The organism is Nonomuraea angiospora, from assembly GCF_014873145.1.
Classification (GTDB): domain Bacteria; phylum Actinomycetota; class Actinomycetes; order Streptosporangiales; family Streptosporangiaceae; genus Nonomuraea; species Nonomuraea angiospora.
Genome location: NZ_JADBEK010000001.1, coordinates 5293417 through 5350143 on the forward strand (window position 1 = coordinate 5293417; position 56727 = coordinate 5350143).

The window sequence follows — 56727 nt, forward strand, 5'->3', positions numbered from 1 at the left end:
AGATGGCAGCTGTCCAGGAACTCGAGGTTCTCCTCCATCTTCGCCTGGTCGTACGGGCCGCCGACGGATCGCAGGAAGGCCTGGGTCACATTGTGGAACCAGAGCCAGTTGCTGTCGGGGTACCGGCTGCCGATGGAGCCCGCCAGCCAGTCGACGACTTGTTCCTGTACCCGGGGCGTCAGGCTGTCCCAGATCCATCGACGCGACTCGTGCAACGCGATCGCGATCACGGCCGCCTCGACCCGTGCCTGCGCGGCATCCGCGAGCGACGGCCACCGCTCCGAGGACGCCGGATCGGTGGCCGTGGCCAGGCCGCGCGCGTACCAGCCGGCGTGATCATGCGGATCGGACTCCGCTCCTGACAGCCGGAAACCGGCCGCGAGGAACGAACGTGCGAACGCTTCCAGCCCACCGATGATCGGCCCCGAATCGGACGGCGGTCCAGGCAGGTCGAACCGCGCGTGCCCGGGGGTCGACCAGGGCCGCAACGCCAGCAGCGACCGGTCGGCGAGGTGCTGCAGGTGCCGCCGTGTCCAGCCGGTGTAGGGGGAAAGCCGACGATCATCGGCCGGCGATTGCGGACCGGCATCGCCACTCATCAGACAGCCACATCCTCTCGTTGCCGTATCAAGCCGTGGGTCCACGGGTGATCTTCGATTGCCCGACGCGACTCGCTGCGCGGTGCCCGCACCGCTGTGACCGTGCGGCGGACTGTTCGGCTCAGCGCCGGGTCCCGAACACGCGGCGGATCTGCTCGAGGTGTCCGTATCCGTGCACGGTGTCGGGCTCGAGGTAGCTGCCTTCGGTCCATTCGTTCCAGGCGTTGATGGTCACCAGCGGGACCCCGGTCCTCTCGGCGAACGCGCGCACCTTCTCCAGCGCTCGCCCGAACTGTTCCGGGGTGGCGTCGGAGATGGTGTTGGTGTGCGGGTAGCCGAGGCCCGGGTTGTATCGGTCCGACTGGACCGTTCGCGGTGACGGGTCCCATCCGACCGTCACGTTGGGGAAGTACGGCTGGTCGTACGTCCCGGCGAAGGTCTCCCAGCCCTCCTCGGCCTCGGCCAGGATGTCGGCATACGGGGTGAGGAGCGTCGGCATCGCGTGGTGATGCACCCAGACATAGGACGTCACGCTGTCGAAGCCGAGCTGACTGACGAGCGGCGCGACCCCGTCGATCGCGACACCGTCCTGGGGAAGGACGGGCTGTTCCCGGGCGATGGCGTTCAGGTGGATCTCCGGAAAGCCCGCCTGAGCGGCACGCTTGCGCAGGGAGTCGAGCGCGGCCTTGGCGTGGCCGACACCACCGAGGCCCTCGATCAGCGTCGGCAGGTCGTAGATGGACAGGTAAGGCCGGTCATCGATGCGCAGGTAGGCCGGGTGACTGAAATACCGCTCCAGCAGATAGTCGGTCGCCGCCTCGAACTGACGCGCGTCGACGCTGCCGGACTCCAGGTGCACGGCCGGCGTCGCGGACTTCCACGGATGAATGTTGCTCCAGTGGTGATTCGCCCACATCACCGCGAACTTCATGTCGTAGGCCGTTGCATTCCGCAAGAAGGCCGACTCCAGTGGCCGCTCCAGGTAAGGACGGTCGCTGTACCAGTACCAGTCGAAGAGGAAGGCGTCGACACCGTGCTCGGTGGCCATCGCCATCTTGGCCGCCATCACGGCCGGATCGGCCTCATCCTGGTAGCCATGGAGCGGGACACGGGGCTGCTGGTGCCCTTCGAACCGCGCGGTCGCCCGCTTCATCAACTCCCACTCGGTCCACCCCTCGCCATGCCACTGCTCGTTGCGAGGATCGACGTGGTAGTTCGGGAAGTAGTACGCCGCAATCGTCACGGCAGGCTCGGTCATGCGCCCCCCGTCCACCGCCGCGCACCGCGCCCATGGTCAGCCGCTGTATATCGCTTCTCTGGCATGACTTTGATGCTATTGAGGTGGAACTTCATACACCTTGGCGTGGATTGAGGAAAAGTAGGACACAGTTGACCGATCGCTCGCCAGGGCAAGGCGGCGCAGGGAGCCGGTAGACCGCGATGGGCGCCGACGCGGTGATTCGCTACTCGACAGGGCAGAGCAACGGGGCGACGTATTCGTCGCTCACCGACCTCGAGACCAGGCTGTGGTCCGAGTACGCGGCCGGGCAGGTCATTCCGACAGTGCCGACAGGCTGCGACCCGCGGCCCACCCCGGCCAACGCCGTCCTCGTCCACGCCTGGAACGAGTACCTAGAGGAGGTGGATCCGCCCGACGCTGCACGAGCTGGGAGACTCCGGCAGGCCGCTGCGGCCGGACGCCATCGCGGGCGTCCCCCGAACCGGAGTCACCCAACCACGGTGAGCCGGAACTCCAACTTGAAGACAGCTCAACCAGCCAAAAATGGCTGCCGTGTCAGCGGTATCGCCTGGTGCACTGATAGACGATCCAGCGACCGCCGCCCGCATTGGCAATGGCGTTCTTCTTCGCCCTGGCGGGCGTGCTCCCCCTGCCGCCCCAAAAGACGTTTCTCCTGGCGTTGTAGGCGACAGCCCCGCACCCGTTCACGAAGGTGACAAGGACTTTGCAGCTGGAGCGGCCGCATTCTTTCAGTGCCCGCCGCTTGGCGCCAGCCACTGTTCCGTAGTCCCAGGACCTGCCGGTGCGGCCGTTCCGCGCCACAGCAATCGCACCGTAATAGTAACGTGCTTGACTTTCACTCGCAGTAGCCGATGTAGCCGCACTGGCTGCTGCGGGAAACGCCGTAGCCAGCATCCCGCTCGCCATAAAGACGCAAGCGGCCACGGCAGTGAGCTTCTTGCCTAGCTGCATGATGTTCCCTTCGTGCCGTCCGAGCGGACGGCAGCGTGATTGCTGAGGAGAGTCTGTATTGTGCCACTTGCAAATGACTTAAACCGATAGATGCACTGTGAAGGCCGTCAGCGGACCGGCAGGCGTGTCACGCGTCAGCGGTTCGGGGAATGCGGATGGCCTCGACCCAGGCGGGCGGCAGCGGCGGGTCCGCGCCTATGAGCGCGGCGATGAGGCGGGACGACGACGGCGCCTCGGGCCATGGAGTGAAGCCATCGGTCAGCACGATCACGACGCCGGGCCGTTCGGGCAGGGCGAGGGCTGCTTTGATGCCGACCCGCATGTCGGTGCCGCCCCCACCGGCGAGATTCACCTGCTGCGCGGAGGTCACTCGGGCAGCGGTATGCACGTCGGCGTCGCAGGCGAGCACCGTGACCCGGTTGCCGCCGACGCCGACCTCCCGCAGTACGCCGGTGACCTCGGCGAGGGCCGCCGCGAGGTCGTCCTCGCCCATGGACCCCGAGGTGTCGATGACGATCGCGACGCCCGGCAGTGGGCGGCGCAGGCTCGGCAGCACGACGCCGCGCAGTGCGGCGGTGCGGCGGGACGGGCGGTGGTAGGTGTAGTCGACCGCCCCAGCGGCCCAGGCGACCGCCTCCCGTACGGTGCCGGCGAGCACGCGGCGCCAGTCGACCGTCGGTTCCAGGATCTGGTCCGCCCAGCGTTGCCAGCCGGCCGGGAGGCTGCCGCGGTTGCGCCGGTGGGCGCGCATCGCCTCGGCGGTATGCCTGCGCAGAGCCTCGGCCTCGACCTGGTTGACGCCGCCAGGTCCGCCGTCGCCGGTGAGCTCCCAATCGTTCGGTGAGCCGTGGGCGCCGGAGCCGCAGTCGGAGCAGACAGCGGACGGCGGCAGATGCGGGAGATACTCTTCGAACAGCCGCCCGGTCGTCAGCCCGAAGGTGCCGGGCTCCATCCGGCCTTCCGGCAGTGCCAGCCCGTCGGCGAGCAGGTCATCGTTGATCTCGCAGTCCTGGGCGACGTTCACGCGCAGCCGGTCGCGCTGGTCGGCGGCCGGTAGCCGGTCCGCACGGCCGTGGTGGTCGCGCAGCACGTGAGCCAGCTCATGGATCCATACACCCGCGAGTTCGGGAACGGGCGTCGCCGCGACGAACGCCGGTGACACGTAGCACCGCCAGTGCCGGTCGACCGCCATCGTCGGCACGCTCCTGCTCGGCACGACCGTCAGCGAGTAGAGCGCGGAGGCGAGGTACGGCCGGTCGCTCGCGGCACGGTACCGCGCGGCGAGCAACTTGACCTGGTCGAATTCGGCCATGGGTCAGAAAGCGCTCGGCAGCGCGCCGGACAGCTGGAGCAGATCGAGGAACGCGTCAATGCCGCTCGGCACCGGCCAGTCCGTGTCGCGCAGCGCCGCGAGATCCGCGGCGGCCCGGGCCGCGACGTCGGGTACGCCGGCGTCGACGGCCTTGGCCAGCACCGCCCAGCCGGCCTCCCAGCGTCGCCGCGTGAGGTCGCTCTGCACCGCTGAGACGACGGCCGTCAGGAAGGCGAGCTGCCGGTCGCCCCTTTCCGGTAGGGCGAAGGCGTCCGGATTGGCCAGAACGCGGTCCGGGTCGGGCAGGTCAAGCTGTTCGAGGTAAGCCAGCAGCTCCAGACCCGCGCCGTCGCCCACCGCGCCGATCACCGCCGCCGCGACCGCCTTCTGGTCGGCCCCGGCGGCGTAGCCGACCGCCAGCAGGCGCAGCGCCATCTCCCAGGTACGCGGCGACGGCCAGGCCCGGCCCCGGCTCTCCGCGTCGCCGGGCAGATGGTGGGCCAGGCCGGGCCGTGCGGTGAGGAACCCGGAGACCACCCCGCGGGCGCGAGCGACCGCGCTGGGCACCCGGGCCGGGTCGATGAGCGGCAGGGGCACGGCCGGCCAGGTTCCGGCCATGCCTCGTGCGACCGTCCGCGGGTCGTGCGTCCACTGCAGGTGGACGAACCGGTTCGCCAGTGGCGGGCTGAGGTGCCAGCCGTCCGCGGCGCTGGACGGCGGGTTGGCGGCGGCGACCACCCGGACCGGCTCCGGGAGCGGCAGGCTGCCGACCCGGCGTTCGAGGACGACCCGCAGCAGCGCCGCCTGGACGGCAGGAGGAGCCGAGGACAGCTCGTCGAAGAACACGAGGCCGCGCCCGGCCGCGGCCAGCCGCACCGCCCAGTCCGGTGGGGCCATCGGCACCCCGGTCGTGGCCGGATCATCACCGATGATCGGAAGACCGGCGAAGTCGGAGGGCTCGTGCACGCTCGCGATCACCGTCTCCAGCGGGACGCCGAGCCCGGCGGCCAGCTGCTGGAGGCCGGCGGACTTGCCGATCCCCGGCTCGCCCCACAACAGCACGGGGAGGTTCGCCGACACCGCGAGCGACAGCGCCTCCAGCTGCGGGTTCGCGGCCGGCTCCGTCCGCTGGGAGCCGAGCCGGCGAACCAGTTCGTCGGCCGCGGCCAGCGGATCCGGTGCGAAGTCCTCATGGGTGCCGTTCACTGTTCCTCGTCCTTCCACGTCATCCAGCGGACTGGTCCCGGTCCAGCAGGGCCAGGAGGAAGTCCAGGTCGGTGCGCTTGTAGAAGCGGATGAGCCGGGAGAGCGACATGCCCGTGTCGTCGGTGACGTCGGGGTTCGCCCCGGCGGCCAGCAGCGCCCGTACCAGCGCGGCGGAGCCGTTGTCCCCGACCGCCACGTGCAGCGCCGTGCGCCGGTTGTGGTCCACGGCCTCGAGGTCGACCCCGGCCGCCAGCAGGCGCGGCAGCAGGACCTCGTGGTCCAGGTGGATCAGCGCGTGCAGGAGCGTGCGGCGCCGGCCGTCGCGGAAGCGCGGGTCGACCCCGGCGTCGAGAAGCCTGAGCACGCCCGGCGTGTCACCGTGCTGGGCGCGGCTGTACAGCTCCCGCCGCTGCTCCCGCAAGTCCTTCGGCAGCCGGCCCTCGCCGGAGAACACCGCCTGCGCCGCGGCGAAGCAGCCGGCGACCGCGCCGCCGAACGCCCGCATCGCCTGCTCTCGCCGCTGCTCGTCCGCGCTGTGCGGCGCCCGCAACGTGCCGTCCTGGAAGCGCACCTCGTGCCACTCACCGCGGCATCGCACCCGGACCGGGGACGGGAGCTGCGGATCCGGCGGTCCGACCGGATCGGCGGGGTCCGCACGCAGCGGGAAGAGCGCGTCCCGGACCAGCGGATGCAGCCGGTCCGGATCCGCGTCGCCATGCCGGAGCGCGTCGAGGTCCGGCAGCCGCCGCCAGCACGCCTCGGCCAGCACCGGGGTGCCGGAGATCTCCTCGGGGTCGATGATCCGGATCCGCAGCTCGCCGGCCCGCTTGCCGCCTTCCAGCAGCAGGGAGCTGCTGTAGGGAAGCCGTATCTGGAAGCGACGCCCGAAGCCCTCGTGGATGAGCAGCCGGACCTCCGGCTCGAGCCTGGTCAGCGCCAGCGGGAGTTTCTCCAGGACCGGCAACGGATCGATCGGCGTGCCCCAGCGGCGCTCGAGCGGTGACGGATCCAGCGCGATCCCCGCCGCGGCGAGCGCCGCCTCGACCGCCCCTCGCTCATGCAGCAGGGTCACCCATTCGGCGTGGGCCGGCGGGTCGGCGGGACCGGGGTCGGCCGTGGGCAGATCCCCGGCGGCGCGCCGGGTCCCGTCCGCGTTGAAGAACGGCGGCCGGTCTCCGCCACCATGGCGTTCCAGCAGCGCACCGGTGTGCCGTACATCCCACAGGTGCCGCAGCATGGTCCAGTTATGGAGGCTGCTCCGGTGATGGCGCGAGCTGACGGCATGGTCGATCCGGCCGAAGCGCAGGAGCAGCCGCTGCGGCCCGTCCACCATGGGGGGCGTGGTGACGTGCAGGAACTGCGTGGTATTGGCCGCACCCGGGTAACGGCCCAAGGTCACCGTCTGGCCGTTGCGGATCGTCGTACGTCCTGCCAGGACGCGCGGCAGATGCCAGCGCAGCAGGTCCGGCGCGAAATGGCGGAGGTCGTCCTCGACAGCGACCGCGACGGCGCCGCCGTGCTCCCGGGCGATGTCGGCCAGGTCGAACGCGACGTCCACGTTCGCGGCGGCGCAGGCGCCGCGCCAGTCTCCGTCGAGACGTCGTTCGGTGGCCCGCTCGATCATCCACCGGGGAACGGCGTACCGCAGGATCCGCCGCCGGCTCGACGCCTCGTCCGGTGGGTACGACGGCGTGCGGCGCGGCGCGGCACCGGCCGTGGGCTCGGGGGCTGGCGTGCTGACGGCGTTCACTCTTCCTCGGTGAGTTCCGGATGCTCGCGTTCGATGCGATCCGTGATGAAGTCCAGGTCGTCGCGGTCGAGCCAGTCGATCAGGCGGTGCAGCGAGACCGGCCGGCCGTGGATCTCGCCGGTCAGGTCGATCCGCGCCCCTGCGGTGAGCAGCGCATGGACGAGCGCCACCGAACCGTCCCCGCAGATCGCGGAGAACAGCGGCGTGCGCTGGTCCTCGTCCCTGGCGTCGATGTCCAGGCCCGCCGCCAGGAGCCGCCCGAGCAGGTGTCGCAGCCGGTGGGCCGGATCGACGCCGGGATCGAGCAGGTGCAGCAGGTGGAGCAGGGTACGCCGCCGGCCGTCACGGACGCGTGGATCCACGCCGGCGTCCAGCAGCCGCAGGACTCCCGGGAGGTCGCCGTGCTGGACCCGCGAGAAAAGCTCCCTTCGCTGGTCGCGCAGGGCCTTGGGCAGCCGTCCGGTTCCGGACGTCCACGCATGCCGTACGGCGAAGCATCCGGCGACCGCGCCCCCGAACGCCCGCATGGCGCTCTCCCGCTGCTGCTCCTGCGCGCTGTGCGGGATGTGCAGGGCGCCGTCACGGAAGGAAACCTCGTGCCACTCGCCGCGGCAGCGGACTCGGGTCGGCTGCGGGGGTTCCGGGTCGGACGGCGCCACAGGAACGCCCGGCACGGCGCGGCTCGGGAACAGGGCCTCGCGTACGAGCGGATGGAGCCGCTCCGGCGGAAAACCGTCCCGCAGCAGGTCAAGGTCGGGCAGGCGGCGCCAGCACGCTTCGGGAAGCACCGTGTCCGCGGGCTCCGAGCCCATCTCGAATGGGACGACTCGGACGCGCAGCCCCACCTCCGATCCGCCGGTCTCGAAGAGGAGCGCCGCGTACTGCCGGTACGGAAGCCAGAAACGATCGGTTCCCACTGAGGCCGCAAGGCGACGGATCTCCGCCTCCACCCGGGTCAAGGCAAGGGGCATCCGCGCGAGAACGTCGAGCGGATCAACGCGATCCACCACGTGATAGGGCTCGACCTCGAGCGGCGCGGCGTCCAGATCGATGCCGACGGCCGCGAACGCCGCTTCGACCTCGCCGCGTTCGTGCAGCAGCGTGACCCACTCGGTGAGCGACGCCGGGTCGGCGCTGCCAGGGTCGGCCGCAGGAAGCTCTTCCGCCCTGCGCGGGGTGCCGTCGCCGTGGAAGAACGGAGCCCGAGCCTTGTCACCGCCGCAGCGTTCACGCAGGTCGTCGGCATGGCGCACATCCCACAGGTGACGCGACGAGCTCCAGTCCTGGACGACGTCGCGCCAGAACGCGCTGTAGGCCCAGTCGGTCTCCAGATAGGTGTCCTGGTGGTCAACCGGCCCGACGCGCAGGCGCAGCCGCTGCGGGCCGTGGACCATCCAGCGGGGCGTCTGGAGGTACAGGTACGGGGTGTCCGAGGCTTCACCCGGCCGCCCCAGGACCATCACCTGGTCGGGCACGATCGTCGTACGCCCGCGCTCCAGGCGGGGCAGGTGCCAGCGCAGCAGGTCCGGGGCGAAGTTGCACAGGTCGTCCTCGAGCGCCGTCGCGACGGCGGCGCCGTGCGCGTTCGCGATGCCGGCCAGGTCGAAGGTGACATCGACGTTGGCGGCGGCGCAGGCGCCACGCCAGTCGCCGGCGAGCCGTCGTTCGGTCGCCTGATCGACCATCCACGGGGGCACCGCGTACCGCCGGATCCGCCGCAACCGGGACGCCTCGTGCGGCGGATACGAACGGGACGGCGTACGAGGTGGCAGACCGGCCGGTAAGGGCGCCGCGCTCACCGGTAGAGGCTCCCGATCGCGTGCAGGTCCGGATGGGTCCGGGCGGCGGGACGCAGCCGTGGCGCCAGCGCACGCTTCACCTGGCGGGGCACGCCGGGGCCGAACCCGACGTATTCCAGACGGGTGTCGCCGGGAACGGCGGCCAGCAGGACCTTGGCGCCACGGCCGGTGATCCCGGTCCGGCGCAGCTCCAGCCGGCGCAGCGGGCTGCCGGGCAGAGCCGCGGCCAGCGCGGCAGCGCCGGTGTCTCCGGTGACGTTCGCGGGTGCGCCGAGGCTGCGCTCCGAGGGCGGACGTCCCAGGTCGAGTGCCTCGATACCGCTGAGTGCGTCGGCCAGCGCGCGTGCGCCTTCCGGCCCGATGCCGTTGCCACCGAGGCCCAGGCGCACCGGCCGGGCGGGGTCGGCCACCGCGGCGAGCGTGGCGGCGCCGGCGTCGCCGAGGTGGTTCGCCGGAAGGTAGAGCTCGCGTATCCCGGCGTCCCGGATCAGCGCGGCCAGCAGGTCGCCGGACTCCGGGCCCAGCCCGTTCCCGCCCAGGAACAGCCGTTCGACCGGGTTCGGCCGCTCGGTGAGCACGACCAGCAGCGCCCGCAGTCCCTCCCGCGTCAGCCCGGTGTTGACCAGGTCGAGAGTGCGGATCGTCGTGTTCCGGCGCAGCATCGCGGCGAGGGCGCGGACTCCGTCGTCGCCCACCGGGTTCCGCTTGAGCCACAGGGCGCGCACGGTGGTGTCCGTGGCCAGCCGACCGGCGAGCACCTCGGCGCCCGCCGCGTCGATGCGGTTGCAGCCGAGGTAGAGAGTCTCCAGGCCGTGGCCGGGAACGAGCGCCTCGGCGATGGTCCGGGCTCCGTCGTTCCCGATGGCGTTGGTGCCCAGCAGCAGATGGACGGCGTGCGGCGAGGCCACCGCGGCCGGGAGCAGCCGCGCCGCACCAGCCGGGCCGAGGCCCTGCTTGCACAGGTCGATCCGGCCATCGGGCCGTACGGTGCCGAGCGGGAAGGTCTCGTCGGCCGCCACCGGGGCCGGTGCGGCCAGCCGGGCGACCAGCGGACCCAGGTCCGCCGGATCGGCCGGCGGCACGTCAAGGTGCTCGATCGCGGGGCAGCGTACGGGCGTCGGCTCCATCATCACCAATCCACCGGTCGATAGTCCTTCAGGAACAGGCCGGACATCCGTTCCCCGCCCACACCGCGCACGATCGGGTCATAGACCCGGGCGGCGCCGTCGATGACGTCCAGCGGCGGGCGGAACCCTGCCTCCCGCTGCGCGGTCTTGTCCGGATGGGGGCGTTCGTCGGTGACCCAGCCGGTGTCGACGCTGTTCATGTAGATGCCCGAGGCCGCATAGTCCGCGGCGGCGGTGCGGGTCAGCATGTTAAGAGCGGCCTTGGCCATGTTGGTGTGCGGATGGCGGACGGTCTTCTGCTCCCGGGAGAAGCTGCCCTCCATCGCCGAGACCTGTACGACGTACCGGTCCGGCCACGGCGAGGCCTCGAGCAGGCCGCGCAGCCGGGACGTCAGCAGGAACGGCGCGAAGGAGTTCACCAACTGGACCTCGAGCCACTCGGCCGGGTCCACCTCGTGCAGCCGGAGACTCCAGCTGTTGCGGTCGCGCAGGTCCAGCGGCTGACCGGTCTCGTCCGTCTGCCCGGCGGGGAACAACGCCTCCAGGGCGTCCCGCCGCGTGACGGCCTGCCCGGAGTCCGAAGGAGCCGCGAGCGCCGGCACCGGTTCCAGCCGCGCGGCGACGGCCGCCCCCGACATGTCCTCCACGTCGATCCGCGCGGCCAGGCCTCTCAGCGGCGCGCGCTCCGCCGCGCGCACCTCGCGGTGGTACACGGCGGGCCGGCGGATCGTCTGGGCCGCATTGTTGACGAGGATGTCGAGATGGCTGAAACGCCGCTGGACGGACTCCAGCAGACCCGCGACGGCCGCCAGGTCGAGCAGGTCGACACCGTGGACGTGTACCCGGTCCAGCCAGGCTTCGGCGTCGGGCACGGCCGAGAGCCGACGGGCGGCATCCCGGGGGAAGCGGGTGGTGACCAGGACGTCCGCGCCGTCACGCAGGAGCTTCAGCGCCAGCTGGAAACCGATCTTCACCCGTCCCCCGGTCACGATCGCCCGGCGGCCACGCAGGTCGCAGCGGGCGTGCCGGCGGGCCATGTTCTCCTCGGCGCAATCCGGGCACAGCAGGTGGTATTCCGGATGCACCTGCTGGTAGGCGGACTTGCAGACGTAACAGCGTCGCGTGCCCACCAGCGAGCTCCGTGCCGGCGAGGACCGGTCACCCGGCGGATCCGGCTCTGCGGAAGCGGCCTGCTCCCGGGGGCCCGTCGAGGCTGCTCGCGGGACGGGCGCCGGGGATGGATCCTGCTCTCGATAGCGCGCCGTGGCCGCCGTGGCCTCGTGGTCGCGTCGCCTGCGCTCGGCGTGCCGCGACGCCTTTCGTGTCTTCTTTCCCGCCCGGTACAGGTGCGCCGCGGCCTCGTGCACGGCCGCCCATCGAGGATCGGCCGGATCCGCGACGCGCGCCTGAGCCATCACCCGCAGGCAGGTCTCGACCTCCGCCTGGTTGGGGAGAATGTCTGATCCGTGCGGCGGTGTCCCGGTCACGTCAGGATCGATGACCGACACCCACACCCCCGCCGATGACTTCCGCGATCTGGGGCAAGGCTGGTCGGATTCGAACCGACGTCCTCCAACCTGCTGTAAGGCGCGACGACCTCTGCGCTACAGCCTTGCCGCTGCAGAGCTTAGCGAATAGCACAGGCATTCGATGCCTATTAACGGCGTATGGGGATGAGAGCCGCGTTCGGGATGGCGCCACGGTGGCGCCGTAAGAGGCATCAATCGCTCGCGAGCGCCGCGTGGACGGACGAGACCGCACCCGGGTCGGCGCCGATGAAGCAGAACAGCCCGCGGGAAGCCAGCCGGTCTTGCCGCCCGTCCGGCCGTTCGACGACGATCGACGTGAGAGTGCCGTCGCCCGCCAGTTCGCGAACCAGGTTGCCGGTGTGGAGCCGGATCCGGGAGTGCGTGCGGATCCGGTCGGTCAGGTAGGACGACATGCGAGCTCCGAGCTCGGCACCGCGGACGATCAGATCCACCGTCGCGCCGTGGGCGGCGAGGGAGAGGGCATGCAGCCCGACTTCTCGAATGCCGCCCATTGCGGGATGTCGAGGCGCCGGTGGTGCGCGCCGCTGACCCCGTTCGGGAAGCCCAGGTAGTTCTCGATCCGGGCGCTCTTGGCAGCCTGGCCGCCGAGCCCGTCGCGGTCCAGCAACACCGTGACGGGACCCTCGGACGCCCCGTACACGGCTGCGGCCAGACCCGCCGGGCCGGCGCCCACCACGACGAGATCCACGGGACTTCCATGGGGCCGGTAGGTGAGGCCGAGCGCCTTCGCGATCGTGCCGGGCGTCGCGCGCCGCAGCACCGCGCCGTCGACGATCGCCGCCGGGAGCTCGTCCTCCGTGAGCCCGGCCGAGGCCATCAGCGAGCGCCCGGGGTGCGAGGCCGCGTCGAGCCAGGAATGCGGCAGGAGCAACTGCGTCACGTAGAAGCGTTTCCGCGGCGTCAGGGCGGCCGACGATCTCCAGGGCATTGCCGGCCACCGAGCGGATGAACTCGCCGCTCCCCGAACGCCTCAAGCAGGAGGTCGTCGATGTCGGGCTGCTCGGCGAGGACCCTGCGCAACGCTGTCGCACCGATCCGGACGACCGTCCCGGCGGTCACCACGCGCGCGGTCAGGTAGACGTGCTGGCCGGTCAGCAGGCTGAGCTCACCGAGGAAGTCGCCGGGACCGCCCTGGTAGACCAGACGTTCCGGCTCGATCGCCGTCGCGTCCCGGATGATGTCCACCGTCGCGGTCAAAAGCAGGAAGAAGTCGTAGGAGTCGTCGCCGGGCGCGTACAGGTCCCGGCCGACCTCGACGTGTTCCGTTTCGCCGTACTCGACGAGCCGGCGAGACTGCTCTTCGTCCAGGACCGGCCCGCGCTGCGCCGCGCCGTCGTTCATGTGACTCCTCCGTTCGGTCGCACGGGTCAGAGCGCGTCTCCGGCTGGAGCTCCGCTCCAGCCGAGCTGCTCAACGGGCTTCGCCCGGGCGACGGTCACGAGGTACAGGAGCAGGCCGGCGCTGGTGAGGGCGAACCCGGCCCAGACGGTGGACAACGTGCCCCAGCCGGCATTGAGGGTGACGGCGCCGCCGATCGCGCCCAGCGAGTTGGCCAGGTTGAGTGCGGCCAGGTTGAGCGCGCCCATCAGGGTCGGGGCGTCCGGCGCGAAGCCGGTCAGCCGCACCTGGATGGTGGGGATCGCGAACATCATGGTCGCGCCGACGCCGAACAGGCAGGGCAGCAGGACGAACAGGTTGCCGCCGGCCACGCCGATCAGCGCCAGCAGTGCCAGGACAGCGCCGTAGCCCCAGATCAGGCCGCGGTTCTCGTACCGGTCGGCGACGCGTCCGCCGAGGTGGTTGCCGGCCGCCATGCCGAGGCCGAAGACGGCGAGCGCGATCGGGATGAGCGAGGCGTCCTGCAGCGCCGCGTCGGTGATGAACGGGCCGATGAAGGTGTAGACGGCGAAGATGCTGGAGATGCCGAGCGCCGCGACGGTGACCATCAGCCAGACGTTGAGCCGGCGCACGGCCTGCAGCTCGCCGGCGATGGAGCCGCCGTGCAGATCATGGGTACGGGGCAGCCAGGCCACCAGGGCGGTGCCGGCGAGCAGGCCGATGGCGACCACGACCCAGTACATGGCGCGCCAGCCGGCGTTCTGCCCGATGAAGGTGCCGAGCGGCGACCCGACGACGGTGGCGATGGTGAGCCCTCCCATGACGGTGGCGAAGGCCTTGCCACCCTTGCCCGGGCCGTACACGTACGCCGCGACCACGGCTCCGGCGCCGAAGAACGCGCCCTGCACGCTACCGGCGACGAACCGGAAGACGACGAGCAGCACGATGTCCGGCGCCAGCGCGGACATCCCGTTGCCGATCAGGAACAGGGCGATCAGGCCGAGCAGCAGCGTGCGCCGGTTGACCCGGGCGGCGAGCAGGGTGATCGCCGGCGAGCCGATCACCACCCCCATGGCGTAGGCGGTGATCGCGTGGGTCGCGACCGGGATCGACACGTTCAGATCGGACGCGAAGAGCTGGATGATGCCGTTGCTGCCGAACTCGCCGGTGCCGATCGCGAAGGTGCCCAGTGCCAGCGCGAGCAGCGTCAGCTTCGGATTGCGGCCGGGCGACTTCACGGGGGTGTGCCGGCTCTCTTCGGCGGCGCACTGGCCTTCGTATGCACGCTGGTGCAAGGTCCCCTCCTCGGCAGGGTCAGCGCGCGGCGCGCTTGACGAGGTCGGCCGTCACGGCCGGCTGCGAGATCATCGCGACGTGCGAGGCCCTGACCTCGGTGGTACGTGCGCCGGCCCGCTGCGCCATGAACCGCTGCGCCGCGGCCGGAAGCACGTTGTCGTCCCGGGCCACCAGGTACCAGGACGGGATCTCCTTCCACGCTGGCGCGCCGGACGGCTCCTGCAGTGCGCGCACGTCGCTCGGCCGCTGACCGGCCCACATCAGGTCGGTGGTCGCCCTCGGCAGGTCGCCGGCGAACACCTCGCGGAAGACCTCGTGCTTGACGTACCCGTCGACGAGGCCCTCACCGTAGGGACGGAAGTCCAGCGCCGTCTCCCCCAGCTTGCTGCCGGGGTACTTCGTCTGCAGGCCCAGCAGCGTGTCCCCCTTGTCGGGGGTGAACGCGGCGACGTAGACCAGCGCCTTCACGTTGGCATTGCCGGTCGCGGCGTTCGTGATGACCATCCCGCCGTACGAGTGCGCGACGAGCACCAGCGGGCCGCTGATGGTGGCGAGAATGCTGGACAGGTAGGCGGAGTCGGCGGCCACGCCGCGCAGCGGATTCGCCGGGGCGAGGACCGGGTAGCCGTCGCGGATGAGCCGGCCGGCGACGCCGTTCCAGCCGGAGGCGTCGGCGAACGCGCCGTGCACCAGCACGACGGTCGGCTTGGACCTGCCCTCCGGCCGGGTGTGTGCCTGCGCCGCGGGCGCGCCGAGCAGGGCGCCGGCGGTGACCGCGGCCGATCCGGCGAGCAGGGTACGGCGGGTGGTCGTCATGGATGCGGAACCTTTCAGCAGAGGTTGATCGCCGGTCAGCGTAGGTTCGGGGACTTGACGATCTCTGCACGGCCGGTTCCCTCGTCGTCAAGTGCGCCGATCTAGCCTGGCGCCGTCGTAGAGGTAGGCCGTCGAAGAACGGGTCGAGATGAGATCGAGAAAGAGCGAGCGCCAGCTGAAGGTGGGCCTGCGGGTTCACGTCATCTGCTACGTCGTGGCGCATGTGGTGCAGGTCGCGGTGTGGTGGCTCTTCACCCCGCAGCGCTTCTTCTGGCCGCTGTATTCGCTGGTCGCCTGGGGTGTCGGGCTGGCGTTCCACTTCCGGGCGGCCTCCTCGCCCTCCCGGCGGGACTGAGCGGTGTCGTTCTTTCTCGAGTTCGTACGCGATCCCATGACGGTCGGCGCGGTCGCGCCGAGCAGCCCGGCGTTGGCCAGGGTGGCGACGGCGGCTGGCCGCCCGCCACCCGGAGGTCGACGTCGTTCACGCGGACGCCGCCGACCTCGCCACGGTGCTGGCGCAACGTGGGCCCCGCCTGCCCGGCGGCTGCTGCGCTCCATGCGGTGGCGGTTCGACGAGGTGGTCATCAGCCGGACGGTGTGGGCGAATCTCCCGCCCGCTCTCGTCTACTACTGCCGCCGCCCGGCGGAGGCCGACGTGCACGGCGCGATGCGCTGAAGATCAGCAACATTATGAAAGGCGAGCAAATGGCACACCAGAAACCGACGATTGTGCTCGTACACGGAGCCTTCGCGGACGGCAGCGGCTTCACCGCGATCGTCCAGCGGCTCGTCACCGGCGGCTATCCGGTCGTCGTCGCGCCGAACCCGCTCCGGGGGCTCTCCTCCGACGCGGAGCAACTCAAGGCGCTGCTGAACAGCATCGACGGACCGATCGTGCTGGTCGGCCACTCATACGGTGGCGCCGTCATCTCCGGCGCCGCCACCGGAAACCCGGCGGTGAAGGCGCTGGTCTACCTGGCGGCGTTCGTACCGGAGACGGGCGAGAGCGTCCAGGAGCTGGTCGAGAAGTACCCGGGCAGCACCGTGGGCGAGTCACTCAAACCCGTGCCGCTGCCCGGCGGGCAGGTCGATCTCTACATCGACCCGCGCGTGTTCCATCCCCATTTCGCGGGGGATCTGCCTGCCGAGGAGGCCGCGCTCTTCGCGATCACGCAGCGTCCCGCCACCGGCGCCGCCCTCGGTGAGCCCGCCGCCGGCCCGCAGGCCTGGCACACGATCCCGAGCTACAACCTGATCAGCGGCGCCGACCGGATCATCCCGCCGGCGGCGCAGGAGTTCATGGCCCAGCGCTCCGGCGCGACGGTCGAGGTGGTCGAGGGCGCCTCGCACCTGGTGTTCGTCTCGAGTCCGGGCCCGGCCATAGCCTTCATCGAAAAGGCGGCGAGTGAAACCGCGCAAAAGTGATGGCACGGGCGTTCCCTGAAGGTAATCAGAACACCCGAGGATGACCGCCATGGGTTCCTCTCTGATCCTGGGCAGTCTGCCTTTCGCCATCGGCATCGTCATGCTCGGCCTGGGGCTCAGCCTGACGCTGGACGACTTCCGGCGGCTGGGCCGGTATCCCAAGGCGGCCCTGGTGGCGCTGCTGTGCCAGCTCGTGCTGCTGCCCGGGATCTGCTTCGGCCTGGTGCTCGCCTTCCGGCTCCCGCCGGAGCCGGCGGTCGGGATGCTGCTGGTCGCGGCGTCGCCGGGCGGGCCCACGGCCAACCTGTTCAGCCACCTGTTCGGCGGGAACGTCGCGCTCAATGTCACGCTCACCGCGACCAACTCGGTGCTGGCCGTGCTCACCCTGCCAATCGTGGTGAACCTCTCGGCCGGGTACTTCTTACCCGGCGGGGCCGCCCTCGGGCTGCAGTTCGACAAGATGGTGCAGGTCTTCACGATGGTGGTCGTGCCCGTCGCCATCGGGATGCTCGTGCGCGCGTGGTCGCCCGAGGTGGCGCGGCGGCTCAACCTCCCCGTCCGGGCACTGTCGGTCGTGGTCCTGGCCGGAGCCATATTCGCCGTGCTGTACGCGGAGCGGAACAACCTCGTCGGCTATTTCGTCTCGGTCGGACTGGCCGTGCTGGCCTTCAACGTCGTGAGCCTGCTGATCGGGTACGGCGTGCCGCGCCTGGCCGGGGTCGACCACCGCGCGGCTGTCGCGGCCGGGTTCGAGATCGGCATCCACAACACCGGTCTCGCCATCACGGTCGCACTCAGCCCAGCGCTGTTGAACAGCGCCCAGATGGCCGTTCCCGGCGCGGTGTACGGGATTGTCATGTTCTTCACGGCGGCCGGGTTCGGCTATTTGATCACCCGCCGGGTTCGATCGGACCTGCCACGGTGACCGGCCGCGCGATCAGAGCTCGGCCAGGAACTTCTCGGCGCGGCGCGCGAAGAGGTGAGACTCGCGTTCGCCGGCCCGGTCGCGGGCTTGCTCGGCAGCGGCTCGTACGACTTCGGCGGGTTCGCCGCGGGCCTGGAGCAGGCGGGCCCGCAGCAGCAGGACGAGTCCTTCGGCGTAGCGCTGGCCGTAGGCCTCGAGGGCCTGGTCCGCTCGGTCGAGGGCGATGCCCGCTCGCTCCGGCATCCCCGCGGCCAGCCACATCTCGGCGACCAGTCCGTGGTGGTACGCCACGCCCCATCGTGGCGGGTCGACCAGCGTCCCGGCCACGAGCTGTTCGGCCTCCGCCGCGACACCGGCCGGGTCGTCGCCGGCGAGGGCGCGGGCCCAGTACCAGTTCAGCCGCGTGTAGTGCTCCTGCTGAACGGCGGCGCGGCCGGTGCCCGCGGCCATCCACCGCTCGATCGTGCGCATCGCCCAGCCCGCGTCACCGGCCATCGAGGCGATGATGGTGGTGTAGTAGGCCCAGGTCGCGACCGCGTACGAGTCGTCGGGGCCGTTCCACTTGTCGATCACGGCTTTCGCCGTCTCGGCATCACCGTGCAGCGCCGTCACGACGGCCAGCCAGCCGGGCCACTCACCCGACACGTCACGCCGGATCGGAGTCTCACTGTGCGCGGAGACGACCCCTTCGAGTAGAGCCGGGTCGTTCCCGCTGAAGCACCGGTACGCCTCGCCGATGTTGCCGATGTCCCACTGGTGCAGGCCCCATGCTTGCCGGCCGTACACCCGGACGACGGGATCGGAGGAGGCCTCCCCCTGCTCGTACAGCCGGCGGACCAGACGCAGGCGGTCCCACTCCAGGAAGGTGTAGGCCCCGAACAGGCGGGCGAAGAGGAGGCCGGCGGCCTCCACCTCCCGGCCGAGCCGGCGGGCCAGGTGTTCCGCGCGCTCCAGCAGATCGAACGTCGTGCCGCCGAACCCGGCTTGCCGGCGCGGGGCGATGGCGAGGAGCGAGAGGGCGGACAGCTCGAGTTCCGGGAGCCCGGCGGTCCGCGCGATCTGGGCGGCCGATTCCAGGTGCCGATCGGCGGCGGCGAACGCGAGCTTGGTCGCCGCTCGACGGCCGGCGCGCTTCAGCGCCTCCACGGTACGGACCGGATCGGCGAGGGGGCCGGCGGCCGACAGATGGAAGGCGAGGCGTTCGGTGATGGACTCGTCGTCCGCCTGGCCCTCTTCGAGTGCGTCCGAGATGCGCAGGTGCAGCCGGATGGCCTGCAGCCCCGCTGTGGTCTCCGTGACCGATTCGCGGACCAGGTCGTGAGAGAAGCGCAGGGCGAACGGGTCCTCCGGCCCCGTTTCGAGCAGGCCCAGCGCGCGCAGCGGTTCGAGGCGTTCGAGGCAGTCTGCGAAGTCGACACCGGCGGCACGGGCGAGCAGGCGCAGGTCCACGTCGCGCCCGATCAGCGCGGCGACCCGCAGCAGATCGCGAACGCTGTCGTCGAGGCCCGCCATCCGATCCCGGACGACGTCCCGCACGGTGGACGGCACCCCCGCCCGCGCCGACGCGTCACCGTCACCGAGCGCGCCGCGGTCGCTGAGAAGCCGCGACAACTCGCAGACGAAAAAAGGATTGCCGGCAGTGCGAACATGGATGTTACGGGCGATGTCCGCACCGGGTTCCTGGCCGGTCTCGCGGCGGATGAGCTCGGCCACATCGGCCAGGCTGAGCGGACCGAGCTGGATCCTGCGGTGGCCGGGCAGCCGGCTGGCGGCGGCCAGAACCCGCGAAAGGTCAGGGCCGGGCGTGGGCGCGCGATCGCGAAGAGCGCCGATGATCGCAGCACCCGGAGGCAGCCGTGCCACCAGGTGGCCGAGCAACTGCAGCGAGGTGGCGTCGATCCATTGAAGATCGTCCATGACGAGCAGCGTCGGCCGTTCCGCCGAAGCCTGGCCGATGAAGGTGACGACCTGCTCGAACAGGCGGAACTGGGAACGGCCCCCGGAAACCGGCGGCCCGGCGTCGTCGTCTCGAGGTTCGAGAAGGCGGCCGAGCTCGCCGGCCAGCCACTTCTCACGCGCCGACGCGGGCAGGCTGTCCAGGACAACGGTGAGCGCCTGCTCCCACGGCCACATCGACGGAGTTCCGTCGCCCTCCAGACAGGAAGCCCAGACGACGAGCGCGCCACGCCGGTCCGCGACGGCGGCGACCTCCTCCAGCAGGCGCGTCTTGCCCGCGCCCGGCTCACCTTCGACGATGGCCAGCCCGGTGCGGCCGGCGAGCGCCGCGTCGACGGCCTGCCGCAGCACGCCGAGTTCCTCGCCCCGGCCGACCAGACCGGCCTCCTGCCTCGCCGGCGCGCGCTCCCCCGCACTTCGCGTGACCGTCACCACCGGCGCCGGCGGGGTCTGCGTCAGCACCCGCAGGTGCGCGTCCCGCAGCGCCGGGCCGGGGTCGATGCCCAGCTCCTCGGCGAGGCGGTCACGGATCGCGTGGAAGGCCGACAGCGCCTCCGCCTGCCGTCCAGCGGCGCCGAGAGCGGCGACGAGACCGGCGTGCACGGGTTCGTGGAACGGCGCCATCGACGCGGCCAGCTGCAACGGCGGGATCACCCGCTCCGGCCGGCGTAACGACACGGCCAGGCCGGCCGCCGCCGCGCAGGCGGCGTGGAACTCGTCGTCGAGGGTGGCCAGGATCGACATCGCGGCCGATCCGAAGGACAGTCCGTCCCCCGCGGGGCCACGCCAGAGGCCGAGCGCCTTGACGTAGTGCTCGAGCGCCACTGCGCGATCCTGCCGGGCGAGGGCGCTCTGGGCGGCTTGGAGGAGTTCGCGGAAGGTGACGAGGTCCAGCGTGCCGGGGCCGGCGCTGAACACGTACGCGTTACCGCGAAGGTGCAGGTAGCTACCGGCCGCCCGGGCCGGGACCGCGGGTTCAAGCACCCGCCGCAACGCCCCGACGTACTTCTGGATGACGTTCAGCGCGCTGGCGGGGACGTTGTCGGCCCAGATCAGGTCGATCAATTCCCTCGTACTGACCGGATGGCCCACCCGCGCCAGGAGCAGGGCCAACAGCTGCGCCTGCTGCCGAGGGCCGGCGTCCAGTTCGACGCGACCGCGCCACAGCCGCAACGGACCCAGGACCTGCAGGCGCAGAGGATCGGCGCCGGCCGACGGACCTTTGCCGCCGAGCCGAACGGGACGAGCTGGCCCAGTCACATCTGTCGGCTCCCGGCTGGACATTTTTGCGACCTGTGTTGGATCGCGGCGGGAACCGATTCTACTGGGCCAGAATTGGTCGTGAAAGATCGGCCGATCGGAACTTGGGACTGCGGGTCTGAACGACGTCGCGCGGCCGGCTCGACGGGGGTGCGGGAGCTTTCTGGGCGGGATTCTGCGTGGCTAGGACTCGTAGAGGTCCGTCTCGCTGAGGACCGGACTGTCGCCATCGGAACGTCCCAGCCGGGCGGCGGAGCCGAACATGGGACCGCGAGCGCGCCGGATCCCGGCGAACCGTCCGAAGCCGAGCGGCTTGGGCACGTCATCGTAGACGGCCTCCATTCCGCCCTTGATCGAGTACGTCTCGTGCCAGAAACCGGTGCCGCCGGAGTCCCGCAGGAAGTCGAGCCACCATTGCCGATGCGGCTCCGACCGGGCGAACGCGAGCAGCGAGGGCAGGTCGCGCCAGTACTGGCGCATCCCCATGTTCATCGGGAAGAACGAGTAGTAGACGGGCTCGTGCAGCAACAGTCCGTCCGGCTTGCCGGCGACCGACTCACTGATCTTCCGGCCGAAGCTGAAGAAGGTGCGGATCCCGTACAGCCGGTTCACCCGCATTCCGAGATACAGGACCAGGAGGTCCGGATAGACGGAGAGGTCAACGGTCTGCCGGTTGACTCGGGTTGGCATCTAGAGCTCCTCCGTGGGCTGGTGGGAGAGAAAGGTCGTGCGACGACCGTCATGGGGGCGCGTACTCACTCGAGGAGGAACGGCACGAAGTCTCACTGATCGACCTTCGATCTGGGCGGCGAGTAGACAGCCCAGAGATGGAAGACCAGCCCGATGCCCCAGAAGACTATCGACCACATGGGCCAGAAGAAATGGTCCCGGTCGTAGCTCTGCCACACCACGACCTGCGCCAGGTTGGCCAGGACGTAAAAGACCAGGTGAATCCGGAGGCCCCATTTTCGGGCGCTTTCGCTTTTTACCGATCTCATGCCCGGCAGGCTACGCCCGCGCACTTGACAACGACTTAGTCAGGTGTTCAGTAAGCGTCAATTACCCGCTTTTACATTGACCCGCGATCGAGGCGCGAACACCGCACGAGGAAAGGTCCGGATCCGCTGCGGTCGCGACCGAGGCCCTGCGGGGAACTTCCCAGGCCCAAGCGCGCACGTTCGGTCCCGGCCGAAAGCGCCGGAAGCACTGGAAGCACTGAGGCTTTTCCAACCTGATCGGACTGATCAGCAGGAGAGAACCGGGACGGGTTGGCATGAGAAGAGGCTCTCGGCAGCTCGTACGCCCGGGTCTGACCCCATGAACCAATAGGCTCCTGGTTGCCAGATGTGCCGGTTGAGCGATCTTTTGACGGCTCGGATCATGTGTGGAGGGATCTCGGTGATGATGATCAGCCAGCTCGTGATCGCCGGGCTGTTGTTCCCGAACCTGTCCGTACAGGCACAGCCCCCTCTCCTCCACGTGATGACGTGGAACGTCTGTGCGGGCACCAACGCCGGGTGCGCGCTCTTTCGCCGCTCGAACGCCGAGCTGGCCTGGCACGTGGCAGTGCTGGCGACCGAGGCGGACGTGGTCTTCCTTCAGGAGTTCTGCACGGACGCCGACGCCGACCTGGAACACGAGCTCGAACGCCGTACCGGCCGGAATTGGAGCGTCCGGTCGGCCGGGCTGATGTACTCGGACGGTTCCCCGTACCAGTGCCTGCCCGACAGAAACGGCAGGCCGCGTGGGGTGCTGAGCGTCACCCTGGCCGTGGCCGGAGCGGACACCGGCCTCGTCGTGCACGCGCTGACCTCGCCGCCGTGGGGAGCCCGCAGGTACGCCGTCTGCACGGCCGACCGGGCGTTCTGCACCGCGCACTTCTCGTCGGGATCGAGCTACGACGACAGGCAGAAGGGCAGGCCCTACCGCCACATCCAGTTGCGCGAGCTGTTCAAGCTCGGCCGGGGTGTGATCGGCGGCGACCTCAACCTTGTGCCGCGCGACGCCGCCGCGGCCTACAAGGGCCGCGACGAATGCGACCCGCGCCGGCGCTGGACCTACGTGACCCGCAAGCGGAAGATTGATTACGTGTTCGCCGGCGAGGGCCGCGTACGGAAATGCTTCGTCGATTACGCCCGGAGCACGTGGTCTGATCACGTCCCGCTGCACGCCTGGGTGAGAGCAGGCTCAACACCGCCTGCACCACGTTGAGCCGGCCCAGCACCAGGTTGTTCGTCATGCCCTACCAGCGAAACGCGGATTTTGCGCATCCACCTTACCGGCCAGGGACGAATTGGGATACGCCCTCACTGAGGCCTTTCATCCGTGGGCGAGCTCGTAGTTTTGCAGGACGGCGATCGCCTTGCATAGCTGTCCTGCCTTGTGCGGGCAGCAGCGAAGCTTGCGGAGGATGCGCCAGCCTTTGAGCTGGGCGTTAGCGCGTTCCCCGGGCCCGCGGAGCCGGGCGTGGGAGCGATTGGCCGCCTTTTGTGACAGGGGCTTGTTGCGGCCCTTGTACGGTGTGGCCACCGGGCCTTCGGCGCCTTGGTAGCCCTTGTCGGCCAGGGTCAGCATGCCAGCCTGCGCCAGCGCGCGGAGGACGGCCCAGATGCGGGCGGCGGTCAGGTCGTGGGTGCTGCCCGGCAGCGAGCCGGAGGTCCAGATGATCGTGCCGTCTGGAGAGGCGATGACCTGGATGTTCATCCCATGCATGCGGTGCTTGGCCGAGTAGTACGGCCGGTCGGCGCGCACGCGGTCGATGGGGATGAGCATGCCGTCCAGCACCAGGTAGCGCAGGCCGTCTCGCGCGGCGTTGCGTAAGGCGCGGTCAAGCTTGGGGGCGCGGGCGCGCAGCAGGGCTACGGTCTCTTCCACGTACCGCCAGGCGGTGGCCACCGATACGCCGAACCCAGAGGCGAGCTCGTTGTACGTCTCGCCTTTGCGCAGGTAGATCAGGACCAGCAAGGCCTGCTGGGCGGGGTTGAGCCGCCGCCAGACGGAGCCGATGGCCTTGTGGTGGCGGCGGATGATGCCGGCCACGTAGTTCAGCGTTGGGCGCGACAAATCGACGGCAGCACGATAGAAAAGCATCCGAGCCCCTGGTGGTGACGGCGTTGATTGTGGTGATCCACCCGTCTACCAGGGGTTCTTCGCGTCATCAGGCGAACGCCGGACTCGCGATCATGCTGTGATCAGCAGGTGCCCACCGACGATGAAAACAGCTCACTGGAAGCGCTGGAAGCCAACCCCCCACCCACGGTGGTCTTTGCGCACGGCGCGTTCGCCGACGCCTCCGACTGGAACGACGTCGCTGACCGGCTCATCCGCGACGGCTACGCATCTGGTCATCGCCCCGCTGAACCCGCTGCGCGGCGTGGCCTCTGACTCCGCTCACCTGGCGAGCATCCTCGCCAGACTCGACTGCAGATCGGGATGCGGTGATCGCGGCGTTGCTGGCCGAGGTCGAGCAGTTGAGACGGCGGACGGAAATCGATTCGTCCAACTCCTCGATGTCGCCGGGATCGGACGGCCCGGCAGCGCGGGCCACACGCGCTGCCGAACGCTCCGGTCTCGACGGGATTCACCGGCGGCCCCATCAAGCAGGTCGTCGACCGACTGGCCGGCCTCGAGTCCGCGCTTGGGATCGCGTGGCGGACAGCGCCGATACATCCTTGCCGTCAACGAGCACACCACCAGCCACGTCCGCGTGCTGAGCAACACCGCAGTCCTGCCGCCGCGAAACTCCTGAACCGCTGCCCCCTCTGGACCGAACGCCACCCACGTCGCGCCCTGCACGAGTGCGAGGAGTTCTACAACCAGCACCGAGCACATCAAGCCTGGACCAAGCGGCCGCTGCGCGTCGGCTCGTTTCGAAACCGACCTATGAAACAGTGTTCGCCCTGGACGTCTTCATGGGCAGGACTGAGGAGGGGGCAATCAAATCGAGAGCGGCGAGACATAGGCTGGCTCTCATGTTCCGCGATGAGGATCTTGCCCTGCTCACACGGCCGCTCTACGCCTTCCTCACCGTTGCACCACGCGGTGAACGCTGGCCCGCGCCGCGTCCGGTGTGGTTCGAGGTAGCTGACGACGGCGACCTGCAGATGTTCTCCCTCCCGGACGCGCCGAAGCTCGACCGCCTCCGGGAGCACCCCCGTGCTTCCGTCGTCGTCGCGGCTCCGCCTGGTGAGCCCGAACATTGGGTAGCGGTGGAGGGCTCAGTCACTCTCCACGATCAGGGTGGCTTCGAACTCGCGGCTCGTCTCGCCGAACGATACTCGGACATGAGCGACCCGAAGTACCAGAAGTTCCTCGACGAGTGGCTTGTCAGCGGCGTGGTGCGCATCGTCGTTCACCCAGAGGTGGTGAACCGCTTCTCCGCCTGAACAGCCAGACCTCGTCAAGGCGTCGCGGATCCTGTTGATGCAGGCCCCGCCAGCACGTGCCCCGTCCGCCGGGTGTCGGGTAGCAGCACCCGCTGAACATGCATCGCTCCTTTGCGGGAAACGCGGGAGGGGCTGTGTCGCGCTGTCCGGGGGCCGTTGCTGCCGGGATCGGTACGGCCGCTGCCCGTTGTCATGGATCAGGTGATCGGGAAGCACCAGGGCGAGATGGCGTTCACTGAGGATGAGGATCCGATCGAGGAGTTCGCGGCGCAGGGTACCGATGACCCGCTCGCAGATGGCGTTCATCCTCGGCGTCCGCGACCGAGCGGTGATGACCCGAAGCCCTTCGATTGTGAAAACCTCCCGAACGGCGACAGTGAAGAGAGGGGCCCGATCATGGGTCAAGGACCGCCGCCCCGCTATGCGCTCCCCCAGGTCCATCACCAGATTGCGGACCTGCCGCACCGTCCACACCCCGGCCGGCTGCGCACTCAGCCCACCCAGATGCAGCCGCCGGGTACCCCGCCAACCCGGCCCCGCCCGACCCGAGCGCCGCCTGTCGGTGAACGTCCACCAGCGCGCCACGAGGTGCGGTGCCGGCGCAAGATCCTCGCAGGTGTGACCGGGAACACCTCGGCTCATCGGCGGCGCTGTCTCAGTCGAGACAACGCCGCGAACCAGAGCCGGTCGGCACGACCGCGTCGCCGCCGGCCTCCGGGTTGGCGGCGGAGCACCTGGTTCTCATGACGGAGCACCGGCAGCTCAGCCTCTGCACAGATCAGAGCGGACCAGCACCGCCACAAGCCCGCCCCGCATAAGCACCGGGTAGATCAGCGACACAGCACCCCGCGATGGAGACAGCCGCCGAACTGATCGCGCAGCAGCATCCCAGCCCAGAGCCCGGAACCGCATCTTCGAGCGGGACAGGACCGGCTTCGTTCCGAGGAATTCTGGACCCGTTGGCCCCCGACCAGCTCGGTAGGGGACCAATGGGTCACGGCGTCCTGGTCCTGCGATCTGCGCGCAAGATATTTCCGTTCTCGGATACCGCAGAAGGTCCTGGACGTCCACAGCCGTCAGGTTAATCATTCAACCGACGAATTTCAGGCGCATGGCACCCTCATCGGAATTGCCAGTAGCCGCTCGCCGGCTCTTCACTCGTCGTGCAGCTGGCCACGGACCTCACCGTATTAGGGCGCCGCCACACTCCGTACCTGGTCGTGTAGCTGCTGGAACCGATCCTGTAACATCTGACCACTGCCCGGAACTCCCCGGTCCCCTTACCGCAGAACACTTCGTAGGTATACGTCGAGTAGGTGCCGGAACAGTTGGAGGGACTCGCGTGTGCGGCTGCCGCCGATACAACCACTGCGCCGGCTGCCAGCACCCCGCTGACCGCGGCCATCCGTAGCGCTTTTCTCACCGTTTTCATCTTACTCCTCACAGGAATAGCACCGTCCGAAGTGGCACCAGAACCCCCTCGGGCTCGGCGTGACCATTTTTCGAGAACTTTTGACCCTGTTCGGGTATTTCAGCAGGAGACGTAGACATTGCGGTCGGTGACGAGAACACCCAGCGCTCAGGCCCCGATCTCCTCCACACACGCCGAGTGCGCTGGTAGCGATCAGCGAGGGACGGAGACGCTGCGGCGCTCACCGACCGTTGCGCTTCGGCCCGACTGGACGACCTGAGCAAGTCCGGCACAGCCGGGATCGGTGTATACGGTGACGGCCGTATCGGTGTCGTTCGTGACAGCGGAGAACGGCGTGGTGGTGCTGTAACAGCCCGGCCTGGGACTGGACAGCACCTTGGTGGTCTCGGCGCTCCGCAAAATGAGGCGGCCATTCGCCGCTGCCATGGCAGGAACAGCGGCAGCAGCCAGCACGCCGGCCGCCAGGAGTGTCGCCGCGGATATATTCCTTATCACGTTGGTAGACCTCTCCTGTAGTACTTACTGAGGCTACGGCAAAATGGATCTTGCCGTTCGCCGGTCAACGTCGGCAATCTGCGACTCGTCCGGCGACGTCACTGATTCGTATTACTGGATTGATCGTGCACATATTGCGGCTGCCCCCGCACGCAAGGTGCCGTCAGCTGAAATTAATGGCTCCTTATCGGCCCCGTCGACAGAAAGACTGACATGGTCGAATTTCGACCGCAACCCCTTTTAGTCCTGGCTAAAAGGGTTGGCCGGTCTTGTCTGAACAGGGTCGGCGACACGAGAATCCATTGGCATGATGCGCATGCACTTTTCCGACACCGACCTTCGCCAGATCACGTTCGCCCCGGCTCCGAACGCGCTGTGGGAGACGGTGTTGAGTGTGCGCCTGCTCCGTGGTGCGCCCACGAGCAGGAGTTGGTCGCGCCCCGGAGTCCGTCGGCTGCACCGGCAGGTGGGAGGAAGCCTGGCGGAGCGGGCCGGGGTGATCGCGCCCCTGGTTGCTCCTAAAAGTTTTGTGCCCGCGTTCCTGCTCCAGCCGGACGCCGGTGACTTCGCCACCGGTGTCGAGCTGGCCCGTCAGACACCCAGCTCCTATTTGGCGACCGACCTGAGCTCGTTGTCGCCCACCCGGCAGGGTGAGCGGTGGATGCAGGAGCTCGCCGACGGCGCTCCCGGAGCGCGCCAGACCCTTGCCGATGACCTGCACGGCTACTTCACCTCATCGGTGGAACCGCTGTGGCCGCAGATCCAGGCCGAGGCCGCCGCCGACCGCGTCCTTCGCTCCGAGACCCTGCTGCGCGGTGGGGTCGACGCCCTGCTGGCCACACTCCATCCCGACTGCCGCTGGCAGCCGCCGACCCTGCACATCCCGATCGACGGCAACTACGACCTCCCCCTGTGCGGACGCGGGCTGCTGCTGATCCCGTCCTACTTCGCGCCACGCCCGATGGTGCTGCACCGGCCCCACGCGGCCACCGTGCTGGTCTATCCGATCTTCATCACAGATCGGTCCACCGACCCGGCCGACGTGCTCGGACCCCTGCTCGGCCGTACCCGCGCAGCAGTGCTGGCCACGCTGCGCGACCCCGCCACCACCACGTCCGTGGCCGAACGGGTCGGCATCTCCCTCGGCTCTGCCAGCCAGCACACCACGGTACTGCGCAACGCCGGACTCATCTCGACCGCCCGGACGGGCGGCGCCGTCCTCCACACCTTGACGCCCCTCGGACAGGCCCTCCTCTACAAAGGCGCGAACGCCGGCTCATGACCTGGCCCTCCACTCGCCGGGTAGCACCGCCGCATTGCCGCGAAAAAGGAGATCGAAATCCTGGTGTTACGGCACCAGTTGACGGTGCTGCAGCGGCAGGAGACCGAGCCCGCGTTCACGCCGACCGAATCACCCAGGTCGAGTATCAGTTGCGGGCTTGCTGGGCTAAGCAGTACAGCCGCGCAAGCATGACCGTCTCAACGCTGAAGAAGTCACAGGCCAAGATTCCGGACGCCTGAGCCTTGAGGAACCGGGCCCAGGTCGGACCGCTGCGCCGGGGCGCTGGATCGAAGCCGGGATAGGTCCAGCGTCGCTTCACCAGGTCGGCGTGCCAGCGCAGAAGCGTCCGCGGTGTGACGAACAGGTGCAGCCCGCTCACGACGTGACCGACCTCAACAACCAGCGGATCGTCCGCCGAAAACCCGTCGTTGCCAGCATGATCAGCGAATTCCACCACGCCGCTTAACCGCAGCCCAGGACCCATAACTCAATATTCGAGCGGCACACGTTCAGCCCGAGCCCGCTCCCGGGCCCGCGCCACCGACGTCTCCCGACGCAGGAGACCGGGGAAAGGGCGCCGTCCGCGAAGCGGCCATGGTAACGGGGCAACGCCCCTATGCCATGGTGATCACATGACCGAGAACCAGACCCCCACGCCGGTCCCGCTTCCCCCGCCCATGCGCTACCTGACTCAACACGAGGATAACCAGATCTGGGCTAGAGTCTTCGCCGGCCGCGCCCATAACCTCGAGGACAGGTTGGAGGCCGAACCGTTCGCCTACGGCGCTCTGAGCGTTCTAGGCGTGTTCCGGCTGCCGATGGAGCCGGAGCTGGAAATGGACAACGAGCTCTGCAACGCGCAGAAACTGGCATGGGACACCACGCAGTACCCGGACACGGAGAATATCGGGCGGTGGTTCCAGTGCGCGAAAGGTCGCGGCCACGGCAGCACCGACCACAGGAGCTTCGGTGGAGTAGCTGATTGGTCTGACGGCGTGCCCGGCTCTGCGCCCGACCCCAGGACAGCCTGACGGCCTCACGGCGCGCTGCGCAGCTCAGGGCCCGGACGGCGGTCCGTCGGCCGAGCCCTGAGCGAGCTACTGGCGGCACTGCGCCCACTGACGGCCGACGCGGAGGCCGCTGCCCCTGCGCCCCTTCGCCTCGCCGGAGAGGCAGGCTCCGGGATGGCCCGGGGCGCGTACCAGGCTGCAGGCCGTAACGGGTGCCGTCCGAGGTCGTGGAGTACGCGCCAACCTTACTTACCGAACATGCCTGACTCCCAAAGGTCACCCAAGATAACCCGCGCCGCCTCCGCGCCATCGCCGCGGCGATCTCCGCCTCCCGCTCCTCGCGGCGCCGCGCCATCTGCGCACGAGCAGCCCGGTAGGCGTCGTTCGGGTCTGACCGCTGCGAGACGTCAGCCACAGGCGGCGGTGCCAGCGCTTCCGCGCGACTCACCCGAGGTTCGTCCACGAGCTCGACACCGGCCGCGGCCGCCATGAACTCACGCGTTCGCCTGCGCTCCTCCTGCTCCTCTCGGCGCCGGGCGTCGGCCGCAGCCGCGCGCTGCGACCGCGACGGCAGCGCCTGGTCGCCGTCGCCGAGCCGGCCATGCTCACGGAGCCAGCGCACCCAGCGCTTCACGGTCGCCTTGGACAGGCCGGTGCGCGCGCAGATGCCCGCGATCGTCGGACGGGAGCACATCGTCTTCCAGTCAGCGGCCCAGGCGACCACCTGGGCGACGCGGAGCAGGTTGCCGTATCCGTCGTGGCGGAGGCCGAGGACCTCAGGGTCCTCACGCAGAGCGCGCAGGAACGCCTGCTGGTCGGGGGTGCGGCGCATGCCGCGCGGCACGGACGCCAGGATGAGCGCCTTCGACGGCGCGACAGCAAGAACGGGCGCGTCCGACACGCCCGCGGCCGCCGCTGTCACCGCGGCGCCCCCGCCCGGGAAGTCACGGCGGACGGCGAACCCAATCCGCGTATAGTCCGCGAACGGCGGTCGGCCGCGGTGGAGTCACGCCGACGACTTTGGCTCGCAGCGTTATCGCGGCTGGTACGCGCCCCGCCGGGAATCCCTGCGAGGCCGCGTACGAGACCCTGCCCTGGAAGCCGTACTGAAAGGATGACCGTTTCCGGTGGCGCAAACGCCGAGGAAACCCTCTGCCGTATTGACTGCCCCTCAACGTCCCTGATCCGACGGGGGCGACCGTGACGCAACCATGACCTGGCACGGATGAACCGCGAACATGTCAAGTCGATAGTGGACGGGTCATGGAGCGTTCCGCATCGGAAGGCGGTGTGCGTTATGCCCAGCTGAATCAGGTCCCAATAGCTCGAGGATCACGTTCCGCGCGATCCAGGTTGCGCAAAAAACGAATTCCGGAGGTCACCACATGACTTTGCCGCCTTCGCACAGCGCCCCGCCCACCGTCCTCGTCGTCAGTGACGTTCCCGCGGAATTACCCGGACTCGCCCCCGTGCTCCCCGCCTTGCGCGACGTGATCGGCAAGGCGACCGGGCGGCCCGCGTGCTGGCTCTGGGTCGGACGGCCCCGCCGTGGCGCGGCGGCCGATGACACGCTGAGGACCTGGGCGCGCCGCGCCCACGGGCTGGTTCTCCTGGCCGGTGTCCGCAACGAATCCTGCTCGGCAGAGGTCCAGCTCGCCCTGGACCGGCTCGCGGGCGGCGCACTGCGCCGGAAGCCGGTCGGCATCGTGTCGGTCGGCGTCGGGCAGAGCAGCCACGCGGTGGACCACCTCCGCGTCGTGCTGGCCGCGCTGGGGGCGGTGGCCATTCCGCAGGCCCTGCACCTGCCGGTTCATGAGCAGCCGCCGCCCGGCCTGGGACAGCCGCGCGACGGTGCCCGGGCGTTCGTCGACGAACTGCTGTGGTTCGCCGCCCGGCTGCGGGAGGACGTCCCGCTCACGACCGCCCACCCGCCGAAACGCCACGACCACGCCGCCGCCGTGCACGTGGCGGCCGCCATTTCGTACATCACCGAGAACTTCGCCGACAACGACCTGACCCTCGAGTCCGCGGCCCACGTCGCGCACATGAGCAGGTACCACTTCTCGCGGACCTTCAAGAAGCACACCGGACGCCGGTTCATCGACTTCGTCACCGAACTGCGCATGCAGCGCGCCCAAACGCTTCTGCTGAAAACGGATCTGCCATTGTCCGACATCTGCGTGCAGGTCGGCTACCGCGATCTCAGCCATTTCCAGCGGACCTTCAAGGCGGCCTTCGCCGTGACACCGTCCGTCTACCGGTCGGCGGCCCTCGCTGGGCTCACCTCCGCGGGCGCCGCCCAGGCCGGCGGGCCCGACGCCTCGTCGCCCGAGCCCGTACTGGTCTCCTCGTGTGCCGGGAACCGGCTGTGACCAGGCTCGTGCCGCACTACCTGTGCGACCGATGGCGTACCCCCACGGACCTCGGGACACCGCGGCGGCACGCGGTGTCAGGAGAGGAGGTCTACCGGGTCACCGCGGTCGGCGTCGACGCGGCCCCAGCCGTGGCATACGCCCGTACGGTCGGCATCCCCGCCCTGCGCGGCCTCGGCTTCGCGGAGCGCGCCCGGGTCGCCAGGCTGCTGGCGCGTCATCTGGCCCGGTACCAGGCGGAGTTCGTCGCTCTGGCCGGGCACCTGGGCGGCTCGCCCGCCGATGCCGAACAGGACGTCCGGGCGGGACTGGACGCGTTGCTCGGTCACGCCGACGCCGTGACCCGCCACTTCGCGGGCGAGACGACCAGCGACGGGAACCTGCTCGTCGAACCCGTCACCCATCTGCCGCCCATGGCCCACCTGTCCGCCGCCCCGCCCGGAATCGCCGTTCACGTCAGCGGCTTCGCCGACCCCGTGAGCACGACGCTCGACGGCTTCGCGGGCGCGTTCGTGCTCGGGGCGCCGAGCATCGTCCGGCCGTCGCGCCGTACCGCGGAGCTGACGGCCCACCTGGTACGGCGCGTCAGCGAATGCGACGCCCTCCCGCCGGGCTGCCTGCAACTGGTGACCGGTCCCGCCGACCTGACCGGCCATCTCGGCCCGCACGACGAGCTCCGGTTCAACGGCACCGCCGCCACGGCCGGGCGGTTCCGCACCCTGCTCGCGCGGCGGCCGATGCCGCCCCGCGCGGAGTTCACCGCCGGAATTCTCGACTGCGCCGTCCTGGGCATGGACGCGGCGGACCACGGCCGGACGCTCGACCTGTACGTGGAACGTCTCGTGGCCGGCATGTCCGCGCACAACGGCCAGACCCGCCGGGCGGTACGCCGTGCCTTCGTTCCCGAGACCCTGATGGACGCCGTCAGCCAGGCCACGTCGTCGGCCCTGGGCGCACTCCGGTTCACGGACCGGGAGTGCGGAGACCCGGCCCTGGGCCCGCTGGTGGACGCCGCGCACCGGCGCCGCCTGTTGTCCGCGCTCGCCCGGTTGCGCCGAGCGGCCCGTACGGTGTGCGGCACGCCCGAGGACGTGGCGTTCGCGGCGAAGGAGTACGGGCCCGGGGCGTACCTGCCGCCGGTCCTCCTCGCCGCCGGCGACGCACAGGCCCAGGACCTGCACCGGGTCGAGGCGTTCGGTCCCGTCGTGGCACTCGTCCCGTACCGCGACGCCGACGAGATCGCCCGCGCGCTGGCCCTCGGCGCCGGCGGCCTCCGAAGCTGGATCGTCACAGCGGACCCCGGCCAGGCCCGCGACCTCGCCCGCGCCCTGGCTCCGACCCACGAACGCCTGCACCTCATCGACCCCGGGACCGCACCCGCCACGGACGCGGCACTCGCACCCGGCAAGGGGCAGCACCCCGGCCGCCTGCGTACCCGCCTCACCGCGACCACCGTCGGCGGCACCCCGGCCCACCTGACCGCCGCCACCGACCGCTGGACGCCAGGAAGCCGGCCGAACACACCCGGTACGAGCCCGCTCCGCCTGCACCTGCGCGACCTGCGCCTCGGCGACACCGCCACGGCCGGGCCCCGCGTCGTCACCCGTGAGGACATCGCCGCCTTCGCCGAACTGACCGGCGATCACTACTACCTGCACACCGACGAGGCCGCCGCCGCCGATCACCCGATCTTCCGCGGCATCATCGCCCACGGCCACCTGGTCGCCGCGCTCGCGACCGGGATGCTCGTCCCGCCCGAACCCGGGCCCGTGCTCGCCAACCTCGGCCTCGACAACCTCCGCTTCCTCGCCCCCGTCCGCCCCGGCACCCCGCTCACCGTCGCCATGACAGCCGTCCGCATCACCCCGCGCCCCGGCACCGGGCGCGGCGAGGTCCGCTGGCACGCGGTCGTCACCGGCACCGGAGACCGGCCCGTCGCCCGCTTCGACCTCACCACCCTGACCGCCGACCGGCCCACCGCCGACTAAGGACCCACCATGCGCGCCGCGATCATTCACGGTCCCTACGACGTCCGCGTCGAGAACGTCCCCGATGCCCGCCTCAGCGAACCCGGCGACGCCGTCGTCCAGGTCCTGCGCTCCTGCGTGTGCGGCACCGACCTGTGGGCTTACCGCGGCGAATCGCCGCGCCGGCCCGGCCAGCGCCTCGGCCACGAGTTCCTCGGAACCGTGACCGACACCGGGCCCGACGTGACCGCGATCCGCCCCGGCGACCTCGTCCTCGCCCCGTTCGCCTGGTCCGACGGCCGCTGCGCCCCGTGCGCCGACGGCCTGCCCACCTCATGCGTGAACGGCGGCCTGTGGGGGGCGGTAGGCGCCGACGGCGCCCAGGGCGAGGCCGTCCGGGTTCCCTACGCGGACGCCACCCTGGTCCGCCTCCCGTCCCACGCCGCCTCCGACGACCGGCTCCTCAACGCCCTGCTCGCGCTCTCCGACGTCATGGGCACCGGCTACCACGGCGCGGTGTCCGCCGACGTCCGCCCCGGCGCGGCCGTCGCCGTCATCGGTGACGGCGCCGTCGGCCTGTGCGCCGTCCTCGCCGCCCGCATGCTCGGCGCCGAGCAGATCATCGCGCTCGGCCATCATCCCGCCCGCCTCGACCTGGCCCGCTCCTTCGGCGCCACCGCCGTCGTCACCCGGCGCGGCGAGGCCGCCGTCGCCGCCGTCCGCGAACTCACCGACGGCCACGGTACGCACGCGACGATCGAAGCCGTCGGCACCCGCGAGTCCATGCGTGCCGCCCTGGGCGTCACCCGCCCCGGCGGCGCCATCGGCTGGGTCGGCGCCCCCCACGGCAACACCGACGCCCTCGATCCGATGACGCTCTTCCTCCACAACATCAGCCTCCGCGGCGGCCTGGCCCCCACCCGCCGCTACATCGACGACCTCCTCCCCCATGTGCTCGACGGCACCCTCGACCCCTCGCCCGTCTTCGACACCAGCCTCCCGCTGGAGTCGGTCCCCGCCGCCTACCGGGCGATGGACGCCAGGACGGCGCTCAAGCCGTTGATCACACCCGGCGGCTGACCAGTCGCGGGTTCCCCTGCGGCAGAAATTGCGCGGGATAATCTTCGCGCTCGGTCGAGATCTGGTGGATGTTGCTCGACACGCCGGGCGGGGCGCGCAATCGGTTGCCCGGAAGCGAAATCGCAGGTGGACTTGGCTCGTTTCCGCAACGACCGCGGCACCGGAGAGAGGGTGCGCGCGGCGGCGCGTTCCCTCCCGTGAAAGCCGGTGGTCCCATGCTGTCCGCGTTCACCGATCTGTCCGTGGCATCCGCGCGCCGTACCCTGCTGCCCAGGGCGGGGCGCGTCGCCGTGACCCAGGACCCCGGCCTCGGCGGCGGGAACGTGTGGCGGACGGCGCTGGCGCACAGCCGCGATCCGGATGCCACGTTGGTCGTGGCGGATCCGCCGATATCCGGCATCGACGGAGCGCCTCGCGCCGAGTTCGGAATCGCCGCGCTGTGCGCGCTCGCGGACGCGTGGTCGTCCTGGTATCTCGCACAGGGCGTGCGGCCACGCGATCGGGTCGCGCTGTATCTGGAGGACTCGTTCGAGGAGCACGCGCACCTCGCCGCGCTCGCGCAGATCGGCGCGATCGCCGTAGTCGTCAACGGTCGGCTTCCCGGCGAGGTCGCGCTCGGGCTCATGCGGCGCGCCGGCACCGTGGGCCTCTACACCGACGCCGCGCACCTGGCGCGACTCGGCGGGGGCGAGAAGGAGCTCCCTTCGCTGCGATGGGCGTTCACCCGATCTGAGGCCGGCGACCTGAGCGGCGCCGTCCTGCCGGACCGGGCCCGGTACCGGCACAGCGACTCCGACCCGATCTTCCTGTGCCACTCCTCCGGCACCACCGGCGACCCGAAGCTCGTCATCTGGACGCACGGGCAGGGCACGGCGGGGCCAGCCTTCCGGCTGTCCACCCAGCCCGAGCCGGACGACTCGCTGCTGTTGTGCGCGGCGCCGCTGTCGCACGGAGCGGCCATCGCCGTCACGTTCTTCGCGTTGCTGGCCGGCCTGCCGATGGTCGCGCTGGCCGACCGCAGCGCGGCGGGCCTGTCCCGGGCGGCCGCCCGGTACCGTCCCACGACCGTGTTCGCGTTCAACCACGTCCTCGCCGAACTGGCGCTGTCCGACGCCGATCCGGAGGATTTCGACTCGGTACGCGACTGGGTGAACGTGGGTGACTCCGCGCACGAGGTCCACATGCGGCGGCTGGTGCGGCTCGGCCACCGCGACGTCGGGGGCGAGCGGGTGCCCGGCTCGATGTTCCACGACATCCTCGGCTCGTCCGAACTCGGCTGGGCCGCGTTGCGCCGTACCACCACCGCCGACATGCCGTCCGCCCCGCGCCACCTCGGCAGACCGGTGCCCGCGATGAAGGTCGCGGTCCTGCGCGAGGACGGCAGCCTCGCCGGCCCCGATGAGGTGGGCATGCTCGGCGTACGCGGCGACTCGGTCACCACCGGCTACTGGAACGACTCCGACACCACTCACCGCAGCCGGCTCGCCGGGTACTTCCTGTCCGGCGACCTGGTGCGCCGCACCGCCCGGAACGAGTACTTCCACGTTGACCGCATCGTGGACGCGATCCCCACGGCGGGAGGGACGGGCCACTCCGTCCTGATGGAGGACACGGTGCTGCTCGCGCTGCCCGAGGTCGCCGACTGCGCGGTGGTGGCCGGGGATGACGCCGGGGCGACCGTTCCGGTGGCAGTGGTCAGGCTGCGCGACGGCGATCCGGCGTCCGGCCCGGACGGCGACTTGGACACCGGCCCGGACGCCGGCCCGGACACTGGCCCGGCCGCCGGGCTTCTTGGCCGGGCCAACTCCGCGCTCGTGGCCATCGGCCAGCCGCCCCTCGCCGCGCTGGAGATCGCGGTCACCGACGACGACCTGCCGGTCGGTGCGACCGGCAAGGTGCTCAAGCGCCGGCTCCGCGAGAAGTACCGGGATCTGGCCGCTCATCTGGCCACCGCGCCGCACGCCGCCGCGGCAGGGCACGTACGGCCTTGGGGGCAGGTGGTCGAGACCCTGCGCCACCTCGCCGAGGACGTACTCGACGCCGAACCCGGGCAGGTCTCCATGGCCGACGGCTTCCACACCGACCTGCAGATGGACTCCCTGCAGAAGATCGAGCTCGTCACTCGCGTCGAACGCGCCTTCGCCGTACGGTTCGAGGCCGAGGAGGCCGCCGGGATCGAGGCGCTCGCCGACGTCCTCGATCTCCTGACCCGCCGCGGCCTGGTCGCCGCCGCACCGGCCGGCGGCGCGTGATGGACCCCGTCGAGACGCTGCTGCTGCGCCACGTCGCGGCCGGGCAGGGCGGCCGGACCGCTCTCGCCGACCACGTACGTACCCTGACCTACGCCGAACTGACCCAGGCCGCCTGCGACCACGCCGGAGCGCTCGCCGCCGCCGGAGTACGCCGCGGCTGCCGTGCGCTGGTCGTCGGCGACGACAGCGCGGACACCGTCGTCGCGGTGCTGGGCCTGTGGTGGTACGGCTGTGTCCCCGTCGTCCTCAGCCCGATGTTGCGCGATGCGGAGATCGCCTTCGTCGCCCGCGACTGCGCCGCCGGGTACGCCTGGATCGCGCTGCCCAAGGGGCGGCGCGACAGCCTGCGTGAGGCGCTCGGCCCGCTGCCCGTGCACGAACCGCGCGCCACCCGCGCCGCCGACGTCGGGCCGCCCGCCCCGTTCGTGCCGGAAGCGGAGGTCCTGGTCCAGTACACCTCCGGCAGCACCGGCCAACCGCGCGGCGTGCGCCACAGCATGGCCGGGCTCCGCGCCGTCCTCGACGGCTTCGGCGGTGTCCTCGCCCTCACACCCGACGACACGGTGCTGTCGACCGCGAAACTGTCCTTCGGTTACGGCTTCGGGAACTCCGTGCTGTTCCCGCTGGCGGCCGGCGCCCGGTCGGTGCTGCTCGCGGGCCCCGTCGATCCGTACACCGCGATCACCGCCGTCCACCGGCACCGGCCGACCGTGCTGTGCGCGGTGCCCAGGCTGTACGCGGCCCTGCTCGACATCGTCGCGCGCGGCACGGTGCTGGACCCGTCGTCCCTCCGCCTCGCGCTCGCCGCGGGCGAGCATCTGCCCGCCGAGCTGTCCGCCCGCGCGGCGCGGTTGCTCGGCGTCCCGGTGGTGAACGGGCTGGGGGCGACAGAGGTGCTGCACATCGTCCTGGCGACCGACCCGCGGGACGTCCTGCACGGCTCCACCGGCAACCCGGTGCCCGGCGTCACCGCGACCGTACGGGACGACGACGGCCGCCCGCTGCCCGCCGGCTCGCACGGCCGCCTGCACATCCGGACCGCCTCGGCCGCGCTCGGCTACATCGACCGGCCCGAGGACTCCGCGCGCACGTTCGCCGACGGCGGTGTCTACACCGGCGACATCGCCTACCGCACCGAGGACGGCGACTTCCGCCACGTCTGCCGGGCCGACGACCTGCTCAACCTCGGCGGTTTCAAGGTCGCGCCCGCCGAGATCGAGGCGGAACTGCGTACCGCCGACGGCATCGCCGACCTGGTCGTCGTCGGCGGGCGCGACGACACGGGGCTGGAGCAGGTCGTGGTTCACGCCGTTCCCGCCGACGGCGTCACACCCGATCAGGCCCGCCGCGCCCTCAGGCGTGCCATCCGGGAGAACCTGCCGCCGCACAAGCGGCCTTCGCACGTCGAGGTGCTCGCCGCGCTGCCCACCACCTCCACCGGGAAGCTCGCCCGTTACCGGTTGCGCGCCCCGCGGGAGCCGCGATGAGCGGGGACATCGTCGGCATGGGCGTCGTCACCTGCCTCGGCGACGAACCCGGAGCGGTGCACCGGGCGCTGTGCGACGGACGTACCGGTGTCGCGCCGCTGCGGGCCTTCGACAGCGCACTCTTCCGGGTCAAGCACGCGTACGAGATCGACGACCGGACCGTCCCCGGCCAGGACGAACCGGGGCGTGCCTCCCGCTGGCTGCGTGCCGCCGTCGCCGCGGCGCTCGCCGACGCGGGGCTGCCCGCCACTGTCCCCGACGTGCCGGTCATCGTCGGAACAACACTGCGCGAACTGCGCTCCGCCGAGCTGTGGTGGCGCGACGGGCACTCGCTCACCCCCGCCGAACTGCACTTCGGCCAGGTGATGCGCGACGCGTTCGGCACCACGGAGACGCACACCGTGGCCAGCGCGTGCGCCGCCGCTCTGTACGCCCTGGGCATGGCCACCGACCTGATCGCGCTCGGCCTCGCCGACACCGTCGTGGTCGCGGGCACCGACGCCATCACCGAGAGCTCCTTCGGGGGACTCGACCGCGTGCAGAACCCGCCGCCGCAGGCCATACAGCCGTTCGCGAGGCACCGTCACGGCATGGTCATGGGGGAGGGCGCCGCCGCGGTCGTCGTACGAGCCTCTGGCGCCCATCCCCGCCCCGCACACGCCCGTGTCCGCGGGGTCGCGATGAACTGTGACGCGGCGCATGCGACCGTACCCGACGTCGCGGGCGTCGCCGGCGCCGTCCGCGACGCCCACCGCCGTGCCGGAGTCGACGCCGCCGACATCGACCTGGTCGTGGTGCACGGCAGCGGCACACGCCACAACGACGCGGTGGAGGCCGGCGTACTGCGCGACGTCTTCGGGGGCGTCCGGCCCGGCCCGCTGGTCACCTCGGTGAAGTCCGGCCTGGGCCACACCTGCGGGGGATCCGGTCTGATGAGCCTGATCATCGCCGTACTGGCCATGCGGACCGGGGAACTGCCGCCGATACCCGGGCTGAGCGACCCCTCCCCCGAGGCTGGGGACCTGCGCCTCGTCGCCGGCCACCCGGCCCGTGGCCGCTTCGACACAGCGCAGATCAACGCCATCGGCCTCGGCGGCATCAACGCCGTCGCCGTCATCGGCGGGGCCGCATGACACGCGCCGTGATCACCGGCTGCGCGCTCGCCGTCACCGGCGTCGCCGACGAATACGACCTCCTCGGCCTCGGCACCGCCGCCGCACCCGAGGACGACGCCGCCCGCGCCGAAATCGGGCTGCGGCACAAGGACCGCGCGTCCCGGCTCGCCCTCCGTGCCACACGACGGGCGTTGCGCGGCGTCACGCTGCCCGCGTCGGGCACCGCCGTCATCGTCAGCAGCAACCTCGGGAACCTCGACACCGTCTGCGAGTTCGTCGACATCATCGGCAAGGAGACCGTCACCGGCCTCAGCCCCATGCGCGTGCCGCACATGTCCAGCAACGTCACCGCGAGCTGGATCGCCCTCGACCACGGCCTGCGCGGACCCAATATCACCCTGTGCAGCGGCACCACCAGCGGCCTGGACGCGATCTTCTGGGCCACCGCCCTGCTCGCCGCGGGCCGCGCCGAAGTCGCCGTCGTCGTCGGCGTCGAACCGGACACCGCGCCGGTCGCCAGGCTGCACGGCGGCACAGCACGACTGGACGGCGCCGTGTGCCTCATCCTCGAGACACCCGCGCGGGCCCGCGCCCGCGGCGCCCGGCCGCGCGCCGAAATCCACGCCTACGGCAGAGCCGCCGACCGCGCCGAGGCCGTTCACCGCGCGACCCGCACGTGGCGGGGCCCCATCGGACTGCGGCTCGCCGGGGGGCCGGGTATCGGTATCGCGGCCGACGCGGTCGATCTCCCCGCGGGTCCGGGAAATACCGGCCACGCGGCCATCACCGTCGATCTCACCGCCCGGCTCGGCCGCTGCTCCGGCGCGCTCGGTGTCCTGCAGTGCGCCGCCGCCCTCCCCTGGCTCGACCGGCCCGGCCACGACGCCGTGCTCGCGGTCGCCGGCGACGACGGCACCGGCGACCAACCCGACGGGGAAGGCGATCCGAGCGCGGTGGCCGCCGTGCTGCTCACCCGGCCTGCCGAGAACGTGCCCACTCGGCCCGCTGACGGCCTGCTCGCCCGGCCCGCTGACGACGTCACGTACGGGAACGGCTTCGGAGGTGATCGGCATGATGATGCCTGATCGGCGTCGTGCGGTGCTGACCGGGCTGGGTGCCGTCTCCTGCCTGGGCGCGGGCGCTGAGGCTCACTGGGCCGGTCTGCTTGCGGGTGGAGCGGCGCCCCGCGAGGTCGATCTGCCGTACATGCACATGCGGGCCAGGCGTATGTACCTGACACCGCCTTCCGCGATCCCCGCCGGCCCCGGCACCCACGCCGGAATCCCGCTCGGACCGGCCCCGCGTATGGCGGTCGCGGCCGCACGTGAAGCACTCGCGGACGCCGGCATCGGCCGCGGCGACACCGTACGCATCCCCGTCGTGATGGGCGTCGAGATGGGCAACGCGAGCGTTCAGGAAGAGCAGCGCGGCGCGGGCGGCACCCCGCCGTGGACCCCCCTCGCGGTCACCGCCGCGGTCGTCGCCGAAGCGGTCGGCTCGCGGGCGGGCACCGCCGGCTTGGGCAACGCCTGCGCCGCGGGCGGCTACACGCTCGGCGTCGCGCTGGACGTCATCCGTGCCGGCGAGGCCGACGTGGTGCTCGTCGGCGGCGCGGAGGGCATCACCCGGGTCGGCATGGCCGGGTTCGACCGGATCCGGGTGACCGATCCGTACGGCTGCCGGCCGTTCGCCCGCGACCGGGCGGGCACCGTGTTCGCCGACGGCGCCGCGTTCGCGGTCCTCGAATCCGCCGCCCACGCCGCATCGCGGGGAGCCCGGCCGTACGCGGAGCTCGGCGCCGCCGCCTGGAGCTGCGACGCCTACCACCACCCCACCGCCCCGGAGCCCGACGCCGTGCAACTGGTCCGGGCCATGCGGAACGCGCTCGCCGACGCCGGAGTCCGGCCGGAGCAGGTGGGCTGTGTGCTGCCGCACGCGACCGGCACCCCCGTCAACGACGCGGTGGAAAGCCGGGCACTACGGCGCGTTTTCGGCGATTCCTCCGGCCGTCCACCGGTGTTCGCGCTCAAGGCGCTCATCGGCCACACCTCGGGGGCCGCGGGCATGTTCGCGTGCCTGACCGCGGCGCTCATCGCCTCCCGGGCCACGATCCCGGCCAACGCGCCCCTGGACCAGGACCCGGAGTGCGACGTGTGGCTGCCGCAGGACGGGCCCGTACCGCTGAACCGGCCGGCCGTGCTCGTCAACTCGTGCGCGACCGGCGGAGTCAACGCCTCGTTCGTGCTCTCGCGTGTGGGAGACCCGGCATGAACGCCCCGGTCCGCGTACGCGTCCTCGGCCTCGGGATGATCGCCCCCGGCGCCCTCCGGCCGGCCCGCGCCCTCGAACCTCCCGTGGAACCGTTTCCCGACTGGTTCGACACCGAGGCGCTGCTCCCCGGCCGCGGCTACCGGAAACTGCCACCGGCCTGCCGGTACTTGCTCGCTGCGGCCCGCTCGGCACTCGACGACACCGGTACGTGGTTCGCCGGCCTCTCACCACGGGACCGGGCGGCCGTGATCGGCGGCAACAACGCGGGAGCCGCGCTCCAGGACGACTTCGACCGTACCGTCATCGCCACGGGGGCGGCGGATCTGTCCCCGGCCCGCGTACCGTACATGGCGCTGAGCATGTTCGGCGGCCGGCTGGCCCCGGAACACGGGCTGCAGGCATTGGTCCTGACCACCAACTCCCCGGCGGTCGCCGGACTGGAGGCCGTGCAGACGGCGGCGCGCGCACTGGCCGCCGGGCGTGCCACGGCTGTGCTCGCGGGCGCCGTCGAAGACCGGCCCACGCCCGTCCAAGGCGGTGGGCCCGCGCACGACCTCGGCGCCGCCGTGCTCGTGTGCGTACAGGAAGGTGTTCCGGTCGCCGGAGAACGGGCGTACGGCCACTGCTCCGTGCGCGGCGCGTTCGTCGGCGCGGCGGGCGGGGTGCCCGAGACCTCCGACGTACTCGACCCGCTGTGGGAGGAACTCCTCGCCGACGGCCGGCCGGTCGCGCGCATCGACGCCGTGCTCGACGACTCGCCCGCGGGAGCGGCGGTCGCCGGGTGGCTGACCGCACGCGCGGGCCACCGCGCCGTCACCATCCTCACCCGGCCGCCGGGCAGCGGATCCCTCGCACCGCTGCGCCGCGTGGTCGGCCGGATGGCGGCCGGTACGGCCGAGCGAGCCCTGGTGCTCGCCGGGTCCGCGCACGGCCACGTCTCGATCGCCGACGTGCTCCCCGGCACGGCGGGCGTTCCGTGACGGTACGCCCGCCGGCCGAACCCTTACACCGCCACCGAACAGGCATCACCGACCCAGAAAGGCAGGACCCCATGGCCACCCTGATCCCCACCCGCGACGAGCTGCGCGACTTCTTCGCCGAAGAGCTCGAACTCCCGGCCGACGTCGTCGGCTACGAGAGCGACTTCGAGGCCGACCTCGGCGTCGACTCGCTTGCCACCATGGAGATCCTCGTGCAGTTGGAGAAGAAGTACGGCATCCGTCTGGAGGAGTCCGAGTTCGCCGGTCTCACCTCCGTGAACGCCGTCCACGCCTTCCTCGCCGACCGGCTCGAAGCGGCGTGAGCATGACGGGCGCCCACCGCCCGGTCGCCATCGTGACCGGGGGATCACGTGGCATCGGCCGCGCTGTCGTGACCCGCCTGGCCGCCGAGGGGTTCGACGTCGCGTTCTGCTACCGCACCCGTAAGGACGCCGCGGAGGAGGTGGCGGCCGAGGCCGGGGCGACGGGTGCCCGTGTGCTCGCGTACGAGGCCGACGTCGCGTCCGCCGACCAGGCCCGGGCGCTGGTCGCGGCCGCCGAAGAGCACCTCGGGCCGCTGTCGGTGCTCGTCACCTGCGCCGGCATCGTCCGGGACCGGCCGCTGGCACGCATGACCGACGCCGAATGGGACGATGTGATCCAGACCAACCTGTACGGCACGTACCACGTCTGTCGTGCCGCCGCGCTCCCGCTCATGCGGCATGGCAGCGGCTCGATCGTCACGCTGTCCTCGGTCGCGGCCGCGCACGGCGGCCCGGCACAGAGCAACTACTCCGCGTCCAAGGCCGGCATCGTGGGCTTCACCACGTCCTTGGCGCGCGAACTCGCCCGGTCCGGGGTGCGTGCGAACGTCGTCGCGCCCGGGCTGATCACCACCGACATCACCAACGATCTGCCGCCCAAGGTGCAGGCGTCCATCATCGGGAAGATCCCGCTGCGCCGGCCCGGGACTCCCGGCGAGGTCGCCGATCTGGTCGCCTTCCTGGTCTCCGACCGCGCCCGCTACATCACCGGGCAGGTCATCGGCGTCGATGGAGGGCTGGTGCCGTGACCGCATCCGCCACCGGCCGTCCGGGCTCCGGCTCCAGCTCCGGTTCCGGCGCCGGCGCCGGCGCCGGCTATGACGTGATCGTCGTGGGTGCCCGCTGCGGCGGAGCGCCCGCGGCGATGTTGCTGGCCCGCGCGGGCTACCGCGTCCTCATCCTGGACCGCGCTCGCTTCCCCCGCGACACCCTGTCCACCCTGTACATCCACCAACCCGGCACCGCCCTGCTCGACCGCTGGGGGCTGCTCGACCAGGTCGCCGCCACCGGCTGCCCGCCGATCACCTCGGCCATGCACCGTATGGGCCAAGTCGCCGTCGAAGGCGCTCCCACTCCGGTTCACGGCATCCACGCGGCCTACGCGCCACGGCGTTACCTCCTCGACACCCTCCTCGCCAAGGCCGCGACCGACGCCGGTGCGGAGTTCCGCGAGGGCTGCCGGGTCACCGACGTGGTCGTCGAGGACGGGCGGGCCGTCGGGGTGCGATGGCGTACCGCCTCCGGCAGCGGCACCGACCGCGCCGCGCTGGTCGTCGGCGCGGACGGTATGCGCTCGGTCGTGGCGGACGCCGTACGTGCCGGGACGGTCCGCGAACACCCGCCGCTGACCTGCGTCTACTACGGCTACTGGGAAGGCGTGCCGGTCACCCGGTTCGAGGCCCACGCGGTACGCGGCCGCTGGGTCGGCTGCCTGCCCACCAACGACGGCCGTACCCTGCTCGCGGTGTACTTCCCCCAGGCCGAGTTCGAGGCCGTCCGTCGCGACCTGCCCGACGCCTACCTGGGCGGACTCGCGGCCGCGGCCCCGGAACTGTACGAACGTGCCCTCGCCGGCACCCGGGTCGGCCCGCTCCGCGGCACCGGCACACAGCGGAACTTCTTCCGCCGCGCGGCCGGACCCGGATGGGCGCTGGTCGGCGACGCGGGACACCACAAGGACTCCATCACCGCCGACGGCATCACCGCGGCGTTCCAGCAGGCGGCGCTCCTGGCCGCCCGCCTGGGCGCCGACCTGCCCGACCCGGCGCGCCGGCAGGCCGCGTTGGAGCGCTATGCCCTCGACCGCGACCGCATGCTCGCCGCCCGCTACTCCGACACCCTCGCGCTCGCCCGGCTCCGCGCCGACCGTGTGGAGGCCCGGATCGCCGGGCTCGCGCACGACCCGGCGTGGGTGCAGGCGTTCTTCGACCGCGCGGCGGGCACCGGCCCCGACCTCGTGCCCGTGCCCGGTAACCGGTCTGAGGAGGTGCCGGCGTGATCACCGAACAGTACGGAATCGCCTTTCCCGGACAGGGCATCAAGGCGCAGACGCTGCTCTCCGCCCTGCGGGCCCACGTCCGGCACCCGCTGGTCGCCCGGCTGCTGACGACGTTCGGCGCGGCGGATCCCGAGGCGCTGGACCTCGGTGACACCTCGGTCGTCCAGCCCGCCACCTTCGCCGCCGGCCTCGCGGCGGCCGACACGGCCTTCGGGCCGGACCACTGCCCGCCGGTGGCGCTCGGCCACAGCCTGGGCGAGCTGACCGCCGCGGCGTACGCCGGATTCCTCCGTATCGACGAGGGCTTCGAACTGGCCGTGGACCGCGGCCGGTTGTGCCACGACCAGAGCCTGCGCAGGCCCGGGGCGATGGTCGCGATCGTCGGCGCCGACGCGGGCGAACTCGAATGGCTGCGCCGGAGCGTGGTCGCCGAGCACGGCGAGATCCTCGACGTCGCCGGGCTCAACAGCGCCCGGCAGACCGTACTGTCGGGCGCTCCCGAGGCGGTGGCCGCGGCCGTACGCATCGCCGGGGAACAGTGCCTGCGCGCCGAAGTGCTGCCGATACCCGGCGGTTTCCACAGCCCGCTGATGATGGACGCCGTCCCGGCGTGGCGGCGCCGTCTGGAGTCCGCGGACTTCCGCCCGAGTACGACCCGATTCGTCTCCGCGATCGACGTACGACCGCACACCGACCCGGTCCAGGTCCGCGAACAACTCGCGCGCGGCCTGGTGCTCCCGGTGCGCTGGCACGAGGCCGTGCGTACGGTACGAGACCTCGGCGTGCCCGGCCTCGTCGACGCCGGACCGGGTACGACCCTGCTCAAGCTCGGACGCCGCGCCCGCATCCTCGAGTTCACCGGCCTCGGCGCGCTGCCCGAACCGGTTCCACCCGGGTGAGGGCGGCCCGCTGAGCACCGCCGTTCGACCACGTGACCCACAAGCGGACCAGCCCCGCCCGCCGCGCGACCGGAAGGCGCCCATGCACCACCCCGATCCCACCACGGACGCCGTGCTCGACCCCGGCATCGTCCCCGACGGCACCGCATCCGCCGCCGGACCGGCCCGCCACGTGCTGCTCACCGGCGCCACCGGCTTCCTCGGCGCGTTCCTGCTCCGCGAACTCCTCGACCGCGCCGACGCCGACGTGTGGTGCCTGGTGCGCGCCGACAGCGACCACCACGCGGCGTCCCGCCTGCGCGAGGCCATGCGGCGCTATCTGATCTGGGACGACCGGTCGGCCGGGCGCGTCATCCCGGTCGCCGGAGACCTGACCGCGCCCGACCTCGGCCTGACGCCCGCCCGCTGGGCGGAACTCGCCGAGCGGATTGACGCCGTGCAGCACGCCGGCGCCCAGGTCGGCCATGCCGCACCGTACGCCGCGCTGCGGGCGGCCAACGTGTACGGCACCCAGGAGATCATCCGGCTGGCCTGCGAGCGCCGCGGCAAGCCGCTCAGCTTCATCTCCACCGCCGCCGTACCGGGTGATCCGGCGGACCGTACCGCGGCACCTCCTCCGCCCGGGCGCCCGGGCGGAGGCTATGTCACCGGCAAATGGGTCGCCGAGCGCCTGGTCCGGCAGGCCGGCGACCGCGGGCTGCCGGTACGGATCCACCGCCCCGGCCGCATCAGCGGCCACTCCGTCACCGGAGCCTGCCAACTCGACGACGGAATATGGCACTTCGTACGAGCCATCGCCCTGCTCGGCCTGGCCCCCGTCGTCGCGGCGCCCGACGGCGGCGGCCCCGCGGTGTCGTTCTCGCCGGTCGACTACGTCGCCCGCGCCATCGTCCACATGTCCGCGCAGGACACTGGACCCGCCCCGCTGCGCTACCTGGTCAACCATTCCCGCATGCCGCTGAGCGACCTGATCGGCCACGTGGCCAAGCGGTACGCCGTCTCCTACGTCTCGCGCGACACATGGCTCGAACGCCTGTGGCAGGCACGGCACCGGTACGACGGCGCGCTGCTCAAGGCCGGCGTCCTGGTGAAGTACTACCGGGCGCTGCTCACGGGAACCGGCCGCCCGCCGACCGCCGACGACCGGGACACCGTACGGGACCTGGCCGGAACCGGCATCACCTGCCCACCCCTGGACGGCGCCCTCATCGGGGTGTATCTCGACTACTTCCAATCAGCGGGTTTCCTCCCGGTACCGCCGACACACCTGAACCGGGAATCGCCAGCCCGAGGCTGAGCGCAGGATTTGGCGGCAGTGGCCTGCAGCGGCAGCCACTCGGTTGATCAGTGGGTACGGCGGAGGTGTGCCAGGATCTCGGTGACCTTGGCGACAGCTTCGGCGCCGGGTTTGACGTAGCGCGTGGCCGCGCGCGGGTTCTTGTGCCGGGTCCTGCCCATGATGAGCCGCAGCGGGATCTCGGGCTCGCCGAGGTGGGTGGCGGCGCTGTGGCGCCTCGAAGCGATGAGCGGCGGGTGACGACTGGGCTCTTCAGTCGGTGGCGTTGGGAGACATCGCCGAGCAGTTGCAGTCGCTGGCCGCCCTGGCTCGTGATCCGGATCCCGACCCGGCGCGCGTGCACCTCCTGCTTGCGGCGCGCGATCGACTTCTCCGATGGCGACGTGGCGGGGTTCATCGCCTACAAGGAACGGCTGATCGACTACATCAACCGCTTCATCGCCGACCTCGCCAACTCCGGTGCGCGGATCGCCACGCTCCTGGGCGAACTGGAGAAAGGCGACCATGATCGGCTGCTGCGGCTGGCCGCGCGACGGGAGGCCGCCGACGCGGCCGGTGCCGGTCGTGAGGCGTTCCAGTGGCTGCGCCACCGCCAGTGCCAGCGCGACGCCCACCGTCACACTCACCAGACAGGCGACGCAACCACGCGCCTGCACCGCCCCCTGAGAGCGGCGCGACAGGTTCGCCGTGAACCACCGCGTATACCGGCGCAGAAGCACCTCGCCCACCAGAGCCACCGCTACGGCCGCGACTGTCACCACGACGCTCCATCGTCGGGGAGCGGCAGTTGAGGCACGGCGGCTCCATCGCTCGCTGGGGGCTACCTCTTACATCGCGTCCGGGACCCAGCCTGTTTTCGGGCCCTGCTTCGGGCCCTGCGAGGTTTGGTCTCACCACATGAGAACGCTTCGGTCCTGCACGCTGCTCAGAGCAGATCTGCCGCAGGCGGATCGTGTCGACGCCGATCCGAATCGCCTCACATGATGGACGCATGAGCCAAGAATCGAAACTTCCTCTGTTCAACCAGCGGATGAGACGCGAGCTTTACGAGCAGCGTGTTCTCGTTCTCGACGGCCCTCTCGACGACGACAACGGGACACTGCTGGCCACGCAACTGATGGCACTCGCCACCCAGGACGCGTCGGCCGATATCGCATTGTGGATTCACTCCCCGGGCGGCTCGGTCCCCTCGATGCTGGCGATTCGCGACATCATTCGCCTCATTCCCTGTGACGTATCGACCCTCGTGCTGGGCATCGCTTACAGCGCCGGGCAGTTCCTGCTTTCGTCGGGGGCCCGAGGCAAGCGCCGCGCCCTGCCGCACGCACGCGTCCTGATGCACCAGGGCTCGGCGGGAATCGGTGGCACCGCGGTCGACATCGAACTGCAGGCCGGCGACCTCCGGCATACTCGCGACACGGTGCTCGGTCTTATCGCCGAGGACACGGGCCAGCCCGTCGAGCGCATATTCGAGGATTCTCTGCACGATCGTTGGTACACAGCGCAAGAGGCGCTCGACTACGGTTTCATAGATGCGATCGTGCAGACCTTCGACGAAGTCGCGCCTCACAATCGCCCGCGGCCCGGATTCGGCATCACCGAAGGAGTCGGCAAGTGACCACATATACGATACCGAACGTCATCGCGCAGAATCCTCGCGGCGAGCGGATCATGGATGTCTACTCGCACCTGCTCACCGAGCGAATCGTTTATCTGGGCACCGCGATCGACGCGGGCGTCGCCAACGCGCTCATCGCGCAGCTGATTTTTCTGGAGTCGGACAACCCCGATGCCGAAATACAGTTCTATATCAACTGCGAAGGTGGTGACCCGAGTGCGATGCTCGCGATATACGACACCATGCGCCATATCCGCCCGCGGGTTTCGACAACCTGCGTCGGACAAGCCGTCGCGGTCGGTGCCGTCCTTCTCGCCGCGGGTGCCGAGGGAAAACGTGCCGCACTCCCCCACGCACGCGTGATCCTGCACCAACCAGCCGCTCAGGGGCGCGGAACGATCCCCGACCTCATCTTGCAGGCCGACGAGGTTGTACGAGTCCGGGCAGACATCGAGCGCATCCTGTCACGGCACACCGGCCAGACGATCGAGACCCTACGCGCCGACACCGATCACGATCGCGTGTTCACCGCGACCGCGGCCTTGGAGTACGGGCTCCTCGATCAGATCATCGAGGAGCACTCATAGGCCCGAGAACAACCCCGGCAGGCCGCTAAGCGGCCAGAGCATAAGCCGCCGAGCAGACAGCACCCCTCGACCCGCTGGGCTGAGCAGACCGCAAACTCTCTGCGACAGCAAGAGTCAGATCGATCAGGGTCACATCCAGCGCGCCGGCGACCGCGGCGATCATTTCACTCGACGGCTCTTTGACGCCTCGTTCCATCTCGGAGAGATATTGCGGCGAGACTCCGGCGCGAGCCGCCGTCTCACTCAACTTCTCGCCCCGCTGTTGACGAAGGCCCCTCAGACACTCACCGAGCACCTGCCGCCACAGCGGCTCGCGCGCCGGAGAGGGCTTGAGGGCGGTCCGATCGATCGCTGGACGTAGCGGCGAGATGGAAGATGGCTGCGGGATGGAGGAGGCCATACTCCACACCATAGGTAGACAGCGCGGTCGAGTTCCGTCGGCTTCGCGCAGAGCGGAACCAGTCCCTGCCTCCTCCGTTCGGCCTCAGGCGCACCTGCGCGCTCACCACGGGGTCACCGCGGCGGCGAGCGCTCGGGTGACGTTGGTGACCAGCCACACGAGCAGGGCGCGCACCGTACTCGGCGCAGCGAGATCAGGCGGGCCGGGTTGCCGCCGATGTGAGCTTGGGCCGGTCGTCTGGGTGGTTCGCGTCGGTCGCCGCGCGGTCGAGCGCGTTCTTGTAGCTCTGGCAGTAGGACCGGACCTTGTCCCGGAGCTCCTCGGTCCAGTCGAGCGACTCCACGAGCCAACGGGCTTGATGCGCGCCGAGTAGTGCGTGGATCTCTTTGCGTTGTTTTGACAGTGCTGTCGGCAACGGGTCTTCGACGGGCTCCGTGTCCTCGGCCTGTAGCACCACACCCATGCGTCCGTTGGCGCGAAACGCGGTGGCTGTGCTGCCGTCCTTGAACAACAGTTCACCGTACGCTGGGACCTGAGCCGGCCACCGAGGCGTAGCGCTCTCGTCCTGAGCGAGCTCACCCTCCCTTCCCTGCAGCAACACCGGCTGGCCTGCTGTGTCCAGCCCGGTCACGCGCACCACGAACAGTGAGCCATGTTCGAGGTCGGACTCGTTGAGCTTGATCTCGACGGTGGCAGTACGCCGGGAACCGGCAGCGGTCACCTTGGCCTTCGGCCCGGTGTCGTCGCCGTCGCTCAGGTCCTCCGGTGGGAGCACCTCGACCAGCCACCGGTAGATCGCGTCGCTCTTGGCCGGGACGGTCTTCCACGTCACTCGCACCACGGCAGGGGACTCTTCGCCTGCCTCGGTATAGGGCAGGTCGCCAGGGTTGTCTTGCTTGAGCCGCGAGCTTTTCACCACCGCGTCCTTCTCCCGGAGGAACGGGTCGACCCGAACCTGATCCACCGCAACGGTTTCCGGTTCGGTCAGCGGCCATTGACTGAAGTCGAGGCCGGGCACGGCGGCCAGCTCTGCGGTCCACTCAGCGGGATTGGACAGATCTCGGTACGAGCCGGACAGGAACGTGGCAAGGTCAACGCGTACCGGACCATCCTTCAGCCGGACATTGTTGAGCCGGTCGGACACCGAGGACACCGCTCTGGCCTTCGGCCGGTTCCTGCCGAGCACGCTGGCGACCTTGTCCACTCCGACCCGAATATCGTTGTCTGGCAGTTCGTCAACCATCGTGGCACTCGCTGTACGCAGCAGCTCGACCACATCCTGGCGCTCGAAGCCGCTGTCCAGCGAACTGGCCGCAACGCCGGCGCCCACAGGGACCATCAGTACCAGTTGACGCTCCTTGCGGTTGCGTAGTTCGATGTTTCGTGCCGCCCCAGCACCTTTTGCGTGTCAGGCGGCGCCAGGTCCTGACGGCGTGTGACGGGGCGAGCGAGCACGCACCGAGCACGGCGGGCACCCTAATTGGTCTCATCACCCCTACCGCGTTCATCGACATGGTCGGCGCGTCCCTTGCCCGCCGGACGTGCTACGAACATCACTCTCTCACTACCAACCGGACAACAGCGTTCGCATTCTCGACATCAGCATGCGGCACCAAGAGCTGCCTGATCACAACCCCACCACAAGAGCGACGGATGAACGGTGACCCGGTGCAGTGAAACAGGACCGGAACCCCACCGACAGCGCGGCCTGGCAGCTGCTGCGCCAGGCGGTCACCGATCACAGTGAGCTACAGAACGAGTGGCGACAGTCACCGAATCGGCCCCAGCCCGCGAGATCTTCTGCTAATCGTCTGGTATTGGCCGGTGAGCGGTGGAGAGACAACGATGAGGTTGTGGCGGAAGATCGCGAAAACGGGCCGGGTGGCCGAACCCGCGCCACGGCGCGACGGCGGTGAGCCGTCGGCGAAGGCGGCGGAGCTGGCCGGATCGGTGCAGATCAGGCATGTGGACGCGGGTTCGTGCAACGGGTGTGAGGTGGAGATCGCCTCGGCGTTCGGCCCGGTCTACGACGCCGAGCGATACGGCGCACGGCTGGTGGCTTCGCCGCGGCACGCGGACGCCCTCCTCGTGACCGGGCCGGTGACCCGCAACATGGAGGTGGCGCTGCGCCGCACCCATGACGCGGTTGCTGAGCCGCGGCTGGTGATCGCGCTGGGTGACTGCGCACGCGACTGCGGAGCGTTCGCCGGGGCCTATGGGGTGGCCGGGGCGGTGAGCGACGTGGTGCCGGTGGATGTGGAGGTGCCGGGGTGCCCGCCGGAGCCTGAGGCGATCGTGGCGGCGTTGCGGGGGCTGACCGGGCGATGAACGTGGTCGGCACACTGTTCACGGTGGCGCTGTCCTGCTGCGCGGTGGCCGCTCTGGCCGCCTTGGTGGCGCCGCCGCGGGCGCGGCTGCATCTGGCGGGCTGGTGCACGGCGGCCGCGGGGGCCGCAGGAGCGGCGGCGGGTGTGGCGGCCGTTGTGGTTGCCGGCGCCGGTCAGCTCTGGTCGGCCTGGCTGCCGGAGCTGCTGCCGCTGGCCGGGGTGCGGCTGGCCCTCGACCCGCTGGGCGGGGTGTTCGTCGCGATCACCGGGGTGGTGACGGTGTGCGCGGCGATCTACGGGATCGGCTACTGCGCTCACGGCCTGGACGGGCGAGTGTTCCAGGCCGTGCTGCCGCTGTTCGTGGCGGCCATGCTGGTGGTGCCGGCCGCGGCCAGCGTGAGCACGTTCCTGCTGGCCTGGGAGCTGATGGCCACCTCATCGCTGGTGCTGCTGCTGGCCGAGCACCGGCGGCGGGCGGCGGTGGGGCGGGCCGGGTTGTGGTACGCGGTCATGACCCACCTCGGCCTGGTGACGATCCTGGCCGGGTTGGTCACGTTCGCCGCCGGGGCCGGTGGGGAGAGCTTCGAGCAGTTGCGCGCCGCCACGCTGCCACCGGCCGCCAAGACGGTGGCGTTCCTGGCGACGTTCGCCGGGTTCGCCTCCAAGGCCGGCATCGTTCCGCTGCATGTGTGGCTGCCGCGCGCGTACCCGGAAGCGCCGAGTCACGTGTCGGCGCTGATGAGCGCGGCGATGGTGAACATGGGTGCCTACGGCGTCGTCCGGGTCGGGCTGGATCTGCTGCACGTCGGCCCGGCCTGGTGGTGGCTGCTGGTGCTGGCGGCGGGCGCGGCGTCGGCGCTGTTCGGAATCTTGCAGGCGATCGTGACCTCGGATCTGAAGCGGCTGCTGGCCTACTCCTCGACGGAGAACCTGGGCCTGGTGCTGGTCGGGGTGGGCGCGGCGGGATTCTTCGCCGCGTCACACCTGTCCGTGGTGGCGGCATTGGCGCTGGCCGCGGCGCTGCTGCATGTGGTCAACCATGCCGCGTTCAAGACGGTGTTGTTCCTGTCGGCGGGCTCGGTGCTGCACGCCACGGGCACCCGCGACCTGGACGCGCTGGGCGGGCTGCGCACTCGGATGCCGTACACCACTGTCGTGTTCGCCGTCGGGGCGTTGTGTGCCTCGGCGCTGCCGCCCGGCAACGCTTTCGTCAGCGAGTGGCTGCTGTTGCAGAGCCTGATCCACGCCGTACCCGGTGCCGGGGTGGTGGGTGTGGTGACGATGCCGCTGGCCGTAGGGGTGATCGCGCTGTCGGCAGGGCTGGCGGTGGCCACCTTCGTCAAGGCGTTCGGCGTGGGCTTTCTGGCCCGGCCCCGCAGCGCGCAGGCCGAGCGGGCGAGCGAGAGCCCACTGGCCATGCTCGGTGCGACGGCGCTCGCCGCATCGGGCTGCGCGGCCCTGGCGCTGACGCCCACGCTGGTCGTACCCGCGCTCGGCGGGGCTGTCGGCGTGGTGTTCCCGGGACGGGAGGTGGTGAGCGGGGAGCTGGCGCTGAGGCTGGCGGGCGTCTCGGGGGTGATCTCGCCGCTGCTGATCGCCCTCGCCCTCATGGCAGCTGTCGTCGCGGTACTGGGTCTGGTACGGGTGATGGCGGCGCGGCGGGCCCGGCGAGCCGCCCGGCTGTGGGACTGCGGCGCCGGGCCGATGTCGGCCCGGATGGAGTACACCGCGACGTCGTTCGCCGAGCCGTTGCAGCGGGTCTTCGACAACGTGCTGGCCCCCGAAAGCGATGTGGCCGTCACCCCGGTGAAGGAGTCGGCCTACTTGGTGGAACGCGTGCGCTTTCAGGCGCGGGTGCCGGACCGGATCGAGCACCGGCTCTACGATCCGCTGATCGCCGCCGTGACTGTGCTCGGGCTCGGTGCCCGCAAGCTCGCGACCGGCAGCGTGCACCGCTATCTCGGCTACGGGTTCTGGGCGCTGACCGGAGCGCTGATCGTCCTGGTGGTGCTGTGGTGATGAGCGTGGTCGGGGCGACGTTGCAGGTGGTCTTCGTCGGGGTCGGCGCCCCGCTGCTGGTGGGGGTGATGCGGCAGGCCCGCGCCCGGCTTGAGGGACGCGCTGGGGCCGGCATCCGGCAGCCCTGGCGAGATCTGCGCAAGCTGATGCGCAAACAGGCGATCACGCCGCACGGCACCGGCTGGGTGTTCCGCGCCGCGCCACTGCTGTTGGCCGGCACCACGCTGGTGGTCGCCGCGGTGGTGCCGCTGGTGACCACGGACTCGCCGCTGGACGGTGTCGCCGACCTGTTCGCGGTGACCGCGCTGCTCGCCTTGGGGTCGGTGGCGCTGGCACTCGGCGCGCTGGACACCGGCACGGCGTTCGGCGGGATGGGCGCCAGCCGGGAGATGACCGTGCTGGCGCTGGTGGAGCCGACGATACTGGTGTCGACCTTCGCGCTGTCGATCAAGGCCGGCTCCACCAGTCTGGGCGCGATCGTCACCGCGACAGCGGACAACCCGCTGTCGGTGATCTCTCCGGTGAGCGTACTGGCCGCGATCGCCCTGGCGATCGTCACGATCGCCGAGACCGGGCGGATCCCGCTGGACAACCCGTCCACGCATCTGGAACTGACGATGATCCATGAGGCGATGGTGCTGGAGTACGCCGGTCCGGACCTGGCGCTGGTCGAGTGGGCCTCAGCCATGCGGTTGTCGGTGCTGCTGGGTCTGCTGGCCGGCCTGTTCTTCCCGCTGGGGATCGCAGGCGCGGACGCGGGGCCGCTCGCGCTGGCGGTGGCGTCGATCGCGCTCGTGCTGAAGGTGGGGGTGCTGGGAGTGGTCTTGGCGGTCGGTGAGGTGTTCATGGCCAAGTTGCGATTGTTCCGCGTTCCTGAGCTGCTGGCCGGTTCGTTCCTGTTGGCGCTGCTGGCCGTGGCCGCTTCCTTCTTCCTGGCGTGACATATGACTGACGCGATGTACATCCAGCTTCTGGATCTGGCCTGCGGGGCGTTCCTGCTGACGGGCGTGCTGGTGCTGTGGCGGCGCGAGTTGTCGGCGATCGTGTGGTTGTTCGCCCTGCAAGGGGTGGCTCTGACCGCGCTGGTCGTGATCCTGGGCGTCCGGCAGGACAGTCCCGAACTGATCATGATCGGTGTCGGTGTGGGCGCGTTGCGGGCCGGGCTGCTGCCGTACCTGATGCGCCGCGCGCTGGTGGCCGGCGGTGCGGGCCGCGAGACGCAGCCGCTGGTCAACGTGGCGACCTCGCTGCTGGTGGCGGCGGCGCTGGCGATGCTGGCCTACGCGCTGTCCCAGCCGCTGGTACGGCTGTCGCCCACCCCGGCCACACAGACCGTGCCGATCGCGCTGACCGTGCTGCTGATCGGGTTCTTCGTCCTGGTGACCCGGCGGCGGGCGCTGTCGCAGCTGGTCGGGTTCCTGCTGATGGACAACGCCATCACCGCCACCGCCTTCCTGACCACCAGCGGCGTTCCGCTCGTGGTCGAACTCGGGATCTCCCTGGACGTCCTGCTGGCCGTCCTGGTGCTGCAGGTGCTGACCACCTGGATGTGCGCCGCGTTCGGCGGCACCGACCTCGACGAGCTACGGGAGTTGCACGACTGATGGACAGCCTGCTGGTGATCGCTCCAGTCGCGGTGCCGGTGGCCGCCGCGTGCCTGTACGCCGTGCTCGGTTGGAACCGGATCACCGCCTGGCTGGGCACGCTGTCCGCGGCCGGGCTGCTGGCCTGCGCCATCGCCTTGAGCACGGCAGGCAGGCACGACGCTCTGGGCGGGCTGCTGGTCAGTGACGCGCTCAGCGCCTTCATGCTGCTCGTGATCGGCGCGGTCGCGCTGCTGGCGATGGCCGCCAGCCCCGCCTACCTGGTGACCGAGCTCGCCGCCGGGCACACCGGCCCGCGCGCGATGCGCCGCTACGGGGTGCTGACCCAGGCTTTCATCGCCACGATGGCGCTGGCCGTCCTGGCCTCCAGCCTGGGCCTGCTGCTGGTCGCCATCGAGGCCACCACCATCCTGACCGCCCTCCTGGTCGGACACCGGCGCACCCGCCAGGCCACCGAGGCCGCGTGGAAATACGTGGTCATCTGCTCGGTCGGCATCGCGCTCGCGCTGCTCGGCATCGTCATCGCCTACTACGCCGGCACCCACGCCGGCGTGGCCTCCCTCGACTGGGCGGTGCTGGCCGAGCACGCCGGCCGGCTGGATCCCGGGGTGATGCGTGTCGCGGTCATGCTGCTCGTGCTCGGGTTCGGTGCCAAAGCCGGGCTGGCGCCGATGCACGCCTGGCTGCCCGACGCGCACAGCCAGGCCCCGGCCCCGGTGTCGGCGCTGATGTCAGGGGCACTGCTGTCGGTGGCGTTCTACGCCATCCTGCGCGTCAAGGTCATCGCCGACGCGGCGCTCGGCGCCGGCTTCACCCGGGCACTGCTCCTCATCGTGGCACTGGCCTCCCTGACGGTGGCCGCGCTGCTGCTGATCGGCCAGCGAGACTACAAGCGGCTCCTGGCCTATTCCAGCATCGAGCACATGGGCCTGCTCGCTCTCGGCGCGGCCATCGG

The 56727-nt window shown here is 70.8% G+C and carries 52 protein-coding genes, 1 tRNA gene and 1 pseudogene (2 of these 54 cut by a window edge); 31 read left to right on the plus strand and 23 right to left on the minus strand.

Features of this window, described 5'->3' with window-relative positions; translation table 11 throughout:
* The 15 genes from H4W80_RS23885 to H4W80_RS23955 all read right to left on the minus strand — a co-directional run.
* Positions 1-599 carry the beginning of a DUF2264 domain-containing protein gene (locus H4W80_RS23885; RefSeq protein ID WP_192787135.1) on the minus strand. The gene continues 1267 nt to the left of window position 1, outside the view, so 599 of the gene's 1866 nt are visible here — the first part of the coding sequence; its start codon is at positions 597-599; the stop codon falls past the left edge of the window.
* Positions 600-720: 121 nt separating this feature from the next.
* A complete protein-coding gene (locus H4W80_RS23890; protein ID WP_192787136.1) occupies positions 721-1857 on the minus strand; it encodes a glycosyltransferase WbsX family protein in 1137 nt (378 codons plus the stop codon).
* A gap of 537 nt (positions 1858-2394) precedes the next feature.
* On the minus strand, positions 2395-2811 hold the full coding sequence (locus H4W80_RS23895) for a DUF4189 domain-containing protein (protein ID WP_192787137.1): 417 nt from the start codon (positions 2809-2811) through the stop codon (positions 2395-2397).
* A 127-nt stretch (positions 2812-2938) separates the two neighbouring features.
* Positions 2939-4123, minus strand: coding sequence for a vWA domain-containing protein (locus H4W80_RS23900; RefSeq protein ID WP_192787138.1), 1185 nt, complete (start codon positions 4121-4123; stop codon positions 2939-2941).
* A 3-nt stretch (positions 4124-4126) separates the two neighbouring features.
* A complete protein-coding gene (locus H4W80_RS23905) occupies positions 4127-5329 on the minus strand; it encodes an AAA family ATPase (RefSeq protein WP_318787027.1) in 1203 nt (400 codons plus the stop codon).
* Positions 5330-5348: 19 nt separating this feature from the next.
* On the minus strand, positions 5349-7079 hold the full coding sequence (locus H4W80_RS63735; RefSeq protein ID WP_192787140.1) for an ankyrin repeat domain-containing protein: 1731 nt from the start codon (positions 7077-7079) through the stop codon (positions 5349-5351).
* Positions 7076-8764, minus strand: a complete 1689-nt coding sequence (locus tag H4W80_RS23915; protein WP_192787141.1) for an ankyrin repeat domain-containing protein — start codon at positions 8762-8764, stop codon at positions 7076-7078. Before H4W80_RS23915 ends, H4W80_RS63735 begins: the two co-directional genes overlap by 4 nt.
* Positions 8765-8874: 110 nt before the next feature.
* Complete coding sequence (locus H4W80_RS23920) at positions 8875-10008, minus strand: leucine-rich repeat domain-containing protein (RefSeq protein WP_192787142.1); 1134 nt, start codon at positions 10006-10008, stop codon at positions 8875-8877.
* The gene (locus H4W80_RS23925) at positions 10008-11492 is read right to left on the minus strand and encodes an SDR family NAD(P)-dependent oxidoreductase (RefSeq protein WP_318787028.1); all 1485 of its coding nucleotides are present in this window, start codon (positions 11490-11492) and stop codon (positions 10008-10010) included. Before H4W80_RS23925 ends, H4W80_RS23920 begins: the two co-directional genes overlap by 1 nt.
* A gap of 55 nt (positions 11493-11547) precedes the next feature.
* Positions 11548-11619 (minus strand) — tRNA-OTHER (locus H4W80_RS23930).
* A 106-nt stretch (positions 11620-11725) separates the two neighbouring features.
* Complete coding sequence (locus tag H4W80_RS23935) at positions 11726-11947, minus strand: hypothetical protein (RefSeq protein WP_192787143.1); 222 nt, start codon at positions 11945-11947, stop codon at positions 11726-11728.
* 29 nt (positions 11948-11976) lie between these two features.
* Positions 11977-12435, minus strand: coding sequence for an NAD(P)-binding protein (locus H4W80_RS23940; protein ID WP_192787144.1), 459 nt, complete (start codon positions 12433-12435; stop codon positions 11977-11979).
* A gap of 20 nt (positions 12436-12455) precedes the next feature.
* Positions 12456-12896: a cyclic nucleotide-binding domain-containing protein gene (locus H4W80_RS23945; RefSeq protein ID WP_192787145.1), complete on the minus strand. Its 441-nt coding sequence runs from the start codon at positions 12894-12896 to the stop codon at positions 12456-12458.
* Between the two features lie 26 nt (positions 12897-12922).
* A complete protein-coding gene (locus tag H4W80_RS23950) occupies positions 12923-14188 on the minus strand; it encodes an MFS transporter (protein WP_192787146.1) in 1266 nt (421 codons plus the stop codon).
* A 19-nt stretch (positions 14189-14207) separates the two neighbouring features.
* Positions 14208-15005 carry an alpha/beta fold hydrolase gene (locus H4W80_RS23955; protein ID WP_192787147.1) on the minus strand — a complete coding sequence of 266 codons (798 nt, stop codon included), beginning with the start codon at positions 15003-15005 and terminating at the stop codon, positions 14208-14210.
* Between the two features lie 148 nt (positions 15006-15153).
* Between H4W80_RS23955 and H4W80_RS23960 the strand changes: the two genes are divergently transcribed.
* The 3 genes from H4W80_RS23960 (at position 15154) to H4W80_RS23975 (ending at position 17355) form a co-directional block, all read left to right on the plus strand.
* Positions 15154-15360: a 2TM domain-containing protein gene (locus H4W80_RS23960; protein ID WP_192787148.1), complete on the plus strand. Its 207-nt coding sequence runs from the start codon at positions 15154-15156 to the stop codon at positions 15358-15360.
* 350 nt (positions 15361-15710) lie between these two features.
* Positions 15711-16430 (plus strand): alpha/beta fold hydrolase, encoded by a 720-nt coding sequence (locus H4W80_RS23970; protein WP_192787149.1) that lies wholly within the window; start codon positions 15711-15713, stop codon positions 16428-16430.
* 49 nt (positions 16431-16479) lie between these two features.
* Complete coding sequence (locus tag H4W80_RS23975; protein WP_192787150.1) at positions 16480-17355, plus strand: bile acid:sodium symporter family protein; 876 nt, start codon at positions 16480-16482, stop codon at positions 17353-17355.
* Between the two features lie 12 nt (positions 17356-17367).
* On the opposite strand, the gene H4W80_RS23980 is transcribed toward H4W80_RS23975, so the two are convergent.
* The 3 genes from H4W80_RS23980 to H4W80_RS23990 form a co-directional block, all read right to left on the minus strand.
* Positions 17368-20484 carry a BTAD domain-containing putative transcriptional regulator gene (locus H4W80_RS23980; RefSeq protein ID WP_225963624.1) on the minus strand — a complete coding sequence of 1039 codons (3117 nt, stop codon included), beginning with the start codon at positions 20482-20484 and terminating at the stop codon, positions 17368-17370.
* 270 nt (positions 20485-20754) lie between these two features.
* Positions 20755-21261, minus strand: a complete 507-nt coding sequence (locus H4W80_RS23985; protein ID WP_192787152.1) for a monooxygenase family protein — start codon at positions 21259-21261, stop codon at positions 20755-20757.
* Positions 21262-21353: 92 nt separating this feature from the next.
* Positions 21354-21569 (minus strand): 2TM domain-containing protein, encoded by a 216-nt coding sequence (locus tag H4W80_RS23990; RefSeq protein WP_192787153.1) that lies wholly within the window; start codon positions 21567-21569, stop codon positions 21354-21356.
* A 403-nt stretch (positions 21570-21972) separates the two neighbouring features.
* On the opposite strand from H4W80_RS23990, the gene H4W80_RS23995 reads away from it, so the two are divergent.
* Complete coding sequence (locus H4W80_RS23995; protein ID WP_192787154.1) at positions 21973-22782, plus strand: endonuclease/exonuclease/phosphatase family protein; 810 nt, start codon at positions 21973-21975, stop codon at positions 22780-22782.
* Positions 22783-22890: 108 nt separating this feature from the next.
* Here H4W80_RS23995 and H4W80_RS24000 read toward each other — a convergent pair whose 3' ends face one another.
* Positions 22891-23661 (minus strand): transposase family protein, encoded by a 771-nt coding sequence (locus tag H4W80_RS24000; RefSeq protein WP_192787155.1) that lies wholly within the window; start codon positions 23659-23661, stop codon positions 22891-22893.
* A gap of 108 nt (positions 23662-23769) precedes the next feature.
* Here H4W80_RS24000 and H4W80_RS24005 point away from each other — a divergent pair, with 108 nt between their 5' ends.
* The 3 genes from H4W80_RS24005 to H4W80_RS24010 all read left to right on the plus strand — a co-directional run bounded on the left by H4W80_RS24005 (position 23770) and on the right by H4W80_RS24010 (position 24956).
* Entirely contained in the window at positions 23770-23955 is a 186-nt protein-coding gene (locus H4W80_RS24005; protein ID WP_225963625.1) for a lipase family protein, read from the plus strand.
* 53 nt (positions 23956-24008) lie between these two features.
* Positions 24009-24284, plus strand: a complete 276-nt coding sequence (locus tag H4W80_RS64600) for a DUF6444 domain-containing protein (RefSeq protein ID WP_378526655.1) — start codon at positions 24009-24011, stop codon at positions 24282-24284.
* A 177-nt stretch (positions 24285-24461) separates the two neighbouring features.
* A complete protein-coding gene (locus tag H4W80_RS24010; protein ID WP_318787029.1) occupies positions 24462-24956 on the plus strand; it encodes a pyridoxamine 5'-phosphate oxidase family protein in 495 nt (164 codons plus the stop codon).
* Positions 24957-25115: 159 nt separating this feature from the next.
* Here H4W80_RS24010 and H4W80_RS64605 read toward each other — a convergent pair.
* Positions 25116-25598, minus strand: a pseudogene (locus H4W80_RS64605) (hypothetical protein); the annotation flags it as partial.
* 1601 nt (positions 25599-27199) lie between these two features.
* On the opposite strand from H4W80_RS64605, the gene H4W80_RS24015 reads away from it, so the two are divergent.
* Positions 27200-28165 (plus strand): ArsR/SmtB family transcription factor, encoded by a 966-nt coding sequence (locus H4W80_RS24015; RefSeq protein ID WP_225963626.1) that lies wholly within the window; start codon positions 27200-27202, stop codon positions 28163-28165.
* A gap of 145 nt (positions 28166-28310) precedes the next feature.
* On the opposite strand, the gene H4W80_RS24020 is transcribed toward H4W80_RS24015, so the two are convergent.
* Positions 28311-28622, minus strand: coding sequence for a hypothetical protein (locus H4W80_RS24020; protein WP_192787157.1), 312 nt, complete (start codon positions 28620-28622; stop codon positions 28311-28313).
* A gap of 175 nt (positions 28623-28797) precedes the next feature.
* Between H4W80_RS24020 and H4W80_RS24025 the strand changes: the two genes are divergently transcribed.
* The 18 genes from H4W80_RS24025 to H4W80_RS24115 all read left to right on the plus strand — a co-directional run bounded on the left by H4W80_RS24025 (position 28798) and on the right by H4W80_RS24115 (position 49422).
* Entirely contained in the window at positions 28798-29196 is a 399-nt protein-coding gene (locus H4W80_RS24025) for a hypothetical protein (RefSeq protein ID WP_192787158.1), read from the plus strand.
* A gap of 1364 nt (positions 29197-30560) precedes the next feature.
* A complete protein-coding gene (locus H4W80_RS24030; RefSeq protein ID WP_192787159.1) occupies positions 30561-31547 on the plus strand; it encodes a helix-turn-helix transcriptional regulator in 987 nt (328 codons plus the stop codon).
* Positions 31544-33535 carry an aldehyde dehydrogenase family protein gene (locus tag H4W80_RS24035; RefSeq protein ID WP_192787160.1) on the plus strand — a complete coding sequence of 664 codons (1992 nt, stop codon included), beginning with the start codon at positions 31544-31546 and terminating at the stop codon, positions 33533-33535. The genes H4W80_RS24030 and H4W80_RS24035 overlap by 4 nt, the downstream gene beginning before the upstream one ends.
* Before the next feature lie 9 nt (positions 33536-33544).
* Entirely contained in the window at positions 33545-34594 is a 1050-nt protein-coding gene (locus H4W80_RS24040) for a zinc-binding dehydrogenase (protein ID WP_192787161.1), read from the plus strand.
* Positions 34595-34809: 215 nt separating this feature from the next.
* The gene (locus H4W80_RS24045; RefSeq protein ID WP_192787162.1) at positions 34810-36846 is read left to right on the plus strand and encodes an AMP-binding protein; all 2037 of its coding nucleotides are present in this window, start codon (positions 34810-34812) and stop codon (positions 36844-36846) included.
* A complete protein-coding gene (locus H4W80_RS24050; RefSeq protein ID WP_192787163.1) occupies positions 36846-38333 on the plus strand; it encodes an AMP-binding protein in 1488 nt (495 codons plus the stop codon). The genes H4W80_RS24045 and H4W80_RS24050 overlap by 1 nt, the downstream gene beginning before the upstream one ends.
* On the plus strand, positions 38330-39466 hold the full coding sequence (locus H4W80_RS24055) for a beta-ketoacyl synthase N-terminal-like domain-containing protein (protein ID WP_192787164.1): 1137 nt from the start codon (positions 38330-38332) through the stop codon (positions 39464-39466). Before H4W80_RS24050 ends, H4W80_RS24055 begins: the two co-directional genes overlap by 4 nt.
* Complete coding sequence (locus tag H4W80_RS24060) at positions 39463-40533, plus strand: beta-ketoacyl synthase N-terminal-like domain-containing protein (protein WP_192787165.1); 1071 nt, start codon at positions 39463-39465, stop codon at positions 40531-40533. The genes H4W80_RS24055 and H4W80_RS24060 overlap by 4 nt, the downstream gene beginning before the upstream one ends.
* The gene (locus H4W80_RS24065) at positions 40520-41719 is read left to right on the plus strand and encodes a beta-ketoacyl-[acyl-carrier-protein] synthase family protein (RefSeq protein WP_225963627.1); all 1200 of its coding nucleotides are present in this window, start codon (positions 40520-40522) and stop codon (positions 41717-41719) included. Before H4W80_RS24060 ends, H4W80_RS24065 begins: the two co-directional genes overlap by 14 nt.
* On the plus strand, positions 41716-42699 hold the full coding sequence (locus tag H4W80_RS24070) for a beta-ketoacyl synthase N-terminal-like domain-containing protein (RefSeq protein WP_192787166.1): 984 nt from the start codon (positions 41716-41718) through the stop codon (positions 42697-42699). Before H4W80_RS24065 ends, H4W80_RS24070 begins: the two co-directional genes overlap by 4 nt.
* Positions 42700-42770: 71 nt before the next feature.
* A complete protein-coding gene (locus tag H4W80_RS24075; protein WP_192787167.1) occupies positions 42771-43022 on the plus strand; it encodes an acyl carrier protein in 252 nt (83 codons plus the stop codon).
* 2 nt (positions 43023-43024) lie between these two features.
* Positions 43025-43771, plus strand: coding sequence for a 3-oxoacyl-ACP reductase FabG (gene fabG / locus H4W80_RS24080; RefSeq protein WP_192787168.1), 747 nt, complete (start codon positions 43025-43027; stop codon positions 43769-43771).
* Entirely contained in the window at positions 43768-45021 is a 1254-nt protein-coding gene (locus H4W80_RS24085) for an NAD(P)/FAD-dependent oxidoreductase (protein WP_192787169.1), read from the plus strand. Before fabG ends, H4W80_RS24085 begins: the two co-directional genes overlap by 4 nt.
* On the plus strand, positions 45018-45920 hold the full coding sequence (locus H4W80_RS24090; protein ID WP_192787170.1) for an ACP S-malonyltransferase: 903 nt from the start codon (positions 45018-45020) through the stop codon (positions 45918-45920). Before H4W80_RS24085 ends, H4W80_RS24090 begins: the two co-directional genes overlap by 4 nt.
* Positions 45921-46002: 82 nt before the next feature.
* On the plus strand, positions 46003-47217 hold the full coding sequence (locus tag H4W80_RS24095) for an SDR family oxidoreductase (RefSeq protein WP_192787171.1): 1215 nt from the start codon (positions 46003-46005) through the stop codon (positions 47215-47217).
* Positions 47218-47567: 350 nt separating this feature from the next.
* Complete coding sequence (locus H4W80_RS60980) at positions 47568-48008, plus strand: DUF2397 family protein (protein WP_225963628.1); 441 nt, start codon at positions 47568-47570, stop codon at positions 48006-48008.
* A 200-nt stretch (positions 48009-48208) separates the two neighbouring features.
* Positions 48209-48835 carry a ClpP family protease gene (locus H4W80_RS24110; RefSeq protein WP_192787172.1) on the plus strand — a complete coding sequence of 209 codons (627 nt, stop codon included), beginning with the start codon at positions 48209-48211 and terminating at the stop codon, positions 48833-48835.
* Positions 48832-49422, plus strand: a complete 591-nt coding sequence (locus tag H4W80_RS24115) for a ClpP family protease (RefSeq protein WP_192787173.1) — start codon at positions 48832-48834, stop codon at positions 49420-49422. The genes H4W80_RS24110 and H4W80_RS24115 overlap by 4 nt, the downstream gene beginning before the upstream one ends.
* Before the next feature lie 25 nt (positions 49423-49447).
* Here the strand turns inward: H4W80_RS24115 and H4W80_RS24120 are convergent, their stop codons facing one another.
* Together H4W80_RS24120 and H4W80_RS24125 are read right to left on the minus strand one after the other, a co-directional pair.
* A complete protein-coding gene (locus H4W80_RS24120; protein ID WP_192787174.1) occupies positions 49448-49822 on the minus strand; it encodes a helix-turn-helix domain-containing protein in 375 nt (124 codons plus the stop codon).
* 193 nt (positions 49823-50015) lie between these two features.
* Complete coding sequence (locus H4W80_RS24125; protein WP_192787175.1) at positions 50016-51161, minus strand: hypothetical protein; 1146 nt, start codon at positions 51159-51161, stop codon at positions 50016-50018.
* Between the two features lie 506 nt (positions 51162-51667).
* Between H4W80_RS24125 and H4W80_RS24130 the strand changes: the two genes are divergently transcribed.
* The 5 genes in view from H4W80_RS24130 to H4W80_RS24150 are tightly spaced (at most 15 nt apart) and all read left to right on the plus strand, a layout consistent with a single transcriptional unit that may run on beyond the window.
* Positions 51668-52150 carry an NADH-quinone oxidoreductase subunit B family protein gene (locus H4W80_RS24130; RefSeq protein ID WP_192787176.1) on the plus strand — a complete coding sequence of 161 codons (483 nt, stop codon included), beginning with the start codon at positions 51668-51670 and terminating at the stop codon, positions 52148-52150.
* A complete protein-coding gene (locus tag H4W80_RS24135) occupies positions 52147-54168 on the plus strand; it encodes a proton-conducting transporter transmembrane domain-containing protein (RefSeq protein ID WP_192787177.1) in 2022 nt (673 codons plus the stop codon). The genes H4W80_RS24130 and H4W80_RS24135 overlap by 4 nt, the downstream gene beginning before the upstream one ends.
* Entirely contained in the window at positions 54168-55109 is a 942-nt protein-coding gene (locus H4W80_RS24140; protein WP_192787178.1) for a respiratory chain complex I subunit 1 family protein, read from the plus strand. The genes H4W80_RS24135 and H4W80_RS24140 overlap by 1 nt, the downstream gene beginning before the upstream one ends.
* 15 nt (positions 55110-55124) lie before the next feature.
* Positions 55125-55772, plus strand: a complete 648-nt coding sequence (locus H4W80_RS24145; protein ID WP_225963629.1) for a hypothetical protein — start codon at positions 55125-55127, stop codon at positions 55770-55772.
* Positions 55772-56727, plus strand: partial view of a proton-conducting transporter transmembrane domain-containing protein gene (locus H4W80_RS24150; RefSeq protein WP_192787180.1) — the 5' portion only. It continues 502 nt past the right edge of the window; 956 of the gene's 1458 nt are visible here — the first part of the coding sequence; the start codon lies at positions 55772-55774; its stop codon lies beyond the right edge, outside the window. Before H4W80_RS24145 ends, H4W80_RS24150 begins: the two co-directional genes overlap by 1 nt.

What these genes read in the sequence shown, in the direction of transcription:
- H4W80_RS23890 (WP_192787136.1), bottom strand. Translation starts at nt 1,857, where the DNA reads ATGACCGAGCCTGCCGTGACGATTGCGGCGTACTACTTCCCGAACTAC.
- H4W80_RS23895 (WP_192787137.1), bottom strand. Translation starts at nt 2,811, where the DNA reads ATGCAGCTAGGCAAGAAGCTCACTGCCGTGGCCGCTTGCGTCTTTATG.
- H4W80_RS23900 (WP_192787138.1), bottom strand. Translation starts at nt 4,123, where the DNA reads ATGGCCGAATTCGACCAGGTCAAGTTGCTCGCCGCGCGGTACCGTGCC.
- H4W80_RS23915 (WP_192787141.1), bottom strand. Translation starts at nt 8,764, where the DNA reads ATGGTCGATCAGGCGACCGAACGACGGCTCGCCGGCGACTGGCGTGGC.
- H4W80_RS23920 (WP_192787142.1), bottom strand. Translation starts at nt 10,008, where the DNA reads ATGATGGAGCCGACGCCCGTACGCTGCCCCGCGATCGAGCACCTTGAC.
- H4W80_RS23935 (WP_192787143.1), bottom strand. Translation starts at nt 11,947, where the DNA reads ATGTCGTCCTACCTGACCGACCGGATCCGCACGCACTCCCGGATCCGG.
- H4W80_RS23945 (WP_192787145.1), bottom strand. Translation starts at nt 12,896, where the DNA reads ATGAACGACGGCGCGGCGCAGCGCGGGCCGGTCCTGGACGAAGAGCAG.
- H4W80_RS23955 (WP_192787147.1), bottom strand. Translation starts at nt 15,005, where the DNA reads ATGACGACCACCCGCCGTACCCTGCTCGCCGGATCGGCCGCGGTCACC.
- H4W80_RS23960 (WP_192787148.1), top strand. Translation starts at nt 15,154, where the DNA reads ATGAGATCGAGAAAGAGCGAGCGCCAGCTGAAGGTGGGCCTGCGGGTT.
- H4W80_RS23970 (WP_192787149.1), top strand. Translation starts at nt 15,711, where the DNA reads ATGGCACACCAGAAACCGACGATTGTGCTCGTACACGGAGCCTTCGCG.
- H4W80_RS23975 (WP_192787150.1), top strand. Translation starts at nt 16,480, where the DNA reads ATGGGTTCCTCTCTGATCCTGGGCAGTCTGCCTTTCGCCATCGGCATC.
- H4W80_RS23985 (WP_192787152.1), bottom strand. Translation starts at nt 21,261, where the DNA reads ATGCCAACCCGAGTCAACCGGCAGACCGTTGACCTCTCCGTCTATCCG.
- H4W80_RS23990 (WP_192787153.1), bottom strand. Translation starts at nt 21,569, where the DNA reads ATGAGATCGGTAAAAAGCGAAAGCGCCCGAAAATGGGGCCTCCGGATT.
- H4W80_RS23995 (WP_192787154.1), top strand. Translation starts at nt 21,973, where the DNA reads ATGATGATCAGCCAGCTCGTGATCGCCGGGCTGTTGTTCCCGAACCTG.
- H4W80_RS24000 (WP_192787155.1), bottom strand. Translation starts at nt 23,661, where the DNA reads ATGCTTTTCTATCGTGCTGCCGTCGATTTGTCGCGCCCAACGCTGAAC.
- H4W80_RS24015 (WP_225963626.1), top strand. Translation starts at nt 27,200, where the DNA reads ATGCACTTTTCCGACACCGACCTTCGCCAGATCACGTTCGCCCCGGCT.
- H4W80_RS24025 (WP_192787158.1), top strand. Translation starts at nt 28,798, where the DNA reads ATGACCGAGAACCAGACCCCCACGCCGGTCCCGCTTCCCCCGCCCATG.
- H4W80_RS24030 (WP_192787159.1), top strand. Translation starts at nt 30,561, where the DNA reads ATGACTTTGCCGCCTTCGCACAGCGCCCCGCCCACCGTCCTCGTCGTC.
- H4W80_RS24040 (WP_192787161.1), top strand. Translation starts at nt 33,545, where the DNA reads ATGCGCGCCGCGATCATTCACGGTCCCTACGACGTCCGCGTCGAGAAC.
- H4W80_RS24045 (WP_192787162.1), top strand. Translation starts at nt 34,810, where the DNA reads ATGCTGTCCGCGTTCACCGATCTGTCCGTGGCATCCGCGCGCCGTACC.
- H4W80_RS24050 (WP_192787163.1), top strand. Translation starts at nt 36,846, where the DNA reads ATGGACCCCGTCGAGACGCTGCTGCTGCGCCACGTCGCGGCCGGGCAG.
- H4W80_RS24055 (WP_192787164.1), top strand. Translation starts at nt 38,330, where the DNA reads ATGAGCGGGGACATCGTCGGCATGGGCGTCGTCACCTGCCTCGGCGAC.
- H4W80_RS24060 (WP_192787165.1), top strand. Translation starts at nt 39,463, where the DNA reads ATGACACGCGCCGTGATCACCGGCTGCGCGCTCGCCGTCACCGGCGTC.
- H4W80_RS24065 (WP_225963627.1), top strand. Translation starts at nt 40,520, where the DNA reads ATGATGATGCCTGATCGGCGTCGTGCGGTGCTGACCGGGCTGGGTGCC.
- H4W80_RS24070 (WP_192787166.1), top strand. Translation starts at nt 41,716, where the DNA reads ATGAACGCCCCGGTCCGCGTACGCGTCCTCGGCCTCGGGATGATCGCC.
- H4W80_RS24075 (WP_192787167.1), top strand. Translation starts at nt 42,771, where the DNA reads ATGGCCACCCTGATCCCCACCCGCGACGAGCTGCGCGACTTCTTCGCC.
- fabG (WP_192787168.1), top strand. Translation starts at nt 43,025, where the DNA reads ATGACGGGCGCCCACCGCCCGGTCGCCATCGTGACCGGGGGATCACGT.
- H4W80_RS24095 (WP_192787171.1), top strand. Translation starts at nt 46,003, where the DNA reads ATGCACCACCCCGATCCCACCACGGACGCCGTGCTCGACCCCGGCATC.
- H4W80_RS24110 (WP_192787172.1), top strand. Translation starts at nt 48,209, where the DNA reads ATGAGCCAAGAATCGAAACTTCCTCTGTTCAACCAGCGGATGAGACGC.
- H4W80_RS24120 (WP_192787174.1), bottom strand. Translation starts at nt 49,822, where the DNA reads ATGGCCTCCTCCATCCCGCAGCCATCTTCCATCTCGCCGCTACGTCCA.
- H4W80_RS24125 (WP_192787175.1), bottom strand. Translation starts at nt 51,161, where the DNA reads ATGGTCCCTGTGGGCGCCGGCGTTGCGGCCAGTTCGCTGGACAGCGGC.
- H4W80_RS24130 (WP_192787176.1), top strand. Translation starts at nt 51,668, where the DNA reads ATGAGGTTGTGGCGGAAGATCGCGAAAACGGGCCGGGTGGCCGAACCC.
- H4W80_RS24135 (WP_192787177.1), top strand. Translation starts at nt 52,147, where the DNA reads ATGAACGTGGTCGGCACACTGTTCACGGTGGCGCTGTCCTGCTGCGCG.
- H4W80_RS24140 (WP_192787178.1), top strand. Translation starts at nt 54,168, where the DNA reads ATGAGCGTGGTCGGGGCGACGTTGCAGGTGGTCTTCGTCGGGGTCGGC.
- H4W80_RS24145 (WP_225963629.1), top strand. Translation starts at nt 55,125, where the DNA reads ATGTACATCCAGCTTCTGGATCTGGCCTGCGGGGCGTTCCTGCTGACG.